This window comes from Gemmatimonas sp. (assembly GCF_046594945.1).
Classification (GTDB): domain Bacteria; phylum Gemmatimonadota; class Gemmatimonadetes; order Gemmatimonadales; family Gemmatimonadaceae; genus Gemmatimonas.
Genome location: NZ_JBKJRB010000070.1, coordinates 57,672 through 115,342, shown reverse-complemented (window position 1 = coordinate 115,342; position 57,671 = coordinate 57,672). Strand labels below are relative to the sequence as shown.

The following is a 57,671-nucleotide window of genomic DNA, read 5'->3' as shown; positions in this document are numbered from 1 at the left end:
GACGCGCTCCACGGCCCCGGCGTCTTTGACACATTGCGATCACTCGGCATGCGCGTGCTCAAGCGGCTCGGCGCTGACGAGGGTACGGAAGCCGCCCATCGCGCGGCCCTCGCCCTGCGCACGCCCGCGTTCACGCCCGCCCTCCACGTCGGCCACGTCACCACCGACGTGCTCACCGGCGTCGCCGGAAGTGACGCCTGAGTGACGCCTGAGCGACGCATGAGCGGCCCACTCGATGGCAACTATCGCTTCGACACGTTTGTCGTCGGCTCGTCGAACCGTCTCGCGGTGTCGGCCGCTCGTGCCGTGGCCGAGGCCCCGGGCAGCGCCTACAACCCGCTGTTCGTGTACGGCGGCTCCGGGCTTGGCAAAACGCACTTGGTGGCGGCCATCGCCCATCAGGCGCGCGCGGCCAAGCCTGAGCTCCGCGTCGAGTTCACGTCGGGCGAGGAGGTGGCCGAGCATCTGCATCGCGTCATCGCAAGCGGTCAGGCGCAGCGGTTCATCGAGCACTATCAGCCGGTCGAGCTGCTCATCCTCGACGATGTGCAGTTTCTCACCGGCCAGCGCGAAACGCAGTCCGAGCTGCTGCGACTCTTCAACATTATGCAGGGCACGGGTCGGCAGCTGGTGCTCACCAGCGATCGACAGCCATCGGAGATTCCCGATGTCGATCAGCGCCTGCTGTCGCGGCTGATCGGCGGACTCGTGGTGGACGTCGGCGCCCCCGACTACGAAATGCGTCTTGCCATTCTGCGGAATGTCGCGAACGTGCGCGACGTGGAGTTCGCCGACGGGGTGCTCAACGAAGTCGCACGGCTCGCGTTCGGGAACGTGCGCGAACTCAAGGGCGCCCTCAACAAGCTCTCGGCGTTTCAGCAGCTCGAGGGAACGCCAGTCGCACCGCCCGATGTGCGCGCCGTGCTGGGCGAGCGGGCGTCGCCGACGCCGACGCACCCGCCACGCATCGAAGCGATCATACCCGATGGCACCGACTACGAGAGCTTTTTCGCCGACGTCCTACAGGAGGTCGAGACCCGTGTCGAGCCGTGGCGCGTGGCACTCGGTGAGGCGATGGCGCGCTGGAAGTCCCACGGGTACGCCACTACCGTACTCGAGCGCGCCCTCAATCTGCCCACGGCGCCTGATGTAGACGGTCTGCTGGCCATGTTTGCCTCGGCGATCGAACACCTGCGCAACCTCGAGGCGCAGGCCAGCAGCCTCGATCCGGCGCTGCGTGGACATGCGGCATTCCGCGACGTCGAATCGATCCTGTTGGCGACCCAGCTGGTCGAGCGCGCCATGGCCAGCACGTTGCCGCTGCCGGCGCCGTCACCAGTATTCATGCGCGAACGGATCGATGTGAGCCACGCGAATCAGCTGGCGGTCAAGGCCATCGACGCGGTGATCGAGCAGCCCGGCACGCGCTACAATCCGCTGTTCATCTCCGGACCGGCCGGCAGCGGCAAATCGCATCTGGCGCATGCGCTGGGCAATGCGATGCGCAGCCGTGCCGCTGTGGCCTGTCTGTCGGCCAATGCGTTCGTGGATGAACTGATCGCCGCCATGCAGGAAGGCGGCATGGAACGTTGGCGCTTGCGCTTCCGCGCCGCCGACCTGTTCATCCTCGATGACGTCGAGCTCTTGGCAGGAAAGGAGCGCACGCAGGAGGAGCTGTTCCACCTGTTCAATCATCTCTACGAGCGCGGCAGTCAGATCGTGCTCACCAGCACGTACGCGCCGCGTGAGCTTCCCGAGCTCGCCGATCGACTCCGCTCGCGATTCGAGGGCGGGCTGGTGGTGGCGCTGCAGTCGCGCGAGCGTCCGCGCGTTGAGCAGCTCGTGGAGCGCGCGCCCGGTGAGCTCGATCGATTCTTCGACGATCGCGAGAAGACGATGTGGCACTGGCCGGAGCTCGGCGGACGACTGATCGAGGAGTACCGGTAATGGCCATCCGCGGAAATCTCAGCGAGGCCTCGCTCGCCGACGTGCTGCAGCTGCTGGCGCTTGGTCAGAAGACGGGCTGTCTCAGCATCGCGCGCGAAGGCAGCTTCGGCACGGTCCATTTTGCGGGCGGTCGTATCGTGCACGCCGAGCTGGTGAATCGTCGCGATCGCCTCGGCGATCGACTCGTGCGCATCGGTGCAATCACGCCCGACGATCTCGCGCGGGTAACGGCCGCGCGTGCGCCACAGGATGATCGGGATCTCGCGCATGCGTTGCTGGCGCAGGGGCTGATCGAACGTGACGTCCTGGTCGGCGAGTATCGCACGCAGCTTGAAGAGGCGGTTTACCATCTATTCAGCTGGTCGCTGGGCTCATTCACGTTCGAGTCCGAAGCCGATGACTCTCCCGAGGCGGCCCTGGTCTCAGTGAGTGCCGACTCGCTGCTGTTGGAAGGCGCGCGTCGGGTGGACGAGTGGACCCAAATCGCGAAGAAGGTGCCGAGTCTCGATCTGATCTTCGAACTCGACGGCCCACGACTGGCCCAGCGCGAAGTCCCGTTGAGCGCGACGCAGGAGCGCATCCTGCCGTTGCTCGACGGCACGCAGGATCTCAACTCCGTCATCGAGCGCTCCGGACTTGGTGAGTTCGAGGTCGGCAAGGCGGTGTTCGGGTTGCTCACCGCCGGTTACGCGCAGCGTGTTGGCCGGAGCGCTGCCCGACGTCAGCCGTCACCGGAGAGCCGCGTGGCCGAGCATCGGAATCTCGGGATCGCGTTCTATCGCACCGGTATGCTCGATGAGGCCCAGCGCGAGTTCCGCCGCGTGCTCGAACTGCGGGCCGCCGACGGCGTCGCACGCTTTCATCTCGGGCTCGTGCAACTGCGTCGTCGAGATTGGGGCGGCGCCTTCGAGACGTTTCTGCGCGCGTCGCAGGAACCGGATGCCCCGTCGGCTGTCCTGCACAACCTCGCGTATGTCTGCGAGCAGCGTGGCGATATTGTGGCCGCGGCCGCGTATCTCGATGACGCCGCGCGGCGCATGGTGGTGCCCGACCCCCGCATCGCGCTTTCCCGCGCCACGCTGGCATTGCGGGCGGGTGAGATTGCGGGTGCTGAGTCGGCGTTGGCGGAGGCGCGCAGTGCGTGGGGCTCGCGTCAGCCCTCGGCCGCGTGGTTTCACGCCGCTGGACTGGCCGCCGCACTCGGCGGCGACACTGCGCGAGCCGCCAGCATACTGGAAGAGGGCATTGCCCTTCATCCGCATGCGGTGGCGTTGCACAACAATCTGGCCGTGGTGCTTGAGCGGCGCGGGAGCTACGAGCTCGCCGCCCGCACCATCGAGCATGCGCTGCTTGAAGACGCCAACTGTGCGCATCTCCACAAGAACCTCGGTGACTACCTGTATCGCGCGCAGCGCTACGACGAAGCGTTCGAATCGTTCGTGCGCGTCGTGCGGCTGATGCCGTCGCACGGGCCTGATGTATATCTGAAGATCGGCAATGTGCACTATCGCCGCGGTGCCCTGGCCGATGCGCAAGCGGCGTGGGAGCAAGCGCTCGCACTCGATCCAGGCAATCGGATCGTGCGTGCCAATCTCGACGCGTTAGGTCGCTCCACGACGCCCGCTGAGGCCGTGCCAGTCACCCTCAATGATAGCGCGTTGGTCGGCGGCGCCGCGTGAGACAACACACCGTTGGCATCGCCGATCTCACGGCCGGTGCCGGAGATGTCACGCTGGTGACCATCGGACTCGGGTCGTGCGTCGCGATCGCGTTGCACGATCGCAGGCATCGCATCGGCGCCTTGGCCCATGTGCTGCTGCCGCATCACGCGCTCACGGCCGACACGCCGAGCGCCGGCAAGGCCGCCTCGACGGCGGTTCCGGCGATGCTCACGCGGATGCAGTCGCTGGGAGCCACCTACGACATCGAAGCGCGACTGGTGGGCGGCGCAAGCATGTTCGCGACGCTGTTGGCGCCCGGCGCGATCAGTCTTGGCGCGCGCAACGTGCAGGCGGCACGGGCGGCCTGTGCGGCGCACGACATTCCCATTGTGGGCGAAGCCGTCGGTGGCGATTTCGGACGTTCGGTCTATTTCGACGTCGCCACCGGACGGGTACACGTGCGTACCGTGCGAGGCGGCGATGTCCTCCTCTAGCGCCTCCGTGACTGGGCGCCGTCGCGTGCTGGTGGTGGACGACAGTGCGTTTATGCGGCGGTTGGTCAGCGACATCGTGGCGTCCAGCGGCGAGTTCGACGTGGTCGGCACGGCGCGCGACGGGTTGGACGCCTTGCGGCAGATGCCACTGCTTGATCCGGATCTGGTGACGCTCGATGTGGACATGCCCCACCTCGACGGCCTCGCCTGTCTCGATCGGATCATGCGGGAGTGGCCGCGGCCGGTCGTGATGCTGAGTGCGGGGGGAAGCGATGGTGGCGCCGATGCGACGCTGTGCGCGCTCGAGCGTGGCGCCGTCGAGTTCGTGCGAAAACCCTCGGGAGCCATCAGTCTCGATCTCGACCTCGTGAGCGAGCAGCTGCTGGATGCGTTGCGTGCTGCCGCCTGTGTGACGCAGCTGCGGGTGCCCGAGCAGCGGCCGTCGCCGTTGCCGTCGTTCGGGCTCGGCTCGGTGGGCGCGTCGTTGACGATTTGCGGTTCGGCCCACGATCGCGGTGTGCGTTCACCAGCGCGTGCCTTCGTGCAGGCGCACGGACAGGCCCCGTCATTCGTGGTGTGCATTGCCGCCTCCACCGGCGGTCCGGCGGCGTTGAGTCAGCTCATTCCGCAGCTGCCGCGCTTCGAGCGAGCCGCGGTGTTGATCGTGCAGCATATGCCCCCGGGGTTCACGGCGAGCTTCGCCGGGCGGCTCCACGGCATTTCGCGGCTGGCGGTGCACGAGGCGATGCACGGCGAACCGCTGCAGGCCGGTCATGCGTTTGTGGCACCCGGCGGATTCCATCTGCGCGTCGGTGGCACGCGAGAAGCGCCCGTGGCGCTGCTGGATCAGGACCCGACGGAGTGGGGCGTGCGGCCGGCGGCCGACCGCCTCTTCAAGTCGGCGGCGCAGTGTTACGGCGCCGCGTGTCTCGGAGTGGTCCTAACCGGCATGGGGCGCGACGGCTCCGATGGATTGCTGGCCATCCGACAGGCGGGCGGGCTGGCGGTCGTGCAAGAGCGTACGTCGTGCGTCATCCCCGGCATGCCCGACTCCGCGCTCCGCGTGGCCGGAGCCGATGAGGTCATTGCATTGAGCGACATGCCCCGAGCCATCGAACGACTCGTGGTCGGGCAGGGCATCGCCACCGACGAGAACGTGGCGCGGATCGCGTGAATCCACTGGTGAGGAACCCGTGAGCAGGTTCAAGTCGACCGCGATGTTCGCCGTCCGCCGTCGCGCGGTGCACACGGTGGAGCGGGCGACGTTCGTCTGCTTCTCGATCGGCGAACATCGGCTCGCGGGCCCGGTGGAACTCATCGATCGCGTGCTGCGCCCGTCCACCGACAACCCGAGCCTGTCGTTCGAGGGTCGCGTGCTCCCCTACGCCGATCTGGCCTCGCCGCTTGGACTCGTACTCGGTACTGGGCCCGTGGCGCTGCGACGCGTGCTCGTGACCCACGTGAATGACCGGTGGTGTGCGCTGCCGGTGGATGCCGTACATGACGTGGTCACTGTCGATGCGAGTGAGCTGTTGCCGCTGTCGGCTGACCATCCGGATGCCTATCGCACCGGTGCCATCGCCACGTTTGCGCGGGGGGGAAGTACTGTACTGGTGCTCGACCTCGTTCGCCTGCTCCGTTGACTCTGTCATCCGACCGCGCCATGTCGCTCACCGGTTCCGACTTGCAGACGCGCTTTGACGCCATCCGCGACGCCTTGGCGTCGCAGTCGGCGCCGGACGACCGCGAGCGGCTCAAGCAGCAGATCATCGCCCTCTTTCGCGACGCGGATGCCGCGGCCACGGCTGCCCTCGCCTTCAAGACCAGGGTGAAGGAGCTGGTCGAACGCTGGAAGACGCTCGATGGCGCGCCGGCCACGCTTGCCGCCGCGCCGGCGGGGTTCTCCGGATCGGGACGCGTCGATCATCTGGGCGCGTCCACGTTCATCGAGAAAGGCTGGTCGAAGCTGTCATTGGGCGATCCAACCGGTGCCGAAGTTGCGCTCCGACGGGCGTTGGAACTGGCACCAGGGAGCAACGAAGCGGAGACGTTGCTGGGATGGGCGCAGATGATGCAGCCGCAGTATGCGGCCGCCCTTGCCACGTTTCAGCGCGTGCTGGCGCGCGATCCCGAGCACGCGTTGGCGCACACCAACGTGGGCTACATCTGTCTCCGTCAGGGACTGTACGGAGAGGCGATCGAACATCTCGCGCGCGTGATCCGGCTCGACCTCGACCGCAAGGCCACCCTCTATGCGCACCTGTATCTCGGCATGGTCTATCGCGAGCGCGAGATGTACGACGACGCCGAGACCTTCTTCCGCAAAGCCCTCGAATGCGGACCAAACCTGCTGCAGAGCTGGTATGAACTTGGACGGGTGCATTGGTTCGCCGGGCGCCGCGATGACGCCATCGCAGCGTGGCGTTCAGGTGCCGAGGCCAACAAGTTCAGTCCATGGGGGAAACGCTGCGCGGAGCTGCTGGGGCAGGTAGAGCAGGGTGGAGCGCCACCGCGCACCGACTGAGTGGCGCAGTGCGTGTACGGGTGGCCCGGATTCGGGCCGGTTTGTCGATGCTCGTGACGTTCGTGGTGACGTCGTTTGTCGTCGCAACCGCCGGAGCGCGCACGCTCTCGCCGCAGACGCCGCCAACCGCCGGGTTCCGGCTCGATGCGGGCCGCTTTACGGTTGTCGCGGAGGCGCGTGATGCCCGACTGGCCCGCACGCTGCTCACGGCGGCGCAGGCGAGCGACAGCTTTCCGGGACTGCCTCGTCCCAAGGCGCACGTGCTCATTGCAGTGGCCCCGAACGCCGAGCGGTTCCGGCAGTGGGTGGGGCCCCATGCGCCGGAATGGGGCGCCGCCGTGGCGATCCCCGACGAGCAGCGGCTGGTCTTGCAGGGCAGTCGGGCGGGCAGCGATGCGGGCGATCCGGTGGTCGTGCTGCGGCATGAACTGGCCCACCTCGCGCTGCACGAGCGCCTGGGGCGCTTGCCGCCGCGCTGGTTCGATGAAGGGTATGCCAGTGTCGCCGCCGGCGAGTGGAGCCGTGACGAAGCGTTCGAAACGTCGCTGACGATGGTGTGGCGCACCTTGCCTTCGCTTGAACGGCTGGAGGACGGCTTTTTCGCCGGCGCCTCGGAGGCGACCTGGAGCTACGCGATGGCCTATCGCGTGGTGAGCGAACTGCAGGCGCTCGACCCCGTGAACGGGCTCGCCAATTTTTTCAGATACTGGAAGGACACCGGTTCCATGGAGAAGGCGGTTCGGCAGGCGTACGGGATCACGAGTGGCCAGTTCGAGAAGCATTGGCAAGCGCGCACGCGCAGCCGTTACGGGGCCCTGTCGCTGGTCACGAACATTTCCGCCGTGTTCGGCCTATTCGGCGTGCTGCTGCTGCCATTGTACGTCAGCAAGCGCCGCCGCGACCGCCGGAAATTGGAAGCGATGCGGGCGGCCGATCTGGCGCAGGAGGCCGCCGCTCGGACGTCGGCGTTGCAGGCGCTGTTGGATGCGGGACAGGACGCTGGCCAAGAAGTGGGACAGACAATGGGACCATCCGGGCCCGCCGGGGTATCCTGAAATAAGGTCGGTCCGAACTCACCCTTGCCGTGCTGCTTGGTCTGTCAGTATCCTGCGCCATGACTTCGATCGACAAGCCCCGCTCTCGCGCCCTGATGTACTGGGGCGCCGCTGCACTTTCGTTGGTGGTTGGCTACGTGGACCTTGCCCGTGGCGGCGAGACCATTGCGCCGCTGCTGCTCGTGCTCGGATACGTGGTCTTGGTACCGCTCGCGATCCTGAAGGGGTGAGCTGAGGACCGGACGAGCAGGAGCGGGACCGCGTCTCGGTTGAACGTGACAATCCGGTTAAGTTGTGCCTCAAGTGGGAACGACGCCCTTCGTCCGTGGTAGTTTTTCAACAGACGATGCGGGCGTGACGTTTCTCGGGCGAATAGCTCAGTTGGTTAGAGCGCCTGCCTTACACGCAGGATGTCGGGGGTTCGAGTCCCTCTTCGCCCACTCGTCTCGACCGTTCAGCTCGGCGTCATGCTGACGAGATCCGTCCTGAACGTGATGTACGTACCCATCTGGCAGAGGCTTCGGCCGCATGCTTGCACGGTATGTAGCGGCACTTCAAGTTCTGCAGTTCCCCCCAGACCCGCCTGGCTCGCGCACGGCCACTCGGGTCACCAGTATGCCGGCGTTAAGCCGGACTCACGGCTCACGGTGCGGAGGTTACGACATTGATGTCACGGCATTTCCAGGCGTTCGCCGGAATCGGTCTCGCCCTCGGTGGTACCCTCGCGGTGCCGTCGATTGCGTCCGCTCAGTACAATCGGGTTCCCGATCCGAACGCCACGCGTGTACTCGTGGCGGTATTCAAAGCTGGTGAGAAGGGATTGGGAGTGCAGGCCGCCGACGCGCTGCGCTCACGCATGACCAGCGAGTTCCCGTTCAAGCAGGTCTATGTCCTTCCCAAGACGGACATCAACGCCACCCTCGAAGCGTCCGGCTTTCCGATCACCGACGCGCTCGAGGCGCATGACCAGCGCGCGCTCGCGACGCTGCTCCGCGCCGATGAGTACATCACGGGCACGGTCACCAAGACCGCCACCGGTGTAAAGGTGGACGCCAACTTGGTGCTCGCTCGCGACAACGCGCTCGTCCAGCCCATCGGCTCGTACGACGTAAAGTCGGTTGGCGATGCCGCCGGCGCGATCTCGAAAGAGCTCAAGGAAGCCCGCAAGCAGCTCGACGGCGAACGGAAGTGCATCAACTCGGCCCGCGAACAAAAGTATGACGCCGCGATCGCCGCCGCGAAGGAAGGCATCGTCCTGTACCCGCGCGCCACGCTCGCCCGGATCTGCATGGCGAACGTGATGATTACGCAAAAGGCGCCGGCCGCCGAGCAGCTCGCGATTGCCAAGGAGATCGTCGCCATCGATCCCAAGAGCCGTCCAGGCCTGGCGATTCTCGCCTCGTCGTACCGTGCGCTTGGTCAGCAGGACTCGGCCGTGGTGTCGCTCACGCGTCTCCTCGCCACTGATCCCAAGAACCCTCGCCTGCAGAAGGACGTTGTCGAGGAACTGGCCAGCGTCGCCAATCCTCGCCTTGCGAAGCCGGTCATCGACACGGCCGTGATGCTCAACCCGGGCGATCCCGACCTGCTCCGTCTCCGCTGGCGCATCCTGCTCGCCACGCGCGACTACAAAGAAGCCTTCGCGCAGGGCGACGAACTGGTGAAGCTCGATACGTCGTTTGCCGATACCGCCTACTTCGCGCTCTCCGCCGCGGCCATGGCGGCTGATAGCCAGTTCCAGAAGGCGGCCGAAATGGCGGCGAAGGGTCTCGCCAAGTTCCCCGGCAGCCCCGACCTCACGTTTACCCAGATCGTGGCGCTCCAGAAGGCCGGTCAGAACCAGCAAGCGCTCGAAGCGCTGGATAAGGCGATCGCAGCCAAGATCCCGGTTGAGAACGGCAGCTACCTGCGCGTTTCGCTGCTCAAGGATCTGAATCGTTCGGCGGAGATCCTGCCCGCGGCGCGGGTGATGATTGCGGCTGGTGACACCTCGACGGCGCTGCGTCAGATGGTGGTTGGTATCGCCAACGATCAGCGTGTCGCCGCCTCGAAGTCGAACAGCCCGGATGACTTTGCGCTCGCGGTCAGCACGCTCATGTTCGCCGACTCGGTCACGACCGGTGCCGCGAAGGCGCAGGCGCAGTTCCTACTCGGCGCGACCTACGTGGCCTTCGGACAGTTGAAGCTCACCCAGTCGCAAGCTCAGAAGCAGTGCGGGTTAGCCAAGGAAGCGAAGAACATGTTCGCCGATGCCCAGATCATGCTGCCGAAGGGCGGTGCTACGAACGTCGACGCCATGCGTCAGCTCATGGGTGCCGTGATGCAGCTCGATCCAGCGGCCGACCAGATGATCAAGGCATTCTGTAAGTAACACCACAGTTGCAGGACCCCGGGCCCGCCGTCGCTCCGACGGTGGGCCCGTTCGTTTTCTCCCCGTCCGTGCCCGGCACCAAACACGCGTCATCACATCCGTGCGCAAATACGGGTAATGCACATTCTTGAACGCGTCACCATCGCTTGACGGTGCACTCAGCACCGCGCTAACATGACGCGCCCTAGCGAGCCCCTAATACGCGCGTGAGCCCGGTCCGTACTCTCCCATCCGGGCGCGTTGGCGCCTACCACGTCCCAGTGCTGCTGGCCGAGATCGAAACGCTGCTCGCTGGCGCGTCGACCATTCTCGACTGCACCCTGGGCGGTGGTGGGCACACCGCTGCCCTACTCGAACGTGGTATGCGTGTCACCGGCGTCGATCGCGATCCGCGGGCGCTCGCTTCTGCGCGCGAACGATTGGCCGATTTCGAGCGGGCCGGACAGTTCCGTGCGCTACTCGGAAATTATGCTGCTCTCGACGCCGCCGGGCTCGCCCCTGTTGAATGCTTCGACGGCATTCTCCTCGATCTCGGCGTGTCCTCGCATCAGTTCGACGATCTCACGCGTGGCTTCACCTTCCGCGAGGGGGCGCCGCTCGATATGCGCATGGGAACCGACGCCGAAACCGACGCCGGTGAACTGCTGAACACCATCGACGAGGTCGATCTGTCGGCTCTCCTGCGGGCCTATGCCGACGAGCCGAGGGCGGCCCGCATGGCGCGCGAGATCGTGCGCCGCCGCGAGCGCCGGCCCTTCGCCACGGCCGATGATCTGGTCGACGCGATCCGCGCCGTGCTTGGGCCACGCAGTGGCGCGCCCGACTTCGCTCGCATCTTTCAAGCCATCCGCATTGCCGTGAACGACGAACTCTCCGGGCTTGAACAGGCACTGCCGTTGCTGCGCGAACGACTCACTCCCGGCGGCGTGCTGGCGATCATCAGCTATCACTCTGGAGAAGATCGCCTCGTCAAGCATGCGTTCCGCGACTGGAGCACGGCCTGTATTTGCCCGCCGCGTCAGATGCTGTGCACCTGCCGCGGCGTGCCCCTCGGCGAAACGCTCACGCGTCGTCCGATCAACGCCACTGAGGAAGAGGTGGACGGAAATCCGCGCGCCCGCAGCGCGCGCCTGCGCGCCTGGAAGCTCGCCAACTGATGGCCGCCACCGCTATGAAGCGCACCGCCCGTCGGGCCCCGCGCGGTCGCCTCAAGGGTCGTGCGTGGGTCGCGATCGGGTTGGGGGTGTTCGTCGTGGTCGCATCACTCGCGGTATGGCGACGCAGTGTTGGGGTGGCCACGGCGCGCGATATTTCGCGGCTGTCCGATCGCCAGCGGGCGCTGATGTCCGAGAAGACAACCCTCGATCGCGATATCCGGAGCGCCATGGCCCGCAGTCGTGTCATCGGTGAGGCCGAACGCCGGCTGGGACTGCACGTGGCTACCGACGCGCAAACCCGCATGCTCTCGGATTCGATGTTCACCGATCCGGTACCGTCGGATACCGCTGCTCCCGACTCGGCGTCTCGCTCGTGATACGCGCATGATGTTCGGACCGATTCGAGAGACGGCCGCTCACGAGTCACGACCGGTGATCCATGACGCGAACACGCCGGTCACGATCAGCCGCGCACGTTCCATGATCGTGCACGGCGGACTGGTCGTGTTCGCCGTCGCGATTCTGGCCCGTGCCGTGCAGCTGCAGATCGTTGAGCACGACACGTGGCTGCGCGTCGCTGACCGACAGCACGTGGATCAGCAGACGGTGAAGCCGCTACGAGGGGCCATCACCGATGCCACCGGCATGGTGTTGGTGGAATCGCGCGAACAGATGAAGCTGAGCATCGCGCCTCGCGAGATTCGCGATGTGCGCCGCAAGAACGCGAAGCGTGGCGACCCGCTCGTGAAGACACGTGCCGTGCTGCGCCGTGGGCTGCGTGCGCTGTCGGTGCCCGAGTCGCAGATCCGTAAGGCGCTGGACACGACTCAGAAGTGGGTCTCGCTGCCCAAGCTGTATTCACCGTCCGACATGGAGCGCTTCGCCGGCTTGCCCGGCGTGCACGTGGAGCGGGTTCGCCGTCGTATCACCTCGGCCAGCGACAATCTGCGCGGCGTGCTCGGTGCGGTCGATGCGGACGATGCACCGGTCGGCGGCATCGAACTGGAACTCGATTCGTTCCTGCGTGGACAGGACGGCAGTCGGGCCGTCGTGAAGGATCCGAAGGCGGGCAATGTGGAGTCGCCGGAGCTGGCCAGCGTCGACGCGCTGCCGGGACATACGGTCACGCTCACGGTGAATCAAGCGCTGCAGGAGATCGCCGAGAGTGAACTCAAGCGAGCCCTCGTCCGCACGGGCGGCACCGGCGGCGATGTCGTGATTCTCGATCCGCGTGACGGCTCGCTACTCGCGCTGGCGGGCGTGCGCGACGGCAAGCCGTCGAGCACCAGCACACCGATGGCGCTGGCGTACGAGCCCGGCTCCGTGATGAAGCCATTCCTGGTGTCGCGTCTGTTCGACATGGGGAAGGCCACGCCGAACGAGATCATCGACACCGAGAACGGCAGCGCCATGCTGCCCGGTCGCAAGCGGGCGCTGACCGACGAACACAAGGCCGCGCAGATGCCGGTACGCGACGTGATACGTTTTTCGAGCAACATCGGCACTGCAAAGCTCGCGTTGCGCATGACCCCGCGCGAAGAGTTCGAGGCCCTGCGCGATTTTGGCTTCGGCTCGCTCACCGGCGTTCCCTATCCGGCTGAATCGAAGGGGTCGTTGCCGCTGCCCGCACGCTGGAGCGGCAGTACGCCGACATCCGTCTCGATCGGTTACGAAGTGCTGGCTACCCCGCTGCAGATTGCCCTCGCTTACGCTGCTATCGCGAACGATGGCGAACTGTTGCAGCCGGCCCTGGTGAAGGAAGTGCGCGACGCGCAGGGGACGACGATTTATCGACACGAGCGACGCGTGGTGCGGCGCGTGCTCACGGCCAAGACCGCGAAGGAGATGCGGGGACTGCTCGCGTCGGTGGTCGACAGCGGCACGGGTACCGCCGCCGAACTGGCCACCTTCGATGTGGCCGGCAAGTCGGGCACCGCGCGACGCAGCGAGAACGGACGGTATCTAGAGGGAAAGTACAATGCGACTTTCGCCGGCATGTTCCCGGCGCAGGCGCCGCAGTACGTGTTGGTGGCGCGTATCATCGATCCCAAGGGGACGTACTATGGCGGTATCGTCTCGGGCAGTCTCGTGAACGGAATTCTGCAGGCCGCGCTCGCGACCCGTAATTCGGCGCTCGATCGCAACGCGCTAGCCGAGGTCGCGAAGGCGATGCCGGTGCCCATCGTGAAGCCGAAATCGGTAAAAGCGCTGGCGCTCGCGACGCGTGACTCGTTGCGCCGTGACTCGCTGCTGGCACCACTGCCGCCCAACGCCGAGCCGGCGCCCGCTGCGGCGCGCGTGGTCGTCGCCCTCCCGTTCACCGCCCAAAGGCCGGTCGTACGTGTCGAACGCAACGTCCGGCCGGTGCCCTCGGTGTTCGGGCTCGACGTGAGGCAGGCCACGCGCACGTTGTACGCGGCCGGTTTTCAGGTGAGCATCGCGCGTGGCGCCGACGTGCGTACGCGTCCCGTTGCCGGCACCATGCTGCGCGTCGGCAGCACGGTGCAACTGGAAATGCCGCGCATGGAGTCGGCCAAGTGAGTGCGACCGCGCGACCGGTCAACATGTCGGTCGTGCTCGATGCGCTGCGCGATGCCGGCTTGCTGGTGTCGGCGGGCACCGAGCTGCCGGCCACCGTGACCGACGTGACCGACGACAGTCGGCGTGTCACCGCGGGATCGGCGTTCATCGCCGTGAAGGGGGCCGCGCAGGACGGTCATGCCTGGCTGCCGCAGGCCAAGGCCCGTGGCGCCGCGCTCGCACTGGTGGAATACGCGGCCGCGGGCGCCGTCGCGGCGGCGGCGGCCGGACTCCCGGCGATCGTGGTGCGCGATGGCCGACGGGCGGCGGCCGTGGCGGCGGCTGCGTTCCATGGCTGGCCCACGCGCGAGCTCACGCTGGTGGGTGTGACCGGCACCAACGGTAAAACGACCACCGTTGGCCTGCTGCGTCATCTGCTCGATTCCCCGGAGCGACCCGCCGCATCGATCGGCACGTTAGGTGTGCTGGTTGGCAGTGAAGGCGTCGCGATGCCGGGTGGCAGCGGCCTCACCACGCCGGGCCCCGTCGAGTTGCAGCGACTGTTGCGTGAACTGCTCGATCGTGGCGTGCGCACGGTCACGATGGAAGTGTCATCCCACTCGCTCGATCAGCGACGGGTGGATGGCCTCTCGTTCGCGGCGGCGGTGTTTACGAATCTCACGCGCGACCATCTCGATTATCACGGCACAATGGACGCCTATCGTGCCGCCAAGTTGCGGTTGGTGGGCCTACTCGCGCGCGATGGCGTGGCTCTCTTCAATGCCGACGATCCGTCGTGGCGCGGGGTGACCAACGCGCCCACGTCGTACACCTTCGGCAGCGAGTCGGGTGCCGACATCTCGGCCCGCGATGTCACGTTTACCAGTGAAGGCAGCCGTTTCCTGCTCGTGTCGCCGCACGGCGCGCAGGCAGTGTCGCTGCCGCTCATCGGCGACTTCAACATTGCCAACGCCCTCGGCGCGGCCGCCGTCGCGCTGGCGTTAGGCATGCCGATCGCCGACGTGGCACAGCGACTGTCGGTCGCGCCGCAGGTGCCGGGTCGTCTGGAACGATTGCACGCCGCGCCCACGGTGCTGCGTGACTATGCGCATACGCCGGATGCGCTCGATCGTGCGCTCCGTGCCGTGCGTCCGTTCACCCGACAGGCGGATGGCTCGTCCAGCCGCCTGATCGTGCTGTTCGGCTGTGGGGGCGACCGTGATCGTGGCAAGCGTCCCGAGATGGGAGGCATTGCCGAGGCGTTGGCCGACGTCGCGATCGTGACCAGCGACAATCCGCGCACGGAAGATCCCGATCGCATTCTCGACGACATCGAGGCGGGCATGACGCGCCGGGACCATGTCCGGATCGTCGATCGTCACGACGCGATCGCCCATGCCCTGCGTATGGCCACACCGCACGATGTGGTGGTGCTCGCCGGCAAAGGACACGAGACCTATCAGATTCGCGGCACGACGTCGTATCCGTTTGATGAACGTGAAATCGTGCGCGAACTTATGGCCGCGATGCCGCCTGTCCTTCCCAACAGTCCGCCCCCTTCTGCGTGACCGCTTATTCCACTGCCGGCACCGCGTTCAGCGCGATTCCCGCCGTCGCACCCGACCACGCGCATCCGTACTGGACCTTCGAGCGCGTGGCGGCGGCGCTTGGGACCGGGCCGCAGATCCCACGTCCCCTGGCCGGTGTGTGCACGGACACGCGGGCGATCGCGCGGGGCGACGTGTTCGTGGCGCTGAAAGGCGAACGCTTTGACGCGCACGATTTTCTGGCTACCGCCCGCGACGCCGGGGCCGCCGCGTTCGTCGTGAGCGACGCCACCAAGGCTGCCGGGCTCGGCGTGCCCACCTACGTCGTGCCCGATACGCTGGTCGCGCTTGGACAGCTCGCCACCGCCTGGCGCCGCGCCTGGGGACGCAGCGTTATCGCGGTGGCCGGTTCCAACGGTAAGACCAGCACGAAGGAACTGCTCAAGGCCGCGTTCGCGCGCACGATGGTGGTGCACGCCACCACGGGCAATTTGAACAACCGTATCGGCGTACCGCTCACGCTGTTGGCCATACCGTCTGATGCCGAGGTGGCGATCGTCGAGGTGGGCACCAACACGCCCGGCGAAGTCGCGACCTTGCGGGACATCACAGCACCCGACATCGCGGTGCTCACCTCGATCGGTGAAGAACATCTGGAAGGACTCGGTGATCTGGCCGGCGTGATGCGCGAGGAGAGCGAGATCTTTCATCGCGTGGCGCTGGCGATCGTGCCATCCGCCCATCCCGAAGTCATGGACGTCGCGAAGGCGCGCGCGACGACGGTGCTGTCGGCGGGTCTCGAGCAGGCAACGGTAATGCCCACCGCGTGGGGGCTCGACCCCGAGGGGCGCCCGTGGCTCGACGTCGACGGCGTCCATTTCACGCTGCCGCTGCGCGGTGCGCATCAAGCCGCGAACGCCATGTTGGCCATCGCCGCCGCCGGGGCCTGCGGGGTACCGTTGGCCGACGCGGCAGCGGGTATGGCCGAGATGCCGGTGCCACGCATGCGCGGGGCGTGGGAGCAGATTGGGGAGCTGATCCTGATTAACGATGCCTACAACGCGAATCCGGCGTCCATGCGCGCCGCGCTCGACCTGCTTAGTCGGGTCGGGTCGGGACGGCAGCGGGTCGCGATTCTCGGTAGCATGCGTGAACTCGGCGCGCAGGCAGCGCAGCAGCATCGCGCGGTGGCCGCGGTGGCGCTGGCGTCCGAGGCCGATCTCATCGTCGGCGTCGGTGACTTCGCATTGGCCTTTCAGGAGGTGGCGCCGCTCAATGCGCGCGTTCTCGCGACGCCGGACTTCGACGCGCTGTGGCCGCTCATTGAATCGCGACTCGAACGAAATGCCATTGTGCTGCTCAAGGGCTCCCGCGGGATGCGTCTCGAGCGGCTCGTTCCCACGCTTACGACCTGGGCGACGGCTTAGTGCTCTACTATCTGCTCCAACCCTTTGCGCGCGACGTCCGCGTGCTCAATCTGCTCAACTACATCACGTTCCGGTCGGCCGCCGCGTTCGTTTCGGCACTGCTGCTGACGTTTGTGTTCGGGCCCGTCATTATTCGCCGCCTCCGCTCCATGGCGGTGCATCAGGTCGTGCGTGAGGGCACACCCGACTCGCACGCCGGGAAGGGGACCACGCCGACGATGGGTGGCCTTATCATCTTGGCGGCCACGTTCGTGCCAGTGCTGTTGTGGGCGCGACTGAGCAATCGCTACGTGTTACTCGCCATGGCCGTTACAGCGTGGATGGGCATGATCGGATTTCTCGACGACTACCTCAAGCTGCGGCAGAAGCGGGAAGGAAAGAAGAACGAAGGGCTCGTGGAGCGGTATAAACTCGCCGGCCAAATCACCTGTGGACTTGGGCTCGGGCTCATCCTGCTGGTGTTCCCCATTTCCACGCTTCCCGGAGCCAGCACGACGCTGCCGTTTTTCAAGTACATCCTGGTGGTGCCGGCGGTCGCGTGGGCGGCGTGGATGTACATCCCGTGGGTCACCTTCATTTTGACCGGCTTCAGCAACGCGGTGAATCTCACCGACGGTCTTGACGGACTGGCTGCCGGGTTGATGGCGATCGCCGTCCTCGCACTTGGCTTGTTCGCCTATGTGGCGGGCCGTGTCGACACGAGCGCATATCTGCAAATCTTCTATATGCGCGGCGCCGGTGAACTCACGGTATTCTGCGCGGCGGTGGTCGGCGCGTGTATCGGTTTCCTGTGGTACAATGCGCATCCGGCGCAGGTCTTCATGGGTGACACCGGCTCGCTCGCGCTCGGCGGGGCGCTCGGAGCGATCGCCATTTTGCTCAAGAGCGAGTTCCTGTTGCTGATCGTCGGAGCGGTGTTCGTGGCGGAGACCGTATCGGTGATCCTGCAGCGCACGGTGTTCAAGTACCGGAAGCAGCGCTACGGATTGGAGTACGCCCAACTGCATCGTGTGTTCAAACGAGCGCCCTTGCATCATCACTTCGAACTGTCCGGCTGGCCGGAGACGCAGGTCGTCATCCGCTTCTGGATCATCGGAATTCTCTGCGCGATTCTCGCGCTCAGCACGCTCAAACTGCGGTGACGGAGCGCAACCATGGGTGAGGCCCGGCTGCCGCAGGAGCTCGCGTCGATCGTCGCGCGACGTCTGGCCGAAAAACGGGGAGAGTTCGCCGTGATCGGGCTCGGCCGCAGCGGTATCGCCGCCGTGCGCCTGCTGCGCGCGGCGGGGCTATCGGTGTACGCCTCGGATGCGTCGAGATCGACCGCGGTGCGTAGTGCCGCCGCGCTGCTCGAGCGCGAAGGCGCCAGCATTGATGTCGGGGTGCACAACGCGCAGCGCATTGCGCATTGCTCGGTGCTGATCGTCAGCCCCGGCATTCCGCCCACGGCGGCGCCGATTCGTGCCGCCCTCAGTGCCGGCGTGCCGGTGGTCAGTGAAGTCGAGGTCGCACTGCGCATGTTGCCGGCGCTGCGCTACATCGCGGTCACCGGCACCAACGGCAAGTCGACCACCACGGCGCTCATCGGCCATTTGCTGCGTGCACTGGGGCATGATGCCGCCGACGTAGGCAATATCGGCACGCCGGTCTCGGAGCTTGCCCTACGGAAGGCGCCGCCAGTGTGGGCGGCGCTCGAGCTATCATCGTTTCAGTTGCATGACACCCCAGGGATCATGCCCGACGTCGGTGTGCTCACCACGCTCAGCCCGGATCATCTCGATCGCTACGCCAGTGTGGACGAGTACTATGCCGATAAGAAACGACTGTTTTCAAACGCCGCGCTGCCGTCGCACTGGGTGACGACGGCCGACAGCCCCGATGTCGAGGCGCTGGTAGCCGACGTCCCCGGACATTGGTACCGCTTCTCCGTGCATCGCACCGATGTGGATGGCTACTACGATCGCGGTGCCGGTATGCTGCATGTCTTCGGCGACCCACTCGTGGCGCGCGACCAGCTGGCACTCGCCGGCGATCACAACGTCGCCAACGCGTTGGCCGCGGTGCTGGCGGTGATGGCGGCCGATCCGTTGCATCGCCTCCCCTTGGCGCGCACCCTGCTGGCAAAAGCGATCGCGACCTTCGGCGCACTACCGCATCGGCTCGAGCCGGTGCTTGATCGTGATGGCGTGTTGTGGCTCAATGATTCGAAGGCCACGAACATCGACTCCACCAACGTGGCGCTGGCCAGCATGTCGCGCCCCACCATCGTGTTGCTCGGTGGACGTCACAAGGGTGAGTCCTATACCGCGCTTGTTCCTGAGTTGCGGCGTACGGCCAAGGCCGTGCTTGCATACGGCGAGGCCGGGGCGCTGATCACCGGCGATCTGGAAGCGCCGCTGCATGGACGAGTCACGGTGGAGCACTGTGGTGCGGACCGTTTCGAGCAGGTCATGCGGCGGGCGCGTGCCTTAGCCGTGGCGGGAGATGTGGTGCTGTTGTCTCCGGCCTGTTCCAGCTACGACATGTTCAACAACTACGAAGAGCGCGGCGTGGAGTTTGCGCGACTGGCGGGCGTGCTCATGGAGGCCGCGCCGTGAGCGGTGCCACGAGGGCGGTGACGTCCGGCACCCGTGAACGCTGGCGTATGTCGCTCGAGGCGCGCGCGCTACTCCTGGTCACTGCCGTGCTCGTCGCCTTCGGATTGGCCGTGTTGTACAGCGCCAGCGCCTTGCAGGCGATCTCGGCGAATAGTCCGGGGCATTTCTTCGTGCTGCGTCAGTTCACCGGCGTAATCGTCGGCGTAGTCACGTTCGCCATCTGTGCGAAAGTCGACGCGGAGATCTGGCGACGGTATGCGTGGCATATCATGGGCATCAGCGTGCTGCTCATGCTCATCGTCATCCTGCCCGGTACGGAAGCGATCTCGAAGAATATGTACGGATCGCGTCGCTATCTCTTCAACGGCTCGATTCAACCGTCCGAGCTGGCCAAGTTCGCCGTGTTGGTGTGGACGCCGATGTTGCTGGTGAAGAAGGGGGCCGCGGTGAAGCAGCTGGGCAAGGGGCTCATGCCGTTCGCGGTCGTCATCGGCGCGCTCACTCTGCTCGCGATGCTCGAACCCGATATTTCCGTGGCCATGATGTTCTGCCTCATCATGGCGGTGTTGCTGTTCGTGGGCGGCGCGCGCGTGTCGCACTTTCTACTGTTCGGTGCCGTGGGTCTGCTGTTGATCGGCTTTCAGGCCTCGCAGAGTTCGTACGTGCGCCGGCGCGTGGATAGTTTTTTCGCCAAGGAGCAGGAATCGACCACGCGTTCAGCCACCGGTGATCAACAATATCAGTCGCTCGTCGCGGTTGGGTCGGGTGGCATCGTGGGTGTCGGGTTCAGCCAAGGCAGTCAGCAGCGTGGATGGCTCCCGCTCGCATACAACGATTTCATCGGCTCGATTGTTGGTGAAGAGTGGGGCTTCCTCGGACTCGGCGGCCTTACCTTGGCCTTCGCGCTGTACGGCTGGCTTGGCTTCCGGATTGCCAGGCGAGCCCGAAGTCCGTTCACGGCGCTGGTCGCGATCGGGATCACCTTTGTCACGGTGTTCACCGCGTTTATTCACCTGGGCGTGGTGATCGGGTTGCTGCCCAATACCGGACTGACGTTGCCCTTTGTGTCGTACGGACGCTCCAATCTCGTCCTGACGCTGGCAATGACAGGTATCCTCGTGAACATCGGGAGTGATCGTGAGCGCGTGTACGGTACGACCGCCACCGATCCGCTGGTGTCGATGGCATGACACGACCGGCCACGACACGGGTGTTCTTCGCCGGCGGTGGCACCGGTGGCCATTTGTATCCCGGGCTGGCGATTGCCCGGGCATTAGTAAACCAGGCTCCTCACATCCAGCCGCATTTCATCGGCGCGTGGCGCGGCATCGAGCGGGAGGTGCTTCCCACGACCGAGTTTCCGTTCACACTGCTCGATCTGCATCCGCTATATCGTCACGCGCCCTGGAAAAATTGGCGGACCGTGGTAGGCGCGGTTGGCGCATGGCGCGAGCTCACGCGGCTGGCGGCGCCGAATACACCGCGCGCAGTAATCGGCACCGGTGGCTACGCGGCCGGTGTCGCGCTGGCGTGGGGCCGCGCCCACGGCGTCCTCACCATGCTGCATGAGCCCGACTCGCATCCTGGACTGACCACGCGCACGTTTGCCAAAGGCGCGCGGTCGTTGTTTCTCGGATTTCCTGAGGCGGCGAATCGGCTCGCGGTGGGCGCACACACGCAGGTGCTGCCGTTGGGATGTCCGATCGAGCCGCCGCCGCCGACGCCGCTGTCGAGGGCCGAGGCGCGGCGCGTGTGGGGACTCCCCGACGACGCGTTCGTGGTGCTCGTGGTGGGCGGGAGTCAGGGCGCGCGTGCGTTGAACGAGGTCGTCGCCGCCTGGACCCAGCAGGCACTTCCCAGCGGCGTGGCCGTGATCTGGGCCACCGGCAAGCAACAAGCGGCCGCGTACCTCGATCGCGAATCGGGTATGGTGCGCGTGCGCCCGTATCTAGCGCCGATCGCCGAGGCCTACGCCGCCGCCGATCTCGCCGTTACTCGGGCCGGCGCCATGACCATCGCGGAGCTGTGCGCTTGGGGCATTCCTTCGCTGTTGGTCCCGCTCCCAACCGCCGCGCAGGATCATCAAACGCACAACGCACAGGCCACGCAGGCGGCGGGGGCCGCCCGTTATGTGCCACAGCGCGACTTCACCGTGTCGACGCTGGATGCTGCGGTGCGCGCGCTACGCGACGATCCCGCCGCGCGAAACGCGATGCACGCCGCCGCGCTGCAGCGAGCCCGTCCCGGCGCCGCCGCCGACATCGCGCGTTCGGTCATCGTGACCCTCGACCTGGGGGCGGTGGGGATCGGCTGATCGGGTCGCCATATTGTAGCCATGTCTGCGCCGCATACACGCCCCGATAACGCCGCATCCGGCGCCCGCGCTCCGTCGTTGACGGCCGCCATGCTTCTCGATCGCACCGACCCGCGTCCCGTGCACTTCATCGGGATTGCCGGTGCCGGTATGAGTGCGCTTGCTGAACTGCTCGTCCGTCGAGGCGTGCGCCTTCAGGGGACCGATGCCAATCCCTCGGGAGCCCCCGATCTCGCGCGCTACGGGATCGCCGTCGTCGCGCACGACGCCACACTGGTGAGCGGCGCTCGAGCCGTGGTGTATTCGTCGGCCATCGCCGCGTCGCATCCTGAGATGGTGGCCGCGCGCGCGGCGGGCATTCCGCTGGTGCGACGCGCCGAAGCCCTCGCCGATGCGGTCAGTGGTGGAACGCTCGTGGCAATCGCCGGCACGCACGGCAAGACCACCACGACCGTGATGACCACGGAAGCGCTCACCGCCGCCGGTCGCGACCCTACGGGCGTGGTTGGCGGACGGGTTGAACTCTGGGCGGGCAATCTCCGACTCGGAGGCGACACGTACGTGGTGGAAGCCGACGAATACGATCGCTCATTCCTGGCGCTCAACCCGGCGGTGGCCGTCGTGCTCAACGTCGAAGCCGATCATCTCGACATCTATCGAGATCTCGACGATATCATGCGCACCTTCGAGCAGTATCTCGCACCGGCGCGCGTCGTGGTGCGCTGCGCCGATGACGACGGAGCGATGGCGCTGCGCATTGCGTCGCGGCACGAGGTAATTGCGTACAGCGCGACCGCGCCCGGCACGGCGCCGTCGGCGCATGCCAACGACGCGCGACTGGTGGCCGACGAGTTGGTACTCGACGCGATGGGCGCGCGCTTTCAGGTGCGATTCGACAGCGACATGCTCGGACCGGTTCAGCTCACCGTGCCTGGCCTGCACAACGTGCGAAACGCGATGGCGGCGCTCGGTGCTGGGCTTGCACTCGGCTGCACTGTCGCGCAGATGGCGCCGGGACTCGCGAATTTCCGCGGCGTCGAACGCCGATTCCAGCGGCTGGGCGCGGTGCAGGGCATCGATGTCGTCGATGACTACGCACACCACCCCACCGAGGTCCGCGCCACGATCGCGGCGGCGCGTCATGCATACCCTGGTCGTCGTCTCGTGCTCGCCTTCCAGCCGCACCTGTATTCGAGAACACGCGATCTGCAGACGGATTTCGCCGACGCGCTCGGTGCGGCCGACGTGCTGCTGCTGTGCGACATTTACGGTGCACGTGAGGCGCCCGAACCGGGGGTGACGTCCGCGCTCATCGGAGACCGCGTGTCCGGAGGTGTCATGCAATGGCATGGCCCACGAAGTGAGGCGGCGGCCGCGCTGCGCGCGATCGTGCGCGAGGGCGACGTGGTCGTCACGATGGGCGCCGGCGACATCACGAAGACCGGTCCCGAATTGATCGAGGCGCTGCGCCAGTAATGGCCACCGTGGCGTTCGATCCCGGCATGTCGTCGGCCAAGCAGGGGAAGCCCAAAGCGGCGCCGAAAGCGGCGCGCCCCACTTGGCTGCGCTGGCTTCGGGTGTGCGCCTTCCTCTTGGCCGTCGGCGTCGTGGTCGGCACACCATGGTGGGGCCCCCAGGCGCTCGCGCGTCTCGACTATTTCCACGCCCGCCGGGTGGTCTTCGAGGGCGTGCGCTATGCCCGTCCCACGGAACTGGTCGCGCGTCTCAAGGTGGACACGCTCCAATCGGTGTGGCAGCCACTGGAGCCGCTGGCCGAGCGCATTGGAGCCCACCCCATGGTCGCCTCGGTGATCGTCGAGCGACAGCTGCCGGGGACCTTGGTCATCCGCGTGGTAGAGCGGGAGCCGGTCGCGTATGTGCCCCGAAAAGGCCGACTTCAACCGGCCGATGCGACGGGACGTCCACTGCCGATCGACCCGGTTCGGTATCCGCTCGACGTCCCCGTGGCCGCCACCGCCGACAGTGCACTCCTGCACGTGTTGGACGGTCTGCGCAAGGACGCGCCGAAACTTTTTGCCAGAGTCTCGCACAGCGAACGGGCCGGAATGGACGAATTGCGCTTCAAATTGGGCGGGCTCACGGTGCGGACGACCTCCGACGTGACCGTAGCGCGGTTCAAGGACATATTACCTGTGGAAGCGGACCTCGCGCGGAATCATCTGCGTGCGGTGGAGCTCGACCTCCGCTTTCGTGACCAGGTGATCGCCAGACAGCCATGACTTCCGAACCCATTGTCGCCGCCCTCGATATCGGCACCGCCCACACCACCGCTATCGTCGCGGCGGTGCACGGCGATCTGCCGCGCACGCCGACGCTGCGCGTGCTCGGGGTAGGGAACACCCGCACGATGGGCCTGCGCCGCGGTGTCGTCTCGGACATCGAGGAAGCCACGCACAGCATCCGGAAGGCCGTCGAAGAAGCCAGCCGCGTGGCCGGCGTCACGCCTGACTCGCTCTACGTCGGCATCGCCGGTGAACACGTGCGGGCGATGTGCTCGACGGGCGTGGTGGCCATCAGCGGCAATGAGATCATGCGCACCGATGTCGATCGCGTGAACGAAGTCGCGCGCGCCATGGCGATTCCGCAGGATCGCGAACTGTTACATGCGATCCCGCAGGAATACCGCGTCGATAAAACCGATGGCATCCGCGATCCCGTCGGCATGATCGGCACCCGTCTCGAGACAGAGATGTATCTCGTCACGATCGGCAGTTCACCGGCCATGAATCTGCGCAAGAGTATCGAGCGCGCGGGATACAAAACCCGTGAGCTGGTACTGGAACCGCTCGCCAGCGCGTTGGCCGTGCTCACCGAGGAAGAAAAGGAACTCGGCGTCATCCTCCTCGAACTCGGCGCCGGCACCACCGATCTCGCCGTGTTTCACGAGGGCAAGATCCGGCATCTTGGTACGATTCCCTTCGGCGGTAACGCCGTCACCAGCGACCTCGTGCAGGGACTCGGTATCACCAACAGCGACGCCGAGCAGCTCAAGGAAGCGTACGGCTGCGCGTACGAGCCGATGGTCGATTCCGAGCAGGTAATCGCCATGCCGGCATCGGCGTCGCACGGCGAGCGACACATCTCCCGCGAGCTCATGACGCACATCATCCATCAACGCATGGATGAGATTTTCGACCGGGTGCAGCGCGAAGTGCAGACGGCGGGTTTTGCTGGCCGCCTGAACGCCGGCATCGTGCTCACCGGCGGTGGTGCCGCGCTCGACGGCGTCAGCGAACTTGCCGCCGACGTGTTCGGACTTGGCGTCCGCGTGGGGGTGCCGGGTGACAAGGTCGGTGGCCTCGTCGAGCAGATCGCCGCGCCGCGTTTTGCCACGGCGGTTGGACTCGCCCTGTATGGCGCCCATCGCGTCGCGCTGGGCGGCGTGATCGCGCGCCGTCCCTCGCTCACGGGCGCCGGTGTCGACAAACTGGCCACGCGCGTGAAGACGTGGTTGCAGGATTGGTTCTAACGTAACGGCGAGGTAGGGAGTGCGCGGTACGGGGTACGGGGACTTTGTCTCGGTACCCCGTACTCTTTACGCCCTACGCCGTACTCTTTACTCCGTACTCCCTACTCCCTACTCCCTACTCCCTACTCCCTACTCCGTACTCCCTACTCCCTACTCCCTACTCCGTACTCCGTACTCCCTACTCCTTACTGCTTCGGAGTTCCCATATGATCACCGTCAGTCGCTCGCTCTCTTTAACGCTGCGCTCTGCGTTGCTGCTCGGCTTGACGCCGTTCGCGTCGTTGACTGCTCAGCAGCTCACGACCGAAACGCGCGATCCCAATCAGAAGCAGGATCCGACGTTCACGCAGAGCTATCAGGCGTGGCTCGCGAATCCGAAGCATGGCAGCCCGCTGGTGGATCACTTGCCGCTGGTGGAGGGCATCCCCACACCGCGCGACGTGCTCGGATACCACATTGGTGCGCCGCGCAAACTCACGTACTATGCCGATCAGCTGAAGTACTACCGGGCGCTCGCCGCCGCCTCGCCCCGCGTGAAGATCGAAACGATCGGACGCTCCGACGAAGGCCGTGAGCTGGTGGTGATCTGGATCTCCTCCGAGGCGAACATGCAGCGCCTCGATCAGAACCGGAAGAATCTCGCCAAGATCGCCGACCCGCGCGGCATGACCGACGCGCAGGTGAAGACCGTGTTGGCCGAGACAAAGCCGCACTATCACTTCCTGGGCGGCCTGCACAGCGGCGAAACCGGGCCCTCGGAAATGCTGATGGAATTGGCGTATCGCCTCGTGACCGAGACGTCGCCGCTCATCAGTCAGATCCGTGAACAGCTGTATGTGTCGATGACGCCGGCGGCGGATGCGGACGGACGCGATCGCAACGTCGACTGGTTCTTCCGCGGACTCGATATGGCCGCCGCGATTCCGGCGCCGGCGATCACGCCGGCGGCCCCCGCGACACCGGCGGCGCCGGCCGTGGCTGGCGATACCACCCGTCGCGCGCCGTTGGCGGCCCCCGCCGTGCCCGCACCCGGTGGCGGTGGCGGTGGCGGTGGCTTCGGTGGAGGCGCCGGTGTGCCGTACTGGGGCAAGTACGTGTACCACGACAACAATCGCGACATCAACATCAAGCTCGTGCAGATGCGGGCGATCATCGAGTGGTACTTCACAGCATTCCCGCCGATCATGCACGATCTGCATGAAGCGCAGCCGTTGCTGTACACGTACACCGGTGGCCCGCCGCAGAATCCGAATCTCGATCCGATCCTGTTCGCCGAGCTGCCGTGGTTCGGCAATTGGGAAATGGCGCAGATGACCAAGTGGGGCATGCCGGGCGTGTATACGCATGCCTTCATGGACGGCTGGTCGCCGGGCTATCTGGGATCGGTCGCGTACAACCACAACGGCCTCATGAAGATGTACGAGACGCAGTCGGGCCGTGACCTCGACAGCGCCGCGATGGCCACCGCACGCAGCGGTACCGCGACGGCAGCGCTAGCGGCGGGTGGTGGCCTGGGCGGCGGACGCGTCGGCGCCGTACCGACGGGACGCGGTGGCGCGCAGGATCGCGAGTGGTATCGCGGCAATCCGATCGGCTTCAACGACATTGCGACATTTACGCGTCGCTCGAACACGAATTACATGCAGACCGGCGTGCTCTCGGCACTACAGTTGGCGTCGATGTTCCCGGCCACCGTGCTCGAGAACTTCTACATCAAAACGCGCAACAGCATCGAGGAAGGCAAGGTCAAGGCGCCATACGGCTTCGTGATTCCGCTCCAGCGTGACATGACGCGCGTCGCAGAGTTCGTGAATCTCTTACGCGTGCAGCGCATCGAAGTCGGGCAGGCCACTGCACCCGTCAAGGTCGGTGCGACCACGTATCCCGTCGGCTCGTACGTCATCAAGCGTGATCAGCCGTATGGACGGCTTGCGAAGAATCTCATCGAGCGGCAGCAGTATCCTGATGCGCGTCTCAACACCTACGACGACAGCGGCTGGTCGATGGGGCTTGCGATGGACGTCGACGTCGTCGAAATCGCCGACGCGAGCATTCTGAATGCCGCCGTGTCGCCGGTGAACAGGGTCGTGCTCAAGGGGAATACCCGTGGCACGGGGACCGCGGCGATTGCCGTCGCGCATACGGGCTCGAACAACATGGTCACGCTGCGCTACCTGCTGCGCACCGTGCCGATGAAGGTGGCCGAGCAGACCTTCAGCGCTGGCGACACGACGTTCCCGGCCGGCTCCTTCGTGGTCGACGGCAAGTACGCGCCGCGTGTTCGCACGCTGGTGGATTCTCTCGGGCTGACGGCCGCGATGCTGGGCCGCATGCCCACGGTCGCGATGCACGACGCGGATGTCCCGCGCGTCGCGATCTACACGCAGTGGAGCGGCACGCAGAACCTGGGGTGGTATCGTCTCACGTTCGACGAGTTCAAGATTCCGTACGACTTGATCTACAAAGAACGCGTGGTACAGGGCAACCTGCGGAAGGACTACGACGTGATCCTGATGGCCGAGCAGAACCTGAGCCGGCAGACGGTGATGCAGGCGCCGGCGCCGCGCGCGCAGCCCTATCTCAAAAACGACAAGTACACGTTCCTCGGCCTGTACGGCGAGACGAAGGACATGACGGGCGGCTTTCGCCAGCCAGGCGTCGATGCCGTTGCCTCGTTCCTCGCGTCGGGCGGCACGCTGATCGCGATTGGCGAGTCGGCGCGGTTGCCGATCGAGTTCGGTTGGGCGCGCACCGTCGACAAGGTCGCGGTGCCGGGGCTCACGTCGCAGCGTCCGCTGGTGGAAGCCACAATCACGCGTCCGGAGCATCCGGTGTTTTATGGCTTCGGCAAGACCGTCATTCCTGTGAAGTACGTGGGCGGCACGCCCTTCAAGGTCGGTATCGCCGACGAGGGAAACGTGCTCGCCCGCTACGTGGGTGGCGACAAGGCCGTGTTATCGGGTCTGATGACCGGTGCTGATTCACTCAAAGCGCGTCCGTTCGCGGTCGACGTGTCGGGCGCTGTGAAGGGGAACGGACGCGTGATCCTGTTCGCGAACAATCCGATCTACCGCTGGCAGAACCACGGCGAGTTCAACATGGTCTTCAACAGCATCATCAACTGGAACGACGCCGGCGGTGCGGTGGAGACAAAGCCCGCCGTGACGGCCCCCGCGGGTGGCCGGTAGCGTCTCACCGGACCGCATTGATGAACTGATCACGCCGAGGGCAAGGCGCGCGCAGAGGCGCAGAGGTCGAAGCGACGAGCTCTGCGCCTCTGCGCTCTCTGCGTCTCCGCGTGATCGGTTCCTCCGAATAACAGTGTGGCATCGATGCCGCTCGTGCGTGCCATTCACGAATGTCACAAGCCGTAAAAAGAGACAGCAGTGTGGATAAAGTGCGACGCATTTCACGATGCCCGAGCTCGTGACGAATCTGTCCAACATCAACGGATTTCACGGGTTGCGCTGCACTCTCGAATGTGTATTCTAGGGAAGCTTTTGCATCATGCGGCATGATCTTCCACATTCCTCAGAGTCCGTGCGCGGACCGCCGACGTTGGCGGAGCTCGCTGCAAAGGACTCGTGGTGACCCAGCCTGCGGCCGGGTTGCTATGCGACCCACCCTGAGCCCGCCAAGCCCCGTATGGAGCTCCCCCGCATGACTTTCGAGTTCGAAGAAAGCGCGTCCCAGAATGCCCGCATGAAGGTTGTGGGCGTGGGCGGCGGTGGCGGCAATGCCGTCAACCGTATGATCGAGGAACACCTCGAAGGCGTCGAGTTCATTTCGGTGAACACCGACGCGCAAGCGCTCATGAACTCCAAGGCCGACGTCAAGATTCAGATCGGCAAAAAGCTCACGCGTGGACTCGGTGCCGGCGCACGCCCGGAAATCGGACGTCAGGCTATCGATGAAAACCGCGAAGACACCAAACGCGTGCTCGGCAATGCCGATCTGGTCTTCGTCACCTGCGGTATGGGTGGCGGTACCGGTACCGGTGCGGCCCCGGTGATTTGCGAACTCGCGCGCGAGGCTGGGGCACTCACCGTCGGCATCGTCACGCGTCCGTTCCTGTTCGAAGGCCGCAAGCGCATGCGTCAGGCGGAAGAAGGCATTGCCGAAATGCGGAAGCACGTGGACACCATGATCATCGTGCCCAACGAGCGACTGCTGGCCGTGGTCGGCAAGGGCATCCCGTTCCACGAGGCCCTCAAAAAGGCCGACGAAGTCCTGTTGCACGCCACGCAGGGCATCTCGCTGCTCATCAGCGAGACCGGGCTCGTGAATGTCGACTTTGCCGACGTCCGCACGGTCATGCAGAATGGGGGTTCCGCGCTCATGGGTACTGGCGTCGGCCGCGGGGAAAACCGCGCCATGGAAGCCGCCCAGCAGGCCATCGCCTCGCCGCTGCTCGACAACGTGTCCATTTCCGGCGCTACCGGCGTGCTGGTCAACATCACCGGCGGCGAAGACCTCACGCTCGGGGAAGTCACGCAGATCAACGACATCGTGCACGATGCGGTGGGCGATAACGCCGAAATCATCTTTGGCGCGGTGCATGAGCCCGCCATGATGAACGAGATTCGCGTTACGGTCATTGCGACCGGTTTTGACCGGCAGATGCAAGGAGCCGCCGGAAACGGAGTCGTCCGTCATGTGCCGCTCGGCACACCAGCCCCTTCCGTCATCAATCCGCCGACTGCATCTTTTCCTCCTGCGGCGGCCGCGGCCGCTAAGCCCAACCCCTCGGTGCTGCCGTTCCCCACGCGAGACCGGCCAGCTTCGAGACCTCTGGCCGCCCCCGCTCGTCCGACATGGGAAGGGGCGCCACCACGACCGCCTCGCGTTCCTCCGGTTTCCTCGTCGCCCGGCACTGAGCTCGACGACATGGAAATCCCGACGTTCATACGGAGACAGATGGATTGACCAGCGCGCGCGCACGGCTCCTGATGGCTACCCTCTGTGCTGGTGTCGGAGCCACCGCTATTGCGTTGGGACGTCCCGTCCCCGAACGCCCCGCAGCGACCGTACTCGCTGCGGGGTCGCGTGTTTCTGTCGCCTCGAAGTGGCGCGTGCGGGTCGACACCGTCAGGCGAGGCGAACCGCTTATCGCCGCGCTGGAGCGTGCCGGTGTGCCTCGCCTCGAAGCAGCCCGAGTGCTGATGGAGTCGCGGGCCATCGACTCGAGAAAGATCCGCGCCGGCACTACCATCACCTCCAAGGTCAGCTCGGACTCCGGCCCCTCTGAAGTCGTGCTGCAACTCGCGATCGACCGGCTCGTTCGCTTTACCCGATCCGCCACGGCCGGCTCGCGGTCGGGATGGTTGGAGAAGGAAGAGAAGCTGCTCTGGACCACGGATACCGTGGTCGTAGGTGGAGTCGTCTCCTCCACCCTCACCGGGGCGATCGCACAGGGCGCTGATGCCTTTCCCGCCAACGTGCGTAATGATGTCGCCTACGCCCTTGCCGACATTCTCGAGTATCGCGTCGACCTGAGCCGCGATTTGCGCGAAGGCGACACGATCAAAGTGCTCATGGAACGCCAGCGCGCGCCGAATGGTGCCGTGCGCCCAGGCGAAGTCATCGCGGCGCGACTGACCGTCGATGGCCGTCGCGTGGAGACCATGCGCTTTGCGCAGGGCTCCACCGCCTCGTACTTCGACGGCGAGGGCAAGTCCATGCGCGCGGCGTTCCTGCGCGCGCCGCTCGCGTTCCGGCGAATTTCCAGCGTGTTCGGTCTGCGTCGCCATCCCATTCTCGGCACCGTCCGGGCGCATCAGGGCATGGACTACGCGGCCGCCCGCGGCACGCCAGTGCGCGCGCTCGGCGACGGCACGGTGATCTTTGCCGGCTGGAAGGGCGGCTACGGTCGCGTGCTCGAGATCCGGCATCGCAATGGCTTCGTCACGCGATACGGCCATCTCAATGGATTCGCTCCCGGCATCCGCCGCGGTACCCGTGTCTCGATCTCGCGCACCGTGGCGTACGTCGGTACCACGGGCCTCTCCACCGCGCCGCACCTGCATTTTGAAGTGCTCGTGAACGGAAAGCACCGGGATCCCCGTGTCGCCCTGCGCAACGTGACCGGTGAGCCACTCGCTGCCGGGCAGCGCGCCAGCTTCGAGGATCTCAAGGCGCGCCTCTTCTCCCGGCTCGATGGCCCGCGCACGACCACCACGGCCGCCGCTCCGGTCGTCACGCGCGGCGCCGGCGACTGAACTGAGCGGCATCCTTCCGCGTAAAGGGCAAAGAGGCTTCGGCTTCTTTGCCCTTTGCCCTTTCTCCTATCGTGCCGACCAATGACGTTACTGTCGTGATTCGCTGGATACTTGCCCTCGCACTCGGCGTTGCCGCGGCCTGGCTCGCCTACGGGCGCGTCGGGGCGCTTGCGCGTGCCCGCACGATCCTGCTCGGCGCCCTGCGCGCCCTCGCCGTGACGCTGCTCGCGGCCATTCTGTTCGGTGCACCGTCCGCTCCGCCTCGACCCGCCGTGCCGCTGGTCGCCATCGACGTATCGGCGTCGTCGCGTCGCGCCGTTGGTGACGAGAACTCCGCCGTGAACGCGTGGCACGCACGCCTCGCCGCGGCGGCCAAGCGCGACGCGCCCGGCGCCGACGCGTTCGTGGTCATCGGTGATTCGATACGCGACATCAGGGCCGCGGATATCGCATCCCTTCGTTCCGACGACGAGGCCTCCCGCGTGCGCGTCGCCGTCGATCGCGCGGCGTCGCTGGGACGCCCCCTCGTGTTGCTGACCGACGGTGAAGTGGATGACCCCGAGTCGCTGGCGGAAGCGCCGTCGGGTTCAATCGTGCGCGTGCTGGCCAACACGCCGCGCACCGACGGGGCGATCGCCGACCTGGCGGTGCCCACCACGGCCACCGCCGGAGATACGATCTCCGTGGCGGCCACGATCGTTGCCGGCACGATCGCCACGCCGGACGCGCAGTTGCGCGTGCTGATCGACGGCATCGCGTCCGTGCCACTTTCCGTACCGGCGCTCGCTCCGCTCACCTCGACCCGCGTGACCACCACCATCGCGCTGCCGCGCGGTGCGCGTTCAGCGATCGTGCGCTCGGTGCTGCTCGTCCCCGGCGATGCAGAGCCGCGTAACGATACGCTGTCCAGCACGATCGACATCGGTGACCGACCGTCGGCGGTGTTCGTATCGACCGCGCCTGACCTCGATGTGCGTGAAGCGCTCGTTGTCCTGCGAGGCGCTCTGAACGTGCCGACACGGGCCTTCCTGCGCCTCGCGCCGGGTGTCTGGCGGGTGGAAGGCTCGCTCTCGCCGATCAGCGAAGACGATGTGAAGACGCAAGCCGGTGCGGCAGGTATGCTCATCGTGCACGGTGATACCGCGTGGCGTCCGCGCATGGCCGCCCGAAGCGCGACCGCTGCGAAGGCGTTGTGGGTTCCGGCGCCGCCCACGGCGATGGCGCGGGCCGGCGAAGTGGCGCGGACGCCGGAGTGGTATGCGTCGGGCGTGCCGGCCTCGCCGCTGGCGGCGGCGCTCGCCGGCCTGCCGCTCGATTCCTTGCCGCCCCTTACCCTGGCTGGTCCGGCGCGCGGCTCCATGACGGTGTTGACGGCACAGTTGGGCAAGCGTGGCGAGCCGGTGGCGGCGATCGCTGCTCGGAGCGACAACGGGGTACGCACCATCGTCGTCTCAGGATCTGGCTATGCCGGCTGGGCGCTCCGCGGCGGGCGTTCCGCCGAGGCCTTTAGTGCCCTCTGGGGCGCGATCTTCGACTGGCTCGCCGCCGGACGCGGTGACGTCCGTGCTGCTCGGCCCATCGCGTCGCTCATACGCGCTGGTGATCCCGTGGCGTGGCGACGTGGTGGAGCCGACTCGATCGTGACCGTGCGACTGAGCCGCCGCGGAGGCAAGACCGCAGGTAGTACCGGAGGCGGTCCGGATGCCGGCAGCCGACCCAATTCGGATTCGCTCACGCTGCGCTTTACCGGCTCGAGCTTCGAAACCACCTCGCCCGCCTTGGCTGTTGGGGTGTACGATGTGCAGGCTGATGGTGGGGCCAGCGTGCTGGTGGTGAACGCGTCGCGCGAGTGGGTGCCACGGGCGCCCACGGTGCGCGACGGTGTACTCTCTCGCGGCGCCCTGTCGTCGGATGCCCCCAAACTGGCCGACGCCGGTTGGCCGTTCGTGCTCGCGCTCCTGCTGCTCTGCGCCGAATGGATCGGACGCCGCGCGGTCGGCTATCGCTGATCGTCTCTCTTCGCCTGGTCAAGAATGGCTCGCCTGTTTCGCCGAAAAGATGAAGCTCCCAAGCGCTCGCTCTGGCAGCGCTTCAAGGACGTGGCGTTCACCGATGTCTCGGTGCTCTTCAAGGGCGTCGACGAAGGGTCGCTCGAAACGCTCGAGACGCTCCTGATAGAATCCGATTTTGGCGTGACCACGTCGTTGGCGCTGGTGGCTGATGTCGAGTTCCGCGCGAAGCGTGGTGAAATCAAAACCGAGGCGGAATTCCGCGGCGCACTGGCCACGGGCATCGAGGCCGCGTTGCGGAAGGGCAACGCCGATCCCGCGCTGCATCGTGCCACGAGTGGCCCCACCGTGATGCTGGTGATCGGCGTGAACGGGGCGGGGAAAACCACGTTCATCGGCAAGTTGTCCGCGCAGTTGAAGAAGGAAGGCAAGAAGGTGCTGCTCGGCGCCGCCGACACGTTCCGCGCCGGTGCGATCGACCAGCTGCGCGTCTGGGCGGAGCGCGCCGGTGTCGACTTTGTAGGCGGCGCGCCGGGATCGGATCCCGCGTCAGTGGCCTTCGACGCCGTCGATGCCGGAATCACGCGCGGCGCTGACATCGTCATCGTGGATACCGCCGGCCGACTGCACACGAGTGACGATCTCATGACGGAGTTGCGCAAGATTCATCGCGTGATCATGAAGCGACTTCCCGACGCCCCGCATGAAGTGCTGCTCGTGCTCGACGGCACGATCGGCCAGAATGCCCTTTCGCAGGCCCGCACCTTTTCGGCCGCGGTTCCGGTTACCGGTATCGTGGTCACGAAGCTTGATGGCACCGCCAAGGGCGGTATCGTGGTCGCGGTGCATGAAGCGCTCAACGTACCGATCAAGTTCGTCGGACTCGGAGAGCAAATCGGCGACCTCGAGCCGTTCGATGCGGGAGACTACGCCAAGGAGCTGGTGGCGGCGTGATGGTATTCGGCGGCGACCGTGATCCGCAGGAGCGGAAGCGACGTCCGCCTGCTCATCCGGCCCCGCGGCTCACCCTCGACACGCCGGTCACGTATCTCAAAGGCGTTGGTCCCGTCCGCGCCGACCTGCTCGCGCGGCTGGGGATCACGATGGCCGGCGACCTGCTGCGGCACGTACCGCACCGATATGAAGACGCGAGCACCGTCACCCGCATCGCTCAGGCAGAGGTCGGTGCCGACATCACGGTGCTGGGCCAGGTGATTGCCAAGGGCGTGCTGCCCACACGAAAAGGGCTCCGGGTATTTCAGGCCGTCGTGCAAGATGCGAGCGGCATGATCGAAGTGGCGTGGCCCGGCCAGCCGTTCCTTGATCGCACGATCAACAAGGGCGACTGGCTGCTCTGCACGGGACAGGTTCGCTTCTTCCACGGCCGCCGGCTCCAGCCGCGCGAGTTCGTAAATCTGGGTCCGGACGAAGAGGGTACCAACGAAGGACGCGTGCTGGCGGTGTACCCCAGCACCGATGGGCTGTCGGTGCGGCTGCTGCGCGCGATGGTGCAGCAGCATCTCGATCAACTCGTGCCGTTGGTGCAGGAGACACTGCCACGCGACATCCTCGCTCAGGCCGATGTCCCGCCGCTACCGGAAGCGCTGCGACTCGTGCATCGCCCGTCGTCGGTGGCCGAAGCGCTGCGCGGACGGGCGCGGTTGGCGTTCGAAGAGTTGCTCTGCGTTCAGCTCCTGCACCGGAAGGCAAACCAGGTGGCCCGCGAACCACGTGGCGGCACCGCGTTCGTGAATCGGCGTGACCTCACCACCAAGCTCCGCGCCGTGCTGCCGTACACGCTCACCGGTGCGCAGGTGCGGGCCATTCGCGAGATCGTGGCCGACATGGAGAGCCCACGGCGCATGCATCGCCTGCTCCAGGGCGACGTGGGTGCTGGGAAAACCGTGGTCGCGGTTTTCTCCGCCTTGCTGGCGATGGAGAACGGCGCCCAGGTCGCGCTCATGGCCCCCACCGAATTGCTGGCCGAGCAGCACGCTCGCAGCATCGGCGCGCTGCTGGCCCCGCTGGGGATCACCCCGGTGCTGCTGACCGGTCGTCTCGGTGCGAAAGAGCGTCGCGCGGCGATCACCCGATTGGCCTCACACGAGCCGGTGCTGGCGATTGGCACGCACGCGCTGATTCAAGGGGACGTCGCCTTCGCGCATCTCGGACTCGCGATCATCGATGAGCAGCACCGCTTCGGTGTCGAGCAGCGCGCCACGCTCGGCCTGAAGGGCAAGGCACCCGATGTCCTGCTCATGAGCGCGACGCCGATTCCGCGTTCGCTGGCCCTCACTCTGTACGGCGATCTCGATGTGAGTGTGCTCGACGAGCGGCCCCCCGGGCGATATCCGATCACCACGGTGGTGCGACCGGAAGCGGGCCGCGCGAAGGTGTTCGAGTTCGCCAACACGCAGCTCGACGCTGGTCGCCAGGTGTATGTGGTGTATCCGCTCATCGAGACCTCCGAAAAGATGGAGCTCAAGGCGGCCACCGTGATGTTCGCGGAGCTGGCGAACGGCCCCTTTGCGACACGTCGGGTGGCCTTGCTGCACGGGCGGCTGCCAGCCGACGCCCGCGATGCGATTATGCGCGCCTTTCGCGACGGCGAGACGAGCGCGCTGGTCGCGACCACGGTGATCGAGGTCGGTATCGATGTCGCCAACGCCACGGTCATGATCATCGAGCATCCGGAGCGCTTCGGGCTGTCGCAGTTGCATCAGCTGCGCGGCCGGGTCGGGCGCGGCGGGGAGCAGTCATACTGCGTATTGCTGGGCGATGTGGGCGCCGAGGCGGCCGAGCGCCTGGGGTTGTTCGCCGGCACGGACGACGGCTTCGAGATCGCCCGGGCCGACTTGCAGCTGCGCGGTATGGGTGACCTGTTCGGCGCCAAGCAACACGGGCTGCCGGCGTTCAAAATTGCCGATCCGTTGCGCGATGAAGCGCTCAACGAGACCGCCCGGATCGTGGCCGAACGCGTGCTCAAGGACGACCCGCAGCTCACGGCCCCGTCGCATCAGGGGCTGCGGCATTTGCTGACGGTCGGCTATTCGCGCGCCCTGGAGCTGTTCCGCGTCGGCTAGGGAACCCGGCCCTGGTCCGATGCGGATAGACCGCTCGATCGTATATTGTTGAGCGAGCAACGGGCGATGTCGCCCGACCGATCTCGTCCGACCTTCGGCCAAGGATGCCGTGGCGCAAGCTGCTGCAGTGAGGTTGCGCGCGGTTCGATCAGCGCTCGCGGCAGGCATGATGGGGTTGGCCGTCGCGGTGGGATACGACGTCTGGTACCGCAGCACGCTCATCGTGCGGGAACGGGAGCGTGTGCGCGCGAACATGGCGCCGTATGCACAGGCGCTTGAAAACGCGATCGGCCGTCACGTACAGCGGCTGCAGGGCCTCAAGACCTTTGTCGAGGCACAGCCGTCGCAGGAAGGACTGTCGCGCAAGTTCGGCACCTTCGCCGCTGGCCTGCGCATTGCCGCCCCGGCTATCCGGTCACTCCAGCTCAACAAGTACGGTCGCATCATTGCGACTGATCCGATGGCCGATAGCGCATGGCTGCTCGGCTACAACCTGTTGCGTGATCCGCGCGCCGAGATCGTGAAGGATGTGCGACGGGCCGTGGTCGCCAGCGGTGTCGTGATTACGGGGCCGGTGGAACTGCTGCAAGGCGGCCAGGGTCTGATCGTCCGGCTCCGGCTCGACCGCGTGCCGGCGTCGTTTCCTGATCTGGTCTCGATGACCCTCCATCTCCAACCGCTGCTCGACGAAGCGAATACGATTGCGCCGATGCCGCGGTTGCGCGTGGCATTGCTCGACCGCCAGTCGAAGCCCTTTCGCGGCAGCCCCGTGGGACTGGGCGATCCCGCCACGCTGCCCGTGCCGATCATGGACGGCGAGTGGACGGTGCTGGGCGTGCCGGTTGATGGATGGAATGCGTCCGTCGCGCGCGAACTGCGACCCATCCGCGTGGCGTCGGCGGTGATTCTGCTGTTGCTGGTGTGCGTTACGTACTTGATATTCGGCCGACAGGCGAGGCTCGAAGACGCGGTGGAGACGCGCACGCGCGATCTCGAGCGGGCCAACGACGACCTCCGACGTGAAGTCGCGGAGCGTGAGCGGGTCGAACAGCAATTGCGCATGAACGATGAGCGCCTGCAGGTCGCGCTCATGAGCGGCAAGATGGGACTTTGGAGCTACGATCCGGCGGCGCGCCTCGTGGAGTGGTCAGAGCAGTCGCTCGAACTGCTCGGTCTCGCCGGGGAAGCGCGCCTGATGACCAGCGACCGCTTCCTCGAGCTGGTCCCGCCGGCCCTGCGCTACACCGTTCGCGACGGCATCGCGAAGGCGATGATGGGGCGGCCTGCGCAAGCGGAGTACGCGGTGGCCCACGACGATGGTACGCAGCGCTGGCTCTACGTCAGCGCGACGCCGCTGACCGATGGTATTGCTCCGGGCGCGACCCCAACGCGCATCATCGGCGTCCTGGCCGACATTACCGAGCGACGGCAGCTGGAAGAGCAGTTGCTGCATTCGCAGAAAATGGAAGCGGTCGGCACGCTCGCCGGCGGCATCGCCCACGATTTCAATAATCTGCTCACGGCGATGATGGGCTTCGCGCAGCTCGCAGAGCAACAGGCCGCGACGCTGATGCCGGATGATGCGCCGCTGGCCCTGCGCAACGGCCTGTACGACTTGCGTTCTGAGTTGAACGAGATCACGAAGGCCGGTGAGCGCGCGTCGATGTTGACGTCGCAGCTGTTGGCGTTCAGCCGTCGACAGACGGTGGCGCCTACGGAGGTCGACGTGAACGTTGCTGTGCACGACATCGAGCGCATGCTGCAGCGATTGATTGGCGAACGGCTCACCCTCAATACGCGAACTGTGGAGCAACCGCTTCCGGTCATGGTGGATGCGGGGCAGCTGGGGCAGGTCCTCGTCAATCTGGTGGTCAACGCGCGCGATGCGATGCCCAACGGCGGTACCGTGCAGTTGACCACCCAATTGCTCGACCTCTGCGCGCTGGGTGAGGGGCTGTATACCGGCGTGCCGTCGGGCGCGTGGGCGGTGCTGACGGTACAAGACGGCGGCACCGGGATGCCGCCTGACGTGCTCGCCCGCCTATTCGAGCCATTTTTCACCACCAAGGCGATGGGCGATGGCACTGGGCTCGGGATGTCCACGGTGTACGGCATTGTGCAACAGGCAGGAGGGCGCGTGCTGGTCGAGAGCGCAATCGGCGTCGGCACGACGGTGCGGGTATTGCTGCCGCGCCTGTCGAGCACGCCCGTTCGCGTCGCTGCTCCGCCAATGGGCAAGGGCCGGCCGGCGACAGAGCTGATTCTCGTGGTCGAGGATGAGCCGGGGCTCCGTCGCTTGGTGGCCGCGATCCTCAGTCGGCGCGGATACCGCGTCCGGGTCGCCGCCGACGGCATTGATGCCCTCGACGTGCTCGATACGGAGCGGGCCCTGCCAGACTTGGTGATTTCCGACGTCGTGATGCCGCGCCTCGGCGGCCGCGGCCTGGCCGACACGATGACCGCCCGTGGCCTCATGATCCCGGTCCTGTTCATGTCCGGGTATCAGGCCGGCGAGGAACTCCCGGACGACGCGAGATACGCCTTCGTGGCCAAGCCGTTCACCCCCGAGGCGCTCGCCCTCAAGGTCAGACAACTCTTGGAGCGCGAGCCGGCTACGGTGTAGCTTCACGGCTCTCCTTCAACTCGCCGTCCGATGAACCAATCCAGCACCCGTATCGCCGACCTGAAGCACCATGTCGGCGCCGTCGTCACCGTCCGCGCTTGGGTCACCCACTTGCGATCGAAGGGCAAGGTCGCCTTTGTCGTGACCCGTGACGGCACGGGCATTTTGCAGGCGGTGCTGGTGAAGTCCGAGGTGCCCGAGGCGTCGTGGAACGCGTTCGCTGAGCTGACGCAGGAAGCGTCGGTGGCGCTGACCGGCGAGGTGCGCGCCGATGCGCGGGCACCGGGCGGCTTCGAGATGGGCGTGCAGACGCTCGAGGTGATCGGGACGAGCCCGAACGACTACCCGATCCAGCCGAAGGAACACGGCATCGACTTCCTGCTCGACAACCGGGCGTTCTGGCTGCGCAGTCAGCGGCAGGTCGCGATCATGCGGGTGCGGCATGAGCTCGAACAGGCGGTGCACGATTTCTTCTACGCGCGCGATTTCATTCGCTGCGACACGCCGATTCTCACGGCGGCAATCGGCGAGCGCGCCGGCTTGTTCAGCACCGACTACTTCGACGAAGGCACGGCCTATCTCGCGCAGACCGGACAGCTGTACGGCGAGGCGCTGGCCGCCGCGATGGGTCGCATTTACACCTTCGGACCCACGTTCCGCGCCGAGAAGTCGAAGACGCGCCGCCACCTTACCGAGTTCTGGATGATCGAACCGGAAATGGCGTGGTACGATCAGGACGACAACATGGATCTGCAGGAAGCGTTCGTGCGCTACCTCGTGGAGCGCGTGCTGGAGCGTCGTCAGGAAGAACTCAAAGTGCTCGAGCGCGACACCACGAAGCTCGATTGCGTGTCGCAGCCGTTCGTGCGTCTCGATTACGGCGACGCGGTGACGCTCGCGCAGGGCAAGGGCAGCGATATTGTATGGGGTGACGACTTGGGCGCGCCCGATGAAGCGCTGATCGTCGACGCGTACCAGCGCCCGGTGTTCGTTGTGAACTATCCGAAGGAAGCAAAGGCGTTCTACATGAAGGAGAACCCGCTCGATCCACGGACCGTACGCTGTGCCGACCTCCTAGCACCCGAAGGGCGTGGAGAAATTATCGGTGGATCACAGCGCGAAGACGACTACGACAAGCTGCTCGCGCGGCTCACGCACGAAGGCCTGCCCGTCGAGGCGTACGGCTGGTACCTCGACCTCCGCAAATACGGCACGTTCACGCACTCGGGCTTCGGCCTCGGCCTCGAGCGCACCATCGCCTGGATCTGCGGCATCGAGCACATCCGCGAAGTGATCGCGTTCCCACGGATGATGGGAAGGCTCGCGCCGTAACGGCGTGTGAGTCTCGAGTAGCGAGTGAGAGTTCCGAGTCGTTAGTGCACTCCCGACTCGGAACTCTCGCTCACCACTCAAAACTCACGTGAGTCTCGCGGAAGACGCTCCGATCGCTTGACCGCGTCCCAGTACCGATCCTGCTCCTCCAGCGACAGCGCCGTCAGCTCCACACCATCCGCCGTCGCCAACGCTTCCATCGCCGCGTAACGCCGCACGAACTTGGCGTTGGTCCGATCAAGGGCCAGCGCGCCGTGCACGCCGGTCTTGCGCGCCAAGTTCACAACCGCAAACAGCAGGTCGCCCAGCTCGGCCTCGAACAAGTCCTGATCGGCCACCGTGCCGTCTGGGCTCACATGGGCCGCCAGCTCCTCGATCTCCTCGCGCACCTTCTCCAGCGGTCCGAGTGCATTGGGCCAGTCGAAGCCCACGCCGGCGGCGCGGTCCTGCAACCGGTGCGCGCGATGCAACGACGGCAGCCCCGATGGCAGACCGTCCTCGAGCGTGCTGCGCTTCGCCTTCTCCGCCTTCATCGACTCCCAGCTACGCTTGATGCCGTCGCCATACAGGTGCGGGTGCCTCGCGTGCATCTTCGCGACCAGCGCGCCGGCCACGTCCTGCATCGTGAACGCAGCGCGCTCCTCAGCCACCACCGAGTGAAAGAGCACCTGCAGGAACAGGTCGCCCAATTCGTCGCGCAGCGTCGCGTCGTCGCCCGACGCGATGGCGTCGTCCACCTCGTGTGCTTCCTCGATCAGGTACGGGCGGAGCGAGCTGTGCGACTGCACTCGGTCCCAATCGCAGCGTGCCCGCAGATCCCGCATCAGGGTCAGCGCTTCGTCCATCGTCCGTTGCATCGCTTCTCCGTACGTCGTTGGCTGCTTAGGATGTGCGAGTGACCGCGTCAATATATCCCGCCACCGAGCGCGCCTGGCTCGACGTCGATCTCGACGCGGTACGCCACAACGTGCGTCAGCTTCGGGCGCGGGCTGGCGTGCCGCTCATCGTGATGGTGAAGGCGAACGCGTATGGCGTCGGTGCCGTGCTCGTGAGTCGGGCGTTGGGTGCGCCCTTTGATCGCACGCCGGCAACCGCTGATGCCCCGTGGGGCCTTGGCGTCGCCTCCCTCGACGAGGCCGCCGAACTGCGCGAGGCCGGGTGCCGGGCGCGCATTCTGTGCCTGACGCCAATTCTGCGGTCTGAGCTGTCGCGGGCGCACGAGCTCGGGGTCCGTCCCGCGTTGCACCGCCCCGAGGACATCGTCGCCTGGGCCTCCCAAGGGCAGGGTGGTGAACTTCGACCGTATCACCTGTCGATCGACACCGGCATGGCCCGCGCCGGCGTGCGATGGGATCAGGTCGAGGCACTGCGCGATTACCTGAATGCGCATCCCCCCGAGGGCGTGTTCACGCATTTTCACTCGGCCGACGAGGACATCGACTCCCGGGACGAGCAGGACGCGCGGTTCGTGGACGCCCTGCTCGACCTCGGTGATGCCCTGCCGCCCTCCGTGCTGCGGCACAGCGACAACAGTGCCGCCATCGCAAGCCGCACACGCCGGTCTCCTGGCTCGTTGGCCCGTCCCGGCATCGCCATCTACGCCGGCATGTTCAGCGAGCTCCTCGGCCTGCGACAGGTCGTGCACCTGCGGGCCCGCGTGATCGACCTCCGTGACGTCGCGCCGGGCGAGACGGTGAGCTACGGTGCCACGTGGACGGCCGCGCGACCCACGCGCATCGCCACGATTTCGGCGGGCTACGCCGACGGATATCGCCGGCAGCTCTCCAATCGCGGCGAGGTCCTCATTGGTGGGGTCCGTTGCCCGGTCGTGGGTCGTGTCACCATGGACATGATCATGGTAAACGTGACCGATGTGCCCTGTGGCATCGGAGACGTGGCCACCCTCATCGGCACCGATGGCGCCGCCACGGTGAGCACCGAGCAGGTAGCCGAAATGGCGGAGCTGTCGCCATACGAACTCCTGGTCGGGCTGGCCCTGCGCGTCCCGTCTCGTCCCCTCTCCTCAAGTCAGCCATGACCACGACGGTGAACAGCCGACGCGCGGTGATCCTCGTGTTAGACGGCGTGGGGTGCGGCGAGGCGCCCGATTCGGCGGCCTACGGCGACTCGGGAAGCGACACCATCGGCAACGTGGCGCGGGCGGTCGGTGGACTCGACCTGCCAAATCTGGCGCGCCTGGGACTCGGGCATATCGTGCCGATTCAGGGGGTCGAACCGGCCGCCCATCCCATCGGCGCCTGGGGCACCCTCATCCCCCGCTCGTCAGGCAAGGACTCGACCACGGGGCACTGGGAGCTGGCCGGCGTACATCTCGCCGAGCCGTTTCCCACGTACCCGAGCGGCTTTCCGCCCAGCGTGATTGAGGCGTTCGAGCGAGCGACGGGTCGTCCCGTCATCGCGAACTGTGTGGCCAGCGGAACGGCGGTGATCGCGGACTACGCCGAGCGGGCGCGCGAGAGTGGTGCGTGGATCGTATATACGTCGGCCGACTCGGTCTTTCAGATCGCGGCCCACGAGGAGTGGATCCCGCTTCGTGAGTTGTACGCGGCCTGTGAGATTGCCCGCGAGCAACTCGTGGCCCCGCACGACGTTTCGCGTGTCATCGCTCGTCCGTTTGCAGGAACTTTGGGAGCGTGGAAGCGTACGGCCAATCGGCGCGACTACTCCATCCAGCCTCCCGGGGTCACGCTGCTCGATGCGCTGGCCGAGGCGGGGATTCCCCGCGCGGGGGTGGGGAAGGTGGACGACCTGTTTGCCGGTCGCGGCATCACCGCACGGCACACCGTCGACAACGCGGACGGGGTTTCGGCGATCCTCGAGTGGCTGAATTCGGCGCCTCGTGGGTTCTGCTTTGCCAATCTGGTAGATTTCGATCAGTTGTTCGGACATCGGAACGATGTCCATGGCTTTCAGGGGGCGCTCGAAGCGTTCGATCGCGCCCTGCCCAGCCTGTTGGCTGCACTTCGGGAGGACGACCTGCTCTTCATTACCGCCGATCACGGCAACGACCCCACGACGCCATCCACCGACCACGCGCGGGAGTGCGTGCCACTGTTGGTGGCCGGCGCACGGGTGCGCGGCGGGAGCGTGGGCGCGCGCGATACGTTCTCTGATCTGGGCGCGACGGTAGCCGAGTGGTTCGGGCTGTCGTGGCGCGGTCGTGGCACGTCGTTTCTACCAGGCCTTCTGCACGCATGAGCATCGCCGATCTGCGCACCGCGGCCGACGCGGCGCGCGCCAATGCGTGGTGCCCGTATTCGCACTATCCCGTCGGGGCTGCGCTGGAAACCGACACGGGGCGCGTGTACGTGGGTTGCAACGTGGAGAACGCGTCGTATCCGGCCGGAACCTGTGCGGAGCGCGTCGCGCTCGGCGCGGCGGTTGCCGACGGGGCGCGTCGTTTTGTACGCATGGTGATCACGTCGGCGGCGGCTGCGCCGACGCCACCGTGTGGGATCTGTCGACAGGCGCTGGTGGAGTTCGCCCCAGCGCTCGAAATCGTCGCCGTGACGCCCGATGGGCTCACAGCGCGCTGGTCGCTGGCGGAACTGTTGCCCGCGCCATTCACGCCTGCTTCGCTCGAGAATGCCTGAGCGCGTTCGATTTACCTCGTGGCCGCGTCTCCGCGGCCCTCTCCTGTTATGCGGACTCGTGTTCGCGGCCGTCACGGCCGCAGCCTGCACGGAATCGCTCGATGGCGGCGCTGCCTGCCCGTCGTTGTGTCCGTCGAAGGCGGAGTCCTTCCGCGACACCATTGTCGACGCGGTCGTCCTCGATAGTTCGCTCGGGGGTTTTCCGGCGCTCGGGCTATCGCCGTTCATCCTGATTGCCAACCGCCCCGACACGGTGGTCACCAGTGCCATCATCCGGTTCGATGCGCTGCCAACGGTCTTCAGTCCGAACAAGGGTACCACGGTCGACTCCATCATGGCCGTCGACTCGGTGTTTCTGCGTTTTCCGCTCGACAGCACCGGACGCCGGGGCACGACGCCCGTGACGCTTGAGGTGTACGACGTGGATACGACGGCGTCCGACTCGGTCACTTCGGTCGTGCGGTCGCTGTTCCGGCCGGATCGTCGGATCGGCTCGTTGGTGTTCACGCCGTCCGCCACCCGCGACTCGATCCGGATTCCGTTCTCGAAAACGGTGATGGCCGCGAAGATCGCCGCCAAGGGTCGCCTGCGACTGGGCGTTCGCATCCGTGGTGGATCCGGGCAGCTTCGCGCGGTGGCCTTCGTGGCCGGTGCCGGTGCGCCGACGGTGGTCTTTGATCCGAGCACGGATACGACGTACGCGCCGCAACAGATCTCGCCAAGCACGATCGTGCCCAACTCCACGGCGGACGTCGAGCTGGCGTACTCGGTGTATACGATCAACGATCTGGCCTCGCCAGCGCCGGGCGCGAACACGCTGTTGGTGGGTGGTTTCCCGGCGTATCGATCGTATCTTCGATTCAGCGTGCCGTCGCGTATCACGGACTCCAGTACCATTGTGCGCGCCGAGGTGCTGCTCACGCAGCAATCCTCCACCTTCGGAAATGCCGCGGATCCGGTCGGTCTGTTTGCGCTGGTGCCAACCACGACGAGTCTCGTGACGGACCTGCGCCGCATCCTCGATCTCGCCGCCGCCGGTTCGTTCGCCGGCGTCGACTCGACGCTGCTGGTCCCGTCGGCCGCCGGCGTCCGTGCGGTGAACATCCTGGCGCTCGCCCGCACTTGGCGCACGCTGCCCACGAACGTGCCGCGCGCAATCGCCTTCAGGATCGGTCTCGAGGGCGCACAACCAGCGGAACTGCGCTTTTACTCCAGCAAAGCGCCGGCCGCGTTGCGCCCGCGTCTGCGTATCACTTATCTCCCGCGTTCGGAGTTCGCTCTTCCGTGATCCGCACTCACCTCCGATCCTTCATTGCACCCGCGTCGCTGGCGTTTCTCGCCGCGATGGCGGCGGTCTCGACGGCTAGCGCGCAGGGCTCCATTGGCACGCAGGGCTTCGGCTATCCCGTGGGCGGTGGCAGCGTCCGGACCAACGGAACGGGCGGCGCGTTCGCGGAATTCGATGCGCTCACGCCGACGAACCCGGCGGCCCTTGGTGGCCTTGCACGCACCGTGATCACCGCGCAGGCCGAACCGGAACTGCGGAAGCTCTCGGTGAACGGCGTGAGCGAGAAGAGCACGCTGCAGCGCATCCCGCTCATCATGCTCGTCTTTCCAGCGCGCCATGGCGTGGCGGTCGGACTGAGCGCCGCGAGCTTCCTCGACCGCACGTTCTCCACCACCACGAGCGGCAGCGCGCTGATCGATGGCAACACCATCCCCACCAGCGATCAAACGGACGTGCGCGGGGCCATCAACGATCTGCGCGCCGGCGCCGGCTGGCAGATTTCGCCGCGCTTCCGCGTTGGCGTTGCCGGGCATCTCTACACCGGAGAGCACCGCGCCACACGTGAGCGCACGTTCGCGGATACGTTGGCGTTCGGCAGCGTGCTCGATTCGTCGCGCGTCACCTATTTCGGAACGGCCCTGTCGGTTGGTGGCGAAGCGACGCTCGGCAAGGGCTTCACCGCGCTCGCGTCATACCGCCGCGGCAATGAGATCAACGCGCGCATCCGCGACACGATCGTCTCGAGGGCCGGCGTGCCGGCGCGTACCGGTATCGCGCTGCGCTACGACGGCATCGTCGGCTCGGTGTTCGCCGTCGGCATGGAGCAAATCTCGTGGTCCGAGATGGCATCGCTCGGATCGGCGACCACGACGTCCACGGATGCCATGAACTGGCACGCCGGTGCGGAAGTGGCGGGTCCGAAGTTCCGCGGACTACCGCTGCTCGTTCGCGCCGGATACGCGCGTAACGAACTGCCCTTCGGCATCGTCGGACAGACCGCCAAGGAGAACCGCGTGTCGGCGGGACTCGGGCTTCCGGTCGCTGGGGAAGACGCGACGCTCGATCTTTCCGTGCAGCGCGCCAGCCGCACGATGTCGGGCAGCGGCTTCAAGGAATCGGCGTGGTTACTCGGGATCGGCATTCAGATTCGTCCGCGTAACTGACCCATGAGTGATACGCCAGTGACTGTGGCACCCGTGACGGGGCCCCCGCGCCCCACCGTGTACATCGAGACGTACGGCTGCCAGATGAACGTGGCCGACTCCGAACTCATGTACGGCAAGCTCGTCGCGAGCGGCTACGACGCCGTAAGTGTGCCCGACGGCGCCGACGTGATTCTGGTGAATACCTGTGCGATCCGGGAGAACGCCGAGACGCGCGTGATTGGTCGGCTCGGGGAACTCAAGAAGTTCATGCGCCCCGGCAGTGTCATGGGTGTCACCGGCTGTATGGCGCAGCGCCTCGGCCCTCGGGTGCTCGAACAGGCGCGACACGTGTCGATCGTCGTCGGTCCCGACGGCTATCGCGCGCTCCCCGAATTACTCGACGGTGCGCGTCGCGGTGAGAAGTTCACGGCCACCGATTTCGATCTCGAAGAGCACTATGAGGATGTCGTCGCTCGCCGCTTCGAAGGGGTGAAGGCATGGATCCCGGTGCAGCGCGGTTGTGACTATCGGTGCACGTATTGCATCGTGCCGACCACACGCGGCCCCGAACGGAGCCGCAAGCTCCACGAAGTCGTCCGCGAAGTGCACGAGGTCGTGAGTCAGGGGCTCACCGAAGTCGTGCTGTTGGGACAGACGGTCAACTCGTACAACGACGGCACGCATGATTTTGCCGACCTGCTGCGTGCCGTCGGTGCCGTCGATGGCATCCGTCGTGTACGGTACACCAGCCCGCATCCGAATGACTTTTCCGATCGCGTGATTGCCGCGATGGCGGAGGTGCCCACGGTGTGTGAGCACATCCACCTGCCAATGCAGAGCGGGTCCACGTCGATGCTCAAGAAGATGCTGCGCCGCTACTCGCGCGAGGACTATCTCGCCTGCGTGGCGCGCATGCGGGCCGCGATTCCCGGACTGGCGCTCACCACCGACATCATCGTCGGCTTTCCCAGTGAGACCGACGAAGAGTTCGCCGATACATTGTCGCTCTGTCAAGACGTGCGATTCGACGACGCCTTCATGTTCAAGTTTTCGCCGCGCGAAGGCACACCGGCCACGCGCATGCCGGCCGAGTGGACGATCCCCGACGCGCTCGTCGCGACGCGCTTTGAGCTGCTGTTGAAAACGGTGCGGGGAATCTCTCGCGAAAACAATCTGCGCCGACTCGGCGATACCGTCGAAGTGCTGATCGAAAAGGTGGCCCGTGACGGCATCCTGTTGCAAGCGCGCTCGCGTGACTTCAAGACCATCATGGTGCCCGCCGATGCCGGATCGATTGGTGACTATCTCACGGTGAAGCTGAGCGGCACGACCGGCGCCACGTTCATGGGCACGCCGGTCATCGAGCAGACCGAACGCAAGTCCTTGCCAATGATGGCCGGATAGCGAAATCGGTGGGTGTCTCGCGTGCGTACCGGCGGGTACGCCGGCGTAGTTCCGATGCGGCATCACCTCCGGTACTTCGACACCGTGAGTGATGCCGCTTCTCATTCACGCCGCCGGCTGGTGGTTGGCCGGGTTGTTCGTCGGTGCCATGCTGGGCGATTCGATATCGCGATCCCTCTGGACCGTGCGAGCGCCAACGGCACCAGCGTGGGCGATGCGCTTCGTGCTGCTGCTCGTGCTGCTGCTCGTGCTGCTGCTCGCGCTGCGTCTCGTGCTGACGCCGGTGACCGCTGTGGCGCGTGGGGTGCGCCGTCGGTTTGGCTCCCGGTCGCTGAACATCGCGACGTTCAGTGGCCTCGCGCTCGCCGGCGTGCTGGCCAGTGCGTCCGCCGCCGCTAACGCGCGCAGCTGTCGGGCGGCTGCGGTGAACCGCTTCACGGCCGGAACCAGAACGTCGTTGGTGTTCGACGGCGCACTGCCGGAGCGCGCTGGACCCGCCCGTTTTCCCGCCCGTTTTCCCACACGATTCGCCGCGGGCCGTGCGCTGAGCGCCCCCGTCACGCGGGGGCGCGGAGAAGTGCGCTTTGCGTACGGTGCGCGGCACTGCGCCGTCGGCGCCGTCGTGCGCCTGCCCCCCGGGATGTCGCGCGCTCTTCGGGCCGGCGATATCGCCGAGGTGCAGGGGCGCGCGATGGCCACCGATCGCGGCGTGCGTCTCGCTGTCGATTCCGTACGCGCCCCCGCTGGACGCGATTGGTTGCGCGCTGCGCGCGGACGGGCCGGCGACACGATCGATCGCCTGTTTGGTGAGCGCGCACCGCTGGTGCGCGCCTTGGTAATCGCCGACCAGGACGGCATCGCCACGTCGGTGCGTGATCGATTCGCTGATGCGGGACTCGTGCACATGCTCTCGGTGTCGGGCATGCATGTGGCGATCATCGCCTCGGCGCTGCTGACCGTCACCGCCGCCATGCGGCTGTCGGCAACGGTTGGCGCCGTGTTGTCCCTCGGGCTCATTCTCGCCTACGTCGCCATGCTCGGGGCGCCCGCGCCGGCTGTGCGCAGCGCGGTCATGCTGCTCACCGTGATGCTCTCCACCGCCTGGCAGCGTCCACTCCATGAATGGACCGCACTCGCACTCGGCGCCGCGATTCCCACCGTGCAACCGTTGGTCGTGCTCGATCTGGGCTGGCAGTTGAGCGTGACCGGTATGGCCGCGCTGGTGGCCGCCCGGGCGATCCTGCGACGCTGGCAACCTTACGCCCTGTCGGTGCCACCATCGTCGACTCGTGGGCTCGCAGGGGCGTGGCGCAGCGTTGTGCGCGACACGCAACGCTGGCTGGTCACGCGACATGGCGTGTCGCGGTGGTTGGTACGCGAGACGATCACCGGCGTGGTCGCGACGGTGGTGACGGCGCCGCTGATCGCGTGGACATTCGGACGCGTGAGTTTGCTGGCGCCAGTCACGAACATTCTGGCCGGTCCGATCGTGGCGTTTCTGCAACCCGCACTCTTTCTTGCGCTGTTGGCCAGCCCGCTCGACCCGCTGGCGCAGGTGGTTGCCGACGCCAGCCGGTTGCCCATCGCGCTGCTCGACCGGATTGCCGGCGTGGCCGCCGCGATGCCGTTCGCCGTGTTGCACCTGTCGCCCACGCTGCCAGCGGCGATCGGAGCGGGGCTGGCCTCAGTGGCCGTGGTGCGGGCGACGGCGGCGCGCCGCGCCGGACCATGGCTACGGTTGGGGGCGGTTGCGCTAGCCGTGGCCGCGTGGCTGCCGAGCCTGAGCGTCGGGCCGGGCGTGCTGGAGCTGCACATGATCGATGTGGGGCAGGGCGATGCCTTCGCGCTCCGTACACCGCGCGGACGGTGGGTGCTCATCGACGCCGGACCGTCGTGGGACGGCGGTGACGCCGGTCGTCGCGCAGTGATCCCGTACGTGCAGCGTCGCGGCGGCGCGGTGGCGCTGATGGTGCTTTCACACGCGCATGAAGATCACGTAGGCGGCGCCGCCAGCGTGATCGCCGCGCTCGCGCCCCGACAATGGTGGGAGCCCGCCTTTGTCACGTCGAGTACCGGGTACCGAAAAGCGCTGCTGGCGCTGCGTGCGAGCGGCCAGCCGTGGCGCCGCGTGCATCCCGGGCAACGCTGGCAGCTCGACGGCGTCGTCCTCGACGTCCTCGCGCCCGATTCCACGTGGACGACCGCTCAGCACGACGCCAACGAGACCTCCGTGGTGCTTCGTGTCTCCTACGGGCGCCGGCGATTTCTCTTCATGGGCGATGCCGAGCACCAGGAGGAGGCCTGGCTGCTGGCGCGACTCCCTCACGAGGCGCTGCGGGCAGACGTACTGAAACTTGGTCACCACGGCAGCCGCACGAGCTCCGGGGCGGACTTCGTGCGCGCCGTCTCCCCCCTGGTGGGGCTGGTGTCCGTCGGGGCGGGGAACAGTTACCGGCACCCGTCTCCCGAGGTCCTCGAGCGCTTCGCCGCCCTGCAGGTGCCGCTGTTGCGCTCGGATCTCGAGGGCGCAGTCGTGATCTCGACCAATGGTCAATGGCTCGACGCCTCGGCCCATGGTGACCGCTGGCGCATCCCGGAACGTTCGGCCAAACTGCCCCGATAGCGATTGCTGACATCCGAGCGCGGCGCGGCTCTTGCCCGAGCTTGCCCACGTACGCCAATTTCCACAGACGGCGACGTGCGCTCCTGGTTCGTCGCCATTGCCTCAACAGTCTTTTCGCGTGACTCCCGCCGATCCTCCCCGGGTCTCGGTAAAACCTCTGCTGCTGCGCGCCTGCGCGCCCGTCTCCCCCCAGGAGTAGAACCGTGGTCAGGCATACTGCGACGTCCGTCGTCACGATCGAACGCTTCATTATCGAGCAGGAGCGCATGTTCCCCGAGGCCACCGGTGAATTGTCCGGCATTCTCTACGACATGGCGCTCGCTGGAAAGATGATCGCGAACAAGGTGCGAAGCGCCGGACTCGCCGACATTCTTGGCGCCACCAGTGACGTAAACGTGCAGGGCGAGGTCCAGCAGAAGCTCGATGTGATTTCGAATGAGATCATCGTCAAAGCGTTCGATCACGGCGGCCGGCTGTGCGCGATGGCGTCCGAAGAAGAGCCGGACATCATCCACATTCCCGAAGGTTTCCGCGCCGGCAAGTACGTGTTGCTGTTCGATCCCCTCGACGGCTCCTCCAACATCGACGTGAATGTGCCCGTCGGCACGATCTTCTCCGTGTATCAGAAGATCACGCGCGGCTCGCGCGGCGAGATGGAGGACATGCTGCAGCCGGGCCGCCGTCAGGTCGCCGCCGGCTACGTCATCTACGGCTCGAGCACGATGCTAGTGTACACCACAGGACAGGGCGCGCACGGCTTCACGCTTGATCCGTCGATCGGCGAGTTCCTGCTGTCGCATCCCAACATCCAGATTCCCTCGCGGGCGCGCTATCTCTCGGTGAACGATGCGTACGAACAGGATTGGCCGGAGCCCACGCGCGCGCTGATGCGTCGCTATCGAGGGCTGGACGGTCAGCGCGCGCCGCTGAACGTGCGCTATGTGGGATCGCTCGTGGCCGACTTCCACCGCAACCTCCTTGGCGGCGGTGTGTTCTGTTATCCCGCCAACGAGAAAGCGCCGAAAGGCAAGCTGCGCCTGCTGTACGAGGCGAATCCGCTGGCGTTCATCGCCGAGCAGGCCGGTGGGTTGGCCACGAATGGCCATGGTCGCATTCTCGACGTGCAGCCGACCGAGTTGCACGAGCGGACACCGCTCTATCTTGGCAGCAAGGCCGAAGTGGAAACCGTGGCCGAGTTCCCGCTGCCCAAGTACGTCGCTCCGGGAATTTCTGAACGGCGTGGAACGCGAACCGCCACGCCGACTCCGACCCTCGCCTCCTGAGCGCTACATTGGGGGGATGAGCGAGCGACTCTCCCCCTCCGGCATTCCGATCCCCGGCGTCGTACGTCCGGACGACGTCCACGTGGATTACGCCCGTGACCTGGCTGACCCCGGTCAGTTTCCGTTCACGCGCGGCGTGCAGCCCACCATGTACCGCGGTCGCCTCTGGACGATGCGCCAGTACGCGGGCTTTGGTACGGCGCGCTCCACCAACGAGCGGTTCCGCTTGTTGCTGGAGGCGGGGCAGACCGGTCTGTCGGTCGCCTTCGACCTGCCCACCCAGATGGGCATCGATTCCGACTCGCCTCGCGCCAGCGGAGAAGTGGGCCGGGTTGGCGTCGCCATCGACACCGTCGACGACATGCACGTGCTGCTCGACGGCATTCCGCTCGACAGCGTGTCGTCGTCGATGACGATCAACTCGACGGCGTCGACGTTGCTCGCGATGTACATCGTGGTGGCCGAAGAACGTGGCATCGCGCGCGCGGCGCTGTCGGGCACGGTGCAGAACGACATCTTGAAGGAATACATCGCGCGCGGCACGTACATCTATCCGCCCGATCCGTCGCTCGCGCTCACGGCCGAGATGTTCCGTTTCTGCGCGGCGGAAGTGCCGCAGTGGAATCCCATTTCCATTTCGGGCTACCACATTCGCGAAGCGGGCGCCACGGCGGTGCAGGAAGTGGCATTCACGTTCGCCGATGCGATCGCCTACGTACAGCAGGCCGTCGACACGGGACTGGCCGTCGATGCCTTCGCGCCGCGCCTGTCGTTTTTCTTTGCCGCCCACAGCGACCTGTTCGAAGAAGTCGCGAAGTTCCGCGCCGCGCGTCGCTTATGGGCACGCCTCATGCGCGAGCGCTTCGGCGCCAACGATACCAGCTGTAAGCTGCGCTTCCACACGCAGACCGGCGGTGTCACGCTCACGGCGCAGCAGCCGCTCAACAACGTGGTTCGTGTAACGGTGCAGGCCCTCGCTGCCACACTCGGCGGCACGCAGTCGCTGCACACCAACGGATACGACGAGGCGCTGGCGCTGCCCACCGCTGCCGCCGCCACGCTCGCGCTCCGGACGCAACAGATCGTGGGCTACGAATCGGGCGTCGCCCAGACGGCGGACCCGCTCGCCGGCAGTTGGTATGTGGAACAGCTGACTGATGCCGTCGAAGCGCGTGCGCTCGAGCTGCTCGAGCGTGTCGACGCACTCGGCGGTGCCGCGGCGGCGATTCGCGCCGGCTTCTTCCAGGAAGAGATCGGACGCAGTGCGTACGAGTATCAGCTCCGTGTGGAAGCCGGCGAAACGGTAGTCGTGGGCGTGAATCGTTTCGCCGACGGTCAGGATCCCCCCATCATTCCGTCGCCCGATTTCAGCGCGCTCGAAGTGGGACAGGTCGCGGGCTTGACGCATATTAAGGCGTCGCGTGATAACGCGGCCGTGCAGGCGGCGTTGCAGGCAATCATCGATATCGCGCCCGAGTATCTGCCGGCGCACGTGGGTGCACGCGCGCCGCTCATGCCGCGTATCATCGACGCCGTGCGCGTGCGCGCATCGGTCGGCGAGATCGCGGATGCGCTCGAGAAGGTGTGGGGGCGGTACCAGCCCAGTCTGTGACCTGCATCGCGCGTGGCGCGGCACGAGGTGTGCACGCCTCGATCGCACCTTTTACAACGGAGCACAGGCATGGATACAGGATCCGATTTCCTTCGCGCGCAGCTGAACAACGCGATCTCGCAGCATCATGCGCTAGTCGTGAGCGTTCGCGATCATGCGGAGCAGGCCGACGATCCGGAGTATCGTCGGATCTGTGAGCGGCACCTCCCGGGGCTCGAAAACCATCAGGAGATGCTCCAGGCATACGGCACCTCAATCGGATCCGAAGGAGGTAGCGGCCTCAAGAACATCCTCGGCTCCGCGCTCGGTAAGGCCCGTGACGCCGTTGATGCCATGCGGGGCACCGACTTTCTTCGGGTCGTTGGCGACATCGTCCTGATTCGCCAGGCGCAGGACACGTTTGCCACGTTTGCCATTGCCGGTGAGCGCCTCGGCGACGCGCGACTGGCCGAGCTCGGTCGCATGGGTGAGAAGGAGCACGATGCCGTGCAGCGTGAGTTCAACGCGTTCTGCGCCGATTCATTCGTGCAGCACGTGCAGGGTACGATGGCCACCGGCCGCGGTGATCGCGAATCCGCCTCCGCCTCCACTTCCGCCTCCGCGCGCATGTAGTGGCACGATGGGCGCAAGCGAAAAGGAGCAACTCGGAATCGATCCCCGAGTTGCTCCTTTTTTGTGTGACTACGTGCCGTTATGGCGTAATGGCCTTTGTCTTGGGCTCCAACTTCGCCGACCACAATCCCGAGTTGAAGTCGGTGAACAGTACCTGACCCTTCCACGGCATGGCATTCATCACGAACGGGGCGTTGGCGGTGAATGCCTTCGCGTCGTACGGCTTGAACACGGCGATCTCGCGCTTCTGATCGGCGAGATTTCCCATCAGTTCACCACTCACGTCGACCACGCGCACGCCGCCGTCGTAGTACGCCTGATACAGGATGTCGTCCTCCACGATGATGTCGTGCGCGCCGTAATCTTCGAGATGATAGCGACCGACCTTGCGCGGATGCATCGGGTCCGTGGCATCGACGATGTGCACGTATCCGCCCGACGTCTGCGCGATACCACCGGCGCTGCCGAGCGTGGCGCGATAGTTCGTGCCCTCCCACACGCGACCGGCGCGGTTCATCTCCTCGTCACCGAGGAACAGGTACGTGCGGCCCGTGGACTTCTGGAAGTACGGAAAGATCTCATGACCCGAGTTGATCGGGAACACATTGATCAGCTTCGGCTTCTCGATCGTACCGCCGTACTTGCCGTTGCCGACATCCACCATCACGGCACCGACGCCGCCCTGCGCGGAATAGGCAATGCCGTCACGAACCCATAAGTCGTGGATGCGCGCGTTGGGATGCTGGTACTCACTTACGTACTTCGGTTTGTAAATGTCCTTCACGTCGATGATCACGTACTTCTGTCCGCCCGAGATCGCGAACAGATAATCGTTGGTGGCGAACATGTTGTGCACGCCGCCCGTGAGTTCCTGATCGAACGTGGCGGCGATTTTCGGATGCGCGGGCGTCGCAAGATCGAGAATCACGACCCCGTTCACGCGGTTCGACGCCCCTTCGCGCGCCAACACGCCGTATCGCCCGTCGGGTGATACCGTCACGTCGTTGATGGTACGAGCGTCGATCTTGATCGAGTCGGTCTTCACGATGTTGTTCATGTCCGTGATGTCGAACACCATGCCGTAGCCGTCGCCGCCCCACGTTCCCACCAGCACGTAGTCGCGTCCATCCTTGCCGGTCCACGGCCACAGGTCCGACGTGGCCGTGTTGGCAATGTTGCCGCGTCCGGTCACGGTGATGCGGCGTACCACATCACGCGGCTTGGCCTCGAGCACCTTGCGCGCCGTCGCATTGCCCGACTGTGCGAGAATCGTGAAGCGTCCTGGATAATTCGCGGTAAAGCGTCCCCAATCAATGATGCCGGGGCCTCCCGGTGCGACCGTCGTGTCGTCGGGCGTGTAGGTGTAGCTCCACGTGATCACCGCATCTTTCACCGGTACGCCGGCGGCCGTCTTGGCGGTCGCGTTGAGATGCACGACCTGACCCGTCAGGATCACATCCTCCTTGATGTCGAGCGCGAGTGCGCTCACCGGGTTGGTCGCGATCGTATACGTCCGGCTGGCGCGAACGCCTTCTGACTCGGCGCTGATCACGACCGTGCCGGCCTTGAGTGCCGTCACCGTGCCGAACCGATCGACCGAGGCAATCGCCGGCGCGCTGCTGCGCCACGTCGGAATAAGGCCAGCCCGTACGCTACCGTCAGCGTGCGTGGCCTCCACGCGATGGCCGATCGAGATGCCGGTGTACAGACGTCCGGAGTCGGCGGTGATCGTGAGCTTCGACAGCGCCGGCCACGTAATGAGCACCGGAATGTCGAGCGTGATCGGTCCCGTGGCGCCGGCCGCCGTGGCCGTTGCGGTGTATGAACCCGCACGGAAGGCGCGCACCTGTCCATCGTTGAACGCCACCGCCTGACGCGGTCCGCCCACGCGAACCACCGCGTCGGGGATGATCTTTCCGGTCACGTCGTACGCCGTCACGTTGAACGGCTGCGATTCGCCGGCGCGGATCGTCACCTTGGCTGGTTCCGCCACCAGCTTCGCGACCACGGTCTGGGTCGCGGCCTGCCCGAACGCAACACCGGGCGTCACGCCGGTCGCGGCAAGCGGTGTGGCAAGGAACATTGCGGTCGTCGTGACGAACCGCCGGGTGCGCGCTACGTTCATACTGTTGTCTCCCATGGGATAGATCCTGCCGAACTCCGCGATCATGCTGCTCATTCCAAGCTCCCGCAAGACACGGCGTGCGGTCTACGCCGGCGTTGTCCTCGCCGCGACCGCCACTGCGACCGCGCTTCCGCTCTGGCCGACCTCGCTGGCGGGGCAGGCAAGGCCCGTGTCTGCCCCGGCTGCCCCCGCGGCGCCTCTGGTCGACTACTGGGTCTACGTGGGCGCCGAGTCGGCGGACAAGCTCTATCGGGTGCGATTCGGACCGATGGGAACGGTGGTCGAAAAGACGATTGGCATCGGTGAGCTCGCCGCCGAAATGGAGGGACCGCACGGACTGGCGATCTCGCACGACGGCAAGTACCTGCACATGACTACCGGACACGGCTTCCCCGACGGCAAGTACTGGCGCTACGAACTCGGTCCCGACACGCTTGTCGGTCCAGGACTCTTGCTGGGCAACTTTCCCGCCTCGATCGACGTCACGCCCGACGGACTGTACGCGTTATCGGTCAATTTCAATCTGCACGGCGATATGATCCCGTCCACCGTGTCGGTGATCTACACGCCGAACAGTACGGAAGTCGCCCGCATCGTGACCTGCACGATGCCGCATGGCAGTCGCGTGTCGCCCGACGGCATGCGGCAGTACTCCACCTGCATGATGGATGATCAGCTGGTCGAAGTGGACACCAAGGACTTCGTGGTGTCGCGCCGCTTCTCGCTGGCCAAAGGCAAGGAAGGGCCGCTCGTACTCACCGCGCCGTCTACGATGGCCGGCATGGACCATGTCGCCGCCGGGCACGACATGGCGGCCATGGGCGGCGGCGCCGCGTCGGCCAGAAAGCCCGCTGCGGGCCCCACCGTCGATCCGGCGCAGGTCGGGCGCGTCGGCATGGGCATCGAGAAGCACACGATGGCGCCCGCCTCCTGCTCCCCCACCTGGGCGCAGCCGTCCGCCAATGGTGCCAAAATCTACGTGGCCTGCAACAAGGCCGACGAAATTCTCGAAATCGATACCGAGTCGTGGGCGCTCGTGCGTCGTATGAAGACCGGCCGTGGCGTGTACAATCTGGCCGTGACCGCCAACGGTCGCCTCCTGGTTGCGACGCTCAAGCAAGGCAATGCCGTCGAAATTTTCGATCTCGACACCGGCGCCAGTGTCGCGCAGTTGCCCACGTCTACCCGTTTGGCGCACGGCGTCACCATCAGCTCCGATTCGCGTTACGCCTTCGTGAGCAGCGAAGGGCAGGGCGCTCAGCCGGGAAAGGTCGATGTCATTGATCTCGTGACTCGGGTAAAGGTGGGAACCGCCGATGTCGGACCGCAGGCCAGCGGCATCGCCTTCTGGAAGATGACCAAGTGAGGCCTGTTCGTGACTGATACACCGCGGCCATTGCCCGTTGTGCGCGCCATGATCGACGCGCTCGATCGTGACTTGCTGCAGATCATGGCGAAGCGCATGGCGTTGGTGGCGGAAGTTGCCGCCTACAAGCGTCAGTACGGTCTCAAGATTCGCGACGCCAGCCGTGAGCGCGAGCTGTTGCGTGATCGTCATGACCGCGCGAAGGAGCTCGGTCTCCCCAGCGACGAAAT

Annotated in this window: 44 protein-coding genes and 1 tRNA gene (2 of these 45 cut by a window edge); 43 read left to right on the top strand and 2 right to left on the bottom strand. The window is 66.0% G+C overall.

Annotated elements, in window-relative coordinates; all coding sequences use genetic code 11:
* From ACLL97_RS08060 to asnS, 31 genes are all read left to right on the top strand, one after another.
* Window positions 1–201, top strand: partial view of a GTP-binding protein gene (locus tag ACLL97_RS08060; protein ID WP_411279957.1) — the final stretch only. The gene continues 510 nt to the left of window position 1, outside the view; 201 of the gene's 711 nt are visible here — the last part of the coding sequence; its start codon lies off the left edge, out of view; the stop codon is at window positions 199–201.
* A gap of 18 nt (window positions 202–219) precedes the next feature.
* Complete coding sequence (locus tag ACLL97_RS08055) at window positions 220–1,947, top strand: DnaA ATPase domain-containing protein (protein ID WP_411279956.1); 1,728 nt, start codon at window positions 220–222, stop codon at window positions 1,945–1,947.
* Window positions 1,947–3,626, top strand: coding sequence for a DUF4388 domain-containing protein (locus ACLL97_RS08050; RefSeq protein WP_411279955.1), 1,680 nt, complete (start codon window positions 1,947–1,949; stop codon window positions 3,624–3,626). The genes ACLL97_RS08055 and ACLL97_RS08050 overlap by 1 nt, the downstream gene beginning before the upstream one ends.
* A complete protein-coding gene (locus ACLL97_RS08045; protein ID WP_411279954.1) occupies window positions 3,623–4,102 on the top strand; it encodes a chemotaxis protein CheD in 480 nt (159 codons plus the stop codon). Before ACLL97_RS08050 ends, ACLL97_RS08045 begins: the two co-directional genes overlap by 4 nt.
* Window positions 4,089–5,276: a protein-glutamate methylesterase/protein-glutamine glutaminase gene (locus ACLL97_RS08040; protein ID WP_411279953.1), complete on the top strand. Its 1,188-nt coding sequence runs from the start codon at window positions 4,089–4,091 to the stop codon at window positions 5,274–5,276. The genes ACLL97_RS08045 and ACLL97_RS08040 overlap by 14 nt, the downstream gene beginning before the upstream one ends.
* 19 nt (window positions 5,277–5,295) lie before the next feature.
* Window positions 5,296–5,745 carry a chemotaxis protein CheW gene (locus ACLL97_RS08035; RefSeq protein ID WP_411279952.1) on the top strand — a complete coding sequence of 150 codons (450 nt, stop codon included), beginning with the start codon at window positions 5,296–5,298 and terminating at the stop codon, window positions 5,743–5,745.
* Complete coding sequence (locus ACLL97_RS08030; RefSeq protein ID WP_411279951.1) at window positions 5,742–6,626, top strand: tetratricopeptide repeat protein; 885 nt, start codon at window positions 5,742–5,744, stop codon at window positions 6,624–6,626. The genes ACLL97_RS08035 and ACLL97_RS08030 overlap by 4 nt, the downstream gene beginning before the upstream one ends.
* 47 nt (window positions 6,627–6,673) lie before the next feature.
* The gene (locus tag ACLL97_RS08025; RefSeq protein WP_411279950.1) at window positions 6,674–7,681 is read left to right on the top strand and encodes a peptidase MA family metallohydrolase; all 1,008 of its coding nucleotides are present in this window, start codon (window positions 6,674–6,676) and stop codon (window positions 7,679–7,681) included.
* 59 nt (window positions 7,682–7,740) lie between these two features.
* Window positions 7,741–7,911, top strand: a complete 171-nt coding sequence (locus ACLL97_RS08020; protein ID WP_411279949.1) for a hypothetical protein — start codon at window positions 7,741–7,743, stop codon at window positions 7,909–7,911.
* Between the two features lie 136 nt (window positions 7,912–8,047).
* A tRNA-Val gene (locus ACLL97_RS08015) sits at window positions 8,048–8,121 on the top strand.
* 227 nt (window positions 8,122–8,348) lie between these two features.
* On the top strand, window positions 8,349–10,052 hold the full coding sequence (locus ACLL97_RS08010; RefSeq protein WP_411279948.1) for a tetratricopeptide repeat protein: 1,704 nt from the start codon (window positions 8,349–8,351) through the stop codon (window positions 10,050–10,052).
* 206 nt (window positions 10,053–10,258) lie between these two features.
* Entirely contained in the window at window positions 10,259–11,209 is a 951-nt protein-coding gene (rsmH, locus tag ACLL97_RS08005) for a 16S rRNA (cytosine(1402)-N(4))-methyltransferase RsmH (RefSeq protein ID WP_411279947.1), read from the top strand.
* On the top strand, window positions 11,209–11,586 hold the full coding sequence (locus ACLL97_RS08000; protein WP_411279946.1) for a hypothetical protein: 378 nt from the start codon (window positions 11,209–11,211) through the stop codon (window positions 11,584–11,586). The genes rsmH and ACLL97_RS08000 overlap by 1 nt, the downstream gene beginning before the upstream one ends.
* 7 nt (window positions 11,587–11,593) lie before the next feature.
* Entirely contained in the window at window positions 11,594–13,750 is a 2,157-nt protein-coding gene (locus ACLL97_RS07995; RefSeq protein WP_411279945.1) for a penicillin-binding transpeptidase domain-containing protein, read from the top strand.
* Window positions 13,747–15,297, top strand: coding sequence for a UDP-N-acetylmuramoyl-L-alanyl-D-glutamate--2,6-diaminopimelate ligase (locus ACLL97_RS07990; protein WP_411279944.1), 1,551 nt, complete (start codon window positions 13,747–13,749; stop codon window positions 15,295–15,297). Before ACLL97_RS07995 ends, ACLL97_RS07990 begins: the two co-directional genes overlap by 4 nt.
* Entirely contained in the window at window positions 15,294–16,703 is a 1,410-nt protein-coding gene (locus tag ACLL97_RS07985) for a UDP-N-acetylmuramoyl-tripeptide--D-alanyl-D-alanine ligase (RefSeq protein WP_411279943.1), read from the top strand. Before ACLL97_RS07990 ends, ACLL97_RS07985 begins: the two co-directional genes overlap by 4 nt.
* Window positions 16,703–17,845 carry a phospho-N-acetylmuramoyl-pentapeptide-transferase gene (gene mraY / locus ACLL97_RS07980; RefSeq protein WP_411279942.1) on the top strand — a complete coding sequence of 381 codons (1,143 nt, stop codon included), beginning with the start codon at window positions 16,703–16,705 and terminating at the stop codon, window positions 17,843–17,845. The genes ACLL97_RS07985 and mraY overlap by 1 nt, the downstream gene beginning before the upstream one ends.
* Window positions 17,846–17,857: 12 nt before the next feature.
* Window positions 17,858–19,300 (top strand): UDP-N-acetylmuramoyl-L-alanine--D-glutamate ligase, encoded by a 1,443-nt coding sequence (murD, locus tag ACLL97_RS07975; RefSeq protein ID WP_411279941.1) that lies wholly within the window; start codon window positions 17,858–17,860, stop codon window positions 19,298–19,300.
* On the top strand, window positions 19,297–20,490 hold the full coding sequence (locus ACLL97_RS07970; RefSeq protein WP_411279940.1) for an FtsW/RodA/SpoVE family cell cycle protein: 1,194 nt from the start codon (window positions 19,297–19,299) through the stop codon (window positions 20,488–20,490). Before murD ends, ACLL97_RS07970 begins: the two co-directional genes overlap by 4 nt.
* Window positions 20,487–21,614, top strand: coding sequence for a UDP-N-acetylglucosamine--N-acetylmuramyl-(pentapeptide) pyrophosphoryl-undecaprenol N-acetylglucosamine transferase (locus ACLL97_RS07965; RefSeq protein ID WP_411279939.1), 1,128 nt, complete (start codon window positions 20,487–20,489; stop codon window positions 21,612–21,614). The genes ACLL97_RS07970 and ACLL97_RS07965 overlap by 4 nt, the downstream gene beginning before the upstream one ends.
* A gap of 21 nt (window positions 21,615–21,635) precedes the next feature.
* Complete coding sequence (gene murC / locus ACLL97_RS07960; protein ID WP_411279938.1) at window positions 21,636–23,090, top strand: UDP-N-acetylmuramate--L-alanine ligase; 1,455 nt, start codon at window positions 21,636–21,638, stop codon at window positions 23,088–23,090.
* Window positions 23,090–23,854, top strand: a complete 765-nt coding sequence (locus ACLL97_RS07955) for a cell division protein FtsQ/DivIB (protein WP_411279937.1) — start codon at window positions 23,090–23,092, stop codon at window positions 23,852–23,854. The genes murC and ACLL97_RS07955 overlap by 1 nt, the downstream gene beginning before the upstream one ends.
* Window positions 23,851–25,104, top strand: a complete 1,254-nt coding sequence (gene ftsA / locus ACLL97_RS07950; RefSeq protein WP_411279936.1) for a cell division protein FtsA — start codon at window positions 23,851–23,853, stop codon at window positions 25,102–25,104. Before ACLL97_RS07955 ends, ftsA begins: the two co-directional genes overlap by 4 nt.
* Window positions 25,105–25,310: 206 nt before the next feature.
* A complete protein-coding gene (locus tag ACLL97_RS07945) occupies window positions 25,311–28,292 on the top strand; it encodes a M14 family zinc carboxypeptidase (protein WP_411279935.1) in 2,982 nt (993 codons plus the stop codon).
* Between the two features lie 472 nt (window positions 28,293–28,764).
* Window positions 28,765–30,030, top strand: a complete 1,266-nt coding sequence (gene ftsZ, locus ACLL97_RS07940) for a cell division protein FtsZ (RefSeq protein ID WP_411279934.1) — start codon at window positions 28,765–28,767, stop codon at window positions 30,028–30,030.
* 23 nt (window positions 30,031–30,053) lie between these two features.
* Window positions 30,054–31,322 carry a M23 family metallopeptidase gene (locus ACLL97_RS07935; protein WP_411279933.1) on the top strand — a complete coding sequence of 423 codons (1,269 nt, stop codon included), beginning with the start codon at window positions 30,054–30,056 and terminating at the stop codon, window positions 31,320–31,322.
* A 95-nt stretch (window positions 31,323–31,417) separates the two neighbouring features.
* Window positions 31,418–33,331 carry a hypothetical protein gene (locus ACLL97_RS07930; RefSeq protein WP_411279932.1) on the top strand — a complete coding sequence of 638 codons (1,914 nt, stop codon included), beginning with the start codon at window positions 31,418–31,420 and terminating at the stop codon, window positions 33,329–33,331.
* A 24-nt stretch (window positions 33,332–33,355) separates the two neighbouring features.
* Window positions 33,356–34,285: a signal recognition particle-docking protein FtsY gene (ftsY, locus tag ACLL97_RS07925; protein WP_411279931.1), complete on the top strand. Its 930-nt coding sequence runs from the start codon at window positions 33,356–33,358 to the stop codon at window positions 34,283–34,285.
* On the top strand, window positions 34,285–36,414 hold the full coding sequence (recG, locus tag ACLL97_RS07920; protein ID WP_411279972.1) for an ATP-dependent DNA helicase RecG: 2,130 nt from the start codon (window positions 34,285–34,287) through the stop codon (window positions 36,412–36,414). The genes ftsY and recG overlap by 1 nt, the downstream gene beginning before the upstream one ends.
* 166 nt (window positions 36,415–36,580) lie before the next feature.
* Window positions 36,581–39,037, top strand: a complete 2,457-nt coding sequence (locus tag ACLL97_RS07915) for an ATP-binding protein (RefSeq protein WP_411279930.1) — start codon at window positions 36,581–36,583, stop codon at window positions 39,035–39,037.
* 30 nt (window positions 39,038–39,067) lie between these two features.
* Window positions 39,068–40,369, top strand: a complete 1,302-nt coding sequence (gene asnS / locus ACLL97_RS07910; RefSeq protein ID WP_411279929.1) for an asparagine--tRNA ligase — start codon at window positions 39,068–39,070, stop codon at window positions 40,367–40,369.
* Between the two features lie 77 nt (window positions 40,370–40,446).
* Here asnS and mazG read toward each other — a convergent pair whose 3' ends face one another.
* Entirely contained in the window at window positions 40,447–41,226 is a 780-nt protein-coding gene (gene mazG / locus ACLL97_RS07905; RefSeq protein WP_411279928.1) for a nucleoside triphosphate pyrophosphohydrolase, read from the bottom strand.
* A 38-nt stretch (window positions 41,227–41,264) separates the two neighbouring features.
* Between mazG and alr the strand changes: the two genes are divergently transcribed.
* The 10 genes from alr (at window position 41,265) to ACLL97_RS07855 (ending at window position 53,950) form a co-directional block, all read left to right on the top strand.
* Complete coding sequence (gene alr / locus ACLL97_RS07900) at window positions 41,265–42,407, top strand: alanine racemase (RefSeq protein ID WP_411279927.1); 1,143 nt, start codon at window positions 41,265–41,267, stop codon at window positions 42,405–42,407.
* Window positions 42,404–43,588 (top strand): phosphopentomutase, encoded by a 1,185-nt coding sequence (locus tag ACLL97_RS07895; protein ID WP_411279926.1) that lies wholly within the window; start codon window positions 42,404–42,406, stop codon window positions 43,586–43,588. Before alr ends, ACLL97_RS07895 begins: the two co-directional genes overlap by 4 nt.
* On the top strand, window positions 43,585–43,983 hold the full coding sequence (gene cdd / locus ACLL97_RS07890; RefSeq protein ID WP_411279925.1) for a cytidine deaminase: 399 nt from the start codon (window positions 43,585–43,587) through the stop codon (window positions 43,981–43,983). Before ACLL97_RS07895 ends, cdd begins: the two co-directional genes overlap by 4 nt.
* Window positions 43,984–44,041: 58 nt before the next feature.
* Window positions 44,042–45,271: a hypothetical protein gene (locus ACLL97_RS07885; protein WP_411279924.1), complete on the top strand. Its 1,230-nt coding sequence runs from the start codon at window positions 44,042–44,044 to the stop codon at window positions 45,269–45,271.
* A complete protein-coding gene (locus tag ACLL97_RS07880; protein WP_411279923.1) occupies window positions 45,268–46,434 on the top strand; it encodes a hypothetical protein in 1,167 nt (388 codons plus the stop codon). Before ACLL97_RS07885 ends, ACLL97_RS07880 begins: the two co-directional genes overlap by 4 nt.
* Window positions 46,435–46,452: 18 nt before the next feature.
* On the top strand, window positions 46,453–47,820 hold the full coding sequence (miaB, locus tag ACLL97_RS07875; protein ID WP_411279922.1) for a tRNA (N6-isopentenyl adenosine(37)-C2)-methylthiotransferase MiaB: 1,368 nt from the start codon (window positions 46,453–46,455) through the stop codon (window positions 47,818–47,820).
* A gap of 91 nt (window positions 47,821–47,911) precedes the next feature.
* The gene (locus ACLL97_RS07870; protein WP_411279921.1) at window positions 47,912–50,443 is read left to right on the top strand and encodes a DNA internalization-related competence protein ComEC/Rec2; all 2,532 of its coding nucleotides are present in this window, start codon (window positions 47,912–47,914) and stop codon (window positions 50,441–50,443) included.
* A 203-nt stretch (window positions 50,444–50,646) separates the two neighbouring features.
* Window positions 50,647–51,726 carry a class 1 fructose-bisphosphatase gene (fbp, locus tag ACLL97_RS07865; RefSeq protein WP_411279920.1) on the top strand — a complete coding sequence of 360 codons (1,080 nt, stop codon included), beginning with the start codon at window positions 50,647–50,649 and terminating at the stop codon, window positions 51,724–51,726.
* Between the two features lie 16 nt (window positions 51,727–51,742).
* Window positions 51,743–53,338 carry a methylmalonyl-CoA mutase gene (locus ACLL97_RS07860; RefSeq protein WP_411279919.1) on the top strand — a complete coding sequence of 532 codons (1,596 nt, stop codon included), beginning with the start codon at window positions 51,743–51,745 and terminating at the stop codon, window positions 53,336–53,338.
* A 69-nt stretch (window positions 53,339–53,407) separates the two neighbouring features.
* Window positions 53,408–53,950, top strand: coding sequence for a hypothetical protein (locus ACLL97_RS07855; protein WP_411279918.1), 543 nt, complete (start codon window positions 53,408–53,410; stop codon window positions 53,948–53,950).
* Between the two features lie 79 nt (window positions 53,951–54,029).
* Here the strand turns inward: ACLL97_RS07855 and ACLL97_RS07850 are convergent, their stop codons facing one another.
* Entirely contained in the window at window positions 54,030–56,129 is a 2,100-nt protein-coding gene (locus ACLL97_RS07850) for a hypothetical protein (protein WP_411279917.1), read from the bottom strand.
* Here ACLL97_RS07850 and ACLL97_RS07845 point away from each other — a divergent pair.
* A complete protein-coding gene (locus tag ACLL97_RS07845; protein WP_411279916.1) occupies window positions 56,119–57,441 on the top strand; it encodes a YncE family protein in 1,323 nt (440 codons plus the stop codon). The genes ACLL97_RS07850 and ACLL97_RS07845 overlap by 11 nt on opposite strands.
* A 9-nt stretch (window positions 57,442–57,450) precedes the next feature.
* Window positions 57,451–57,671, top strand: partial view of a bifunctional chorismate mutase/prephenate dehydrogenase gene (gene tyrA, locus ACLL97_RS07840; RefSeq protein WP_411279915.1) — the start only. It continues 913 nt past the right edge of the window; the window shows 221 of its 1,134 coding nt (coding positions 1–221); the start codon lies at window positions 57,451–57,453; the stop codon falls past the right edge of the window.

Excerpts from the sequence above, each read along its gene's own strand:
- recG (WP_411279972.1), top strand. The coding sequence starts at position 34,285 with ATGGTATTCGGCGGCGACCGTGATCCGCAGGAGCGGAAGCGACGTCCG.
- ACLL97_RS07945 (WP_411279935.1), top strand. The coding sequence starts at position 25,311 with ATGATCACCGTCAGTCGCTCGCTCTCTTTAACGCTGCGCTCTGCGTTG.
- ACLL97_RS07855 (WP_411279918.1), top strand. The coding sequence starts at position 53,408 with ATGGATACAGGATCCGATTTCCTTCGCGCGCAGCTGAACAACGCGATC.
- ftsA (WP_411279936.1), top strand. The coding sequence starts at position 23,851 with ATGACTTCCGAACCCATTGTCGCCGCCCTCGATATCGGCACCGCCCAC.
- ACLL97_RS07915 (WP_411279930.1), top strand. The coding sequence starts at position 36,581 with ATGATGGGGTTGGCCGTCGCGGTGGGATACGACGTCTGGTACCGCAGC.
- ACLL97_RS08025 (WP_411279950.1), top strand. The coding sequence starts at position 6,674 with ATGCTCGTGACGTTCGTGGTGACGTCGTTTGTCGTCGCAACCGCCGGA.
- ACLL97_RS08020 (WP_411279949.1), top strand. The coding sequence starts at position 7,741 with ATGACTTCGATCGACAAGCCCCGCTCTCGCGCCCTGATGTACTGGGGC.
- ACLL97_RS07870 (WP_411279921.1), top strand. The coding sequence starts at position 47,912 with ATGCCGCTTCTCATTCACGCCGCCGGCTGGTGGTTGGCCGGGTTGTTC.
- ACLL97_RS08050 (WP_411279955.1), top strand. The coding sequence starts at position 1,947 with ATGGCCATCCGCGGAAATCTCAGCGAGGCCTCGCTCGCCGACGTGCTG.
- ACLL97_RS07860 (WP_411279919.1), top strand. The coding sequence starts at position 51,743 with ATGAGCGAGCGACTCTCCCCCTCCGGCATTCCGATCCCCGGCGTCGTA.
- ACLL97_RS07845 (WP_411279916.1), top strand. The coding sequence starts at position 56,119 with ATGCTGCTCATTCCAAGCTCCCGCAAGACACGGCGTGCGGTCTACGCC.
- ACLL97_RS07895 (WP_411279926.1), top strand. The coding sequence starts at position 42,404 with ATGACCACGACGGTGAACAGCCGACGCGCGGTGATCCTCGTGTTAGAC.
- ACLL97_RS08055 (WP_411279956.1), top strand. The coding sequence starts at position 220 with ATGAGCGGCCCACTCGATGGCAACTATCGCTTCGACACGTTTGTCGTC.
- murC (WP_411279938.1), top strand. The coding sequence starts at position 21,636 with ATGTCTGCGCCGCATACACGCCCCGATAACGCCGCATCCGGCGCCCGC.
- ftsY (WP_411279931.1), top strand. The coding sequence starts at position 33,356 with ATGGCTCGCCTGTTTCGCCGAAAAGATGAAGCTCCCAAGCGCTCGCTC.
- ACLL97_RS07965 (WP_411279939.1), top strand. The coding sequence starts at position 20,487 with ATGACACGACCGGCCACGACACGGGTGTTCTTCGCCGGCGGTGGCACC.
- ftsZ (WP_411279934.1), top strand. The coding sequence starts at position 28,765 with ATGACTTTCGAGTTCGAAGAAAGCGCGTCCCAGAATGCCCGCATGAAG.
- mazG (WP_411279928.1), bottom strand. The coding sequence starts at position 41,226 with ATGCAACGGACGATGGACGAAGCGCTGACCCTGATGCGGGATCTGCGG.
- cdd (WP_411279925.1), top strand. The coding sequence starts at position 43,585 with ATGAGCATCGCCGATCTGCGCACCGCGGCCGACGCGGCGCGCGCCAAT.
- ACLL97_RS08010 (WP_411279948.1), top strand. The coding sequence starts at position 8,349 with ATGTCACGGCATTTCCAGGCGTTCGCCGGAATCGGTCTCGCCCTCGGT.
- ACLL97_RS07955 (WP_411279937.1), top strand. The coding sequence starts at position 23,090 with ATGGCCACCGTGGCGTTCGATCCCGGCATGTCGTCGGCCAAGCAGGGG.
- murD (WP_411279941.1), top strand. The coding sequence starts at position 17,858 with ATGGGTGAGGCCCGGCTGCCGCAGGAGCTCGCGTCGATCGTCGCGCGA.
- ACLL97_RS07935 (WP_411279933.1), top strand. The coding sequence starts at position 30,054 with ATGGCTACCCTCTGTGCTGGTGTCGGAGCCACCGCTATTGCGTTGGGA.
- ACLL97_RS07850 (WP_411279917.1), bottom strand. The coding sequence starts at position 56,129 with ATGAGCAGCATGATCGCGGAGTTCGGCAGGATCTATCCCATGGGAGAC.
- ACLL97_RS08000 (WP_411279946.1), top strand. The coding sequence starts at position 11,209 with ATGGCCGCCACCGCTATGAAGCGCACCGCCCGTCGGGCCCCGCGCGGT.
- ACLL97_RS08040 (WP_411279953.1), top strand. The coding sequence starts at position 4,089 with ATGTCCTCCTCTAGCGCCTCCGTGACTGGGCGCCGTCGCGTGCTGGTG.
- ACLL97_RS07995 (WP_411279945.1), top strand. The coding sequence starts at position 11,594 with ATGATGTTCGGACCGATTCGAGAGACGGCCGCTCACGAGTCACGACCG.
- asnS (WP_411279929.1), top strand. The coding sequence starts at position 39,068 with ATGAACCAATCCAGCACCCGTATCGCCGACCTGAAGCACCATGTCGGC.